This window comes from Stenotrophomonas maltophilia (assembly GCF_001676385.1).
Taxonomy (GTDB): Bacteria; Pseudomonadota; Gammaproteobacteria; order Xanthomonadales; family Xanthomonadaceae; genus Stenotrophomonas; species Stenotrophomonas maltophilia_J.
The window spans coordinates 55,737-113,407 of sequence record NZ_LYVJ01000014.1 but is presented as its reverse complement, the minus strand read 5'-3'; the positions used below and the strand labels follow the sequence as shown (position 1 = coordinate 113,407).

Here is a 57,671-nt window from a genome sequence, read left to right as displayed (position 1 = left end):
TGCTGGCAATGTCCGCGCGCCCGATCGGGAAGCGTCCGTCCAGGGTGAACGTGTATTCCCCCTTTCCCTTCGAGGTTGGCTGCAGCGACAACCATTCCCAGGGCAGCGTCGCCGGTGCCGGCGGGAGCTCGGCCAATACGCTGCGCAGGGCCGGCAGGCGCGCATCACCCTCGGCCAGGACGCGCAGGTAACGTGCCTCGCCGTCTACCTGCAGCCGGCGCTGCAGCAGCCGCTTGCCCGCCCGCTGCAGGTCCACCAGCGGAATGTCGCGGCCGATCACGCGCCAATGCTGCAGATCGTCGCTGGCGTCCAGCTGTACCTGCGCCTGCATCGGCTGGCCGCTGTCGGCCCAATCCAGTACCAGCGCGGCCAGCGGCTGCTGGCCCAGCACGCTGGCATCAATCAGCCAGCCGCCCTGTCCGTTCGCCGCCACGCCGCCACTCACCCGCGCCTCCACCCGGCGGACGCGGCCGTCTGTATCGCGTTCGGTCAGCAGCTGCAGATCATTGCGCTGCGCTTCGGCCAGCGGTGGCAACGCGAACCACGGCAGTTCCCGCTGAACCGGGGGCTGCGCCAGCGGCTGGTCCGGCGCCAGCAGGGCCGATGGCAACGATTGGCCGGCAGCGTTGAAAACCTGCAGATCGCCCAGGTCCGCGCGACCCGCGCGACGGTAGATGGCCGGCTCCAGCACGATGCGGTAGGCGCCGGATTGTGCACTGGACAGCGTCAGCGGCCATTGTTCGGCGTACTGGGTGCGGTAATCGGCCGCCTGCGCGGCGGCGGCGGCGGCGGCCAGCAGGCCGAACAGCGCCGGCAGCAGCGCCCTGCTCCACGTGATCATTGCTTCTCCTCCACGGTCGGCGGCGCGCTCGGCGGTGCCGGTGCCAGATATCCCACGACCGTGCACAGCAGGCCATAGGCGATGAATGATGCGATGCCCAGCAGGTTGCCCAGGTGCTGGCGATCGATGAGCACCAGCTTGGCCAGCACCACGCCCATCAGCACGGCACCGACCATCCACAGCACGCGCTGGCCACGACGCGAGCCCCATACCCAGGCGATCACGCCGAGCACGCTCCACAGCACGGTCAGGCTGGTCTGCGCCAGGCTGAAGCGTGCCATCGACATGCTCCATGACAATCCGCCCCAGTGGTGCACGGCGTGCAACACGAGGCTGGTCAAGGCAATGAAGCCTGCCAGCGCCAGTACCGGCAGGCGAATCCGCTGCAGCGGCTGTGGCGACTGCGCGCTGTACAGCCAGCGCGCCAGCAGGGCCAGGCTCAACCATTGCCCCAGCTCTGCAGGATTCAACACCGGCAACCAGGCCAGGGGCGCGGCATTACCCGGCAGCAGCTGGCCAAGCAACCATCCCGTGGACAACAGGCCGAACAGCACGCACTGCAGGGGCAGGCGCACACGGTCGAACGCGTCACCCAGCGGCCAGCGCAAGACATTCCAGCGCCACAGCGACAGCGCCGCGATCAGCAACCACGGCAGCGTGACCAGCAGCAATGTCCAGCCCTGTGCCAGCCCGGCCTCACCGCCGCCCCACAGGGCCAGCAGCGAAAGCAGCGACGGCCACAGCAGCCACCACAGGAACTGCGCGATGCGCGCCACGGTATTGCCGCCCTGGCGCAGGCACAGCAGCGTGCGCACGCCCAGCACGGCGAACAGTGCCCAGGCCAGCGCGCCGTGGCCCGCGAACGGTTGCTGGTGCGCGTCGCTCTGCATCAGCGCAAGCGGGAATCCCAGCGCCAGCATCGCCAGCGCTGTCACGCCCAGCGCGCGCGCCGGTTGGCGGCGTTGCGCTTCGGCGGCCAGCCACGCGGTGACGGCCGCCAGCACCAGCAACGCATCGGCCTGCGAGCGAGGCGGGACAAAGCGGAAGATCTCGTGCACCAGGCCCCCCAGCCACCACAGCAGGCCCCACAGGTAATAAGCCAGTGCGACCTCGGGACGCGCCCTGCGCTGATAGCTCCAGGCGGAGGCGAAGCCGGCCACGGCCAGCAGCAGCGCGCCGAGCGCCGTCGGATTGAGCAGGAAGCGCGCGTCCTCATGCCAATGATCGCCGCCCGCCACGAACGCAAATGCAGCGCCGATCTGCAGCAATGCGCCGGAGATCTGCGGCAACCTGCGCTTCTGGCGCAACCCCAGCCAGGCCAGGCCAGCCCCTTCCAGTGCGAACACCGCACCGGTGGCACGCGCCGACAGCGCCAGCGGCACCGCCAGGGTGGCAAAGCCCACCGCCAGCACCGCGTGCGACTGCGCCAGCACGGTATAAGACGCACGCGCGATCAGTGCGCGCGCCAGTACCGCGTAGATCGCGGCCAGGCCCAGCGCACACAGGGCCAGCGTCATTGGCTGTTCGTGCAGCATGCATGCCTGCAGTGAGAACGCGACCAGCGGGGTACCGAACACCAGGCTTCCATCGACCAGGTCCCGCCGGCCGGCCGGCTGGCGGCGGGCATACAGCAGCGGGATCAGCAGGTAGAAGGCGAAGAACAGCAGCAGGAACGGCTCGGTGCTGTTGAACCGGTCCGGCGTGTACTGCAGTACGCCCCAGAAGGTGCCGATGCCGAAGGTGAAAGCGAAGCCCAGCAGGTTCAGCGCGCGCCACGGGCGGAACCAGGCGATGGCGAAGATGCCCGCGTTGAGCACCGCGTAGTAACTGAACAACCCTACGTGGTTGCCGCTGCCGGTGGACAACCACAGCGGTGCCATGAAGCCGGCCAGGATGCCCAGCACCGCCAGCGTACGCGAGTTCTGCACGACCGCCAGCACGCACAGCCCGGCCACCAGTGCAATCGAGCCTGCGAAGGCAAAGCCGGAGGGAATCATCTCGAAGCGCTTGAACGCTGCGAAGATGGTCAGCAGCAGCACGCCGATCGCTCCCCCCTGCAGCGCAAGCGCGAACAGGCGCCGGCGCTCGCGCTGGTGCCACCCGAAGGCCAGCAGGCCCAGTGCACCGACGGTGACGCCAGCCAGTCGCAGCTCGACCGGCAGCACCAGCCAGCCCTGGTCGCTGACGTACTTCAACAGCGCGGCGACGCCGGCCAGCAGCACCAGCATGCCGATCTTGACCGGCACGTTGCCTTCGGTGAACCAACGCTTGACCGCGCCAATGCCGCGCTCGATGAAGTTGGGCAGTGCCGGCTCGGAAGGCAACGGTGGCTGCACCGGCGCAGGCGGTACTGGCGGTGGCGCAACAGGACGGAGCACGGGCGCTCCGGTGGGCGCTGCCTCGCGCGCCGGCGGCTGCGGGGGCTGCGGTGCAGCAGTGACGACCGGCCGCAGGAACGGTGGATCGGCACTGGCCGAAGGCGTGGCCGCAGGCCGTTCAGCCGCAGGCGCGGTAGCCACCGGCCTGACACTGGCCGGCGCATCGGCCAGCGCGCTTTCCAGCGCAGCGACGCGGCGGCGCAGGCCGGCGATCATCACCAGCGCGACCACCAGCAACAGCGGAATAGCCAGAAGAACCAGTACGACCAGGGCTATCAGTGCTTCCATTGCATGCTTCCAATGCGGTTCCGCGCCCCAGCGGCAGCGGTCGACCGGCCCATGCTACGACAGGGCTGGCCCCATAAACGACGAACCCCGGCCAGGCCGGGGTCCGCGCGTGCTGCTCGCCGGTCTTACTTGGCGGCGACGACCTTGGCCATTTCCAGGCACTTGTTCGAGTAGCCCCACTCGTTGTCGTACCAGGTGACCAGCTTGACGAAGGTGCCATCCAGGGCGATGCCGGCTTCGGCGTCGAACACCGAGGTGCAGGTCTCGCCACGGAAATCGGTGGCCACCACCTTGTCTTCGGTGTAGCCCAGGATGCCCTTCAGCGGGCCTTCGCTCTGTGCCTTCACTTCAGCGCAGATCTCGGCGTAGGTGGCTTCCTTTTCCAGTTCGACGGTCAGGTCGACCACCGACACGTCCGAAGTCGGGACGCGGAAGCTCATGCCGGTCAGCTTCTTGTTCAGTTCCGGGATGACCACGCCGACGGCCTTGGCCGCACCGGTGGACGACGGGATGATGTTCTCCAGGATGCCACGACCGCCGCGCCAGTCCTTGTTGGACGGGCCGTCAACGGTCTTCTGGGTGGCGGTCGCCGCGTGCACGGTGGTCATCAGGCCGCGCTTGATGCCCCACTTGTCATTGATGACCTTGGCCAGCGGGGCCAGGCAGTTGGTGGTGCACGAGGCGTTGGAGATGATCGCCTGGCCGGCGTAGGTCTTGTCGTTCACGCCGTAGACGAACATCGGGGTGTCGTCCTTCGACGGCGCCGACATGATGACCTTCTTCGCGCCCGCATCGATGTGCTTCTGCGCGGTTTCCTTGGTCAGGAACAGGCCGGTGGACTCGATCACCACGTCCACGTCCACTTCGTTCCACTTCAGGTTGGCCGGATCGCGCTCCTGGGTGAGGCGGATCTTCTTGCCGTTGACCAGCAGGTCGTTGCCCTGCACCGCCACGTCGGCCTTGAAGCGGCCGTGCACGGAGTCGTACTTGAGCATGTACGCCAGGTAATCCGGCTCCAGCAGATCGTTGATGGCCACGATTTCGATGTCGTCGCCGAAGTTCAGCACCGCCGAGCGCAGGACGTTACGCCCGATGCGACCGAAACCGTTGATACCAACCTTGATTGCCATTTCTCAAGCTCCTGCGGCCGCGACGGGTGCGGCGGGATGGATAGGGCCCACAAGTCTAGCAAACCGGCGCTGGCCACCGCGGGCCAGTGCCCGCGCTGGAAGGCCGGCGGACAGGATTTGATCCGGATCAAAGCGTTAGCGCCGCGTGAGGCCGAGACTGTCGCCATCCACCCAGCAACGAGAGCCCCCCCATGCGCAAGACCTCTTCCCTGATCCTGGCCAGCCTGGCCGCCGCCCTGTCGCTCGCCGCCGCCCCGGCCATGGCCCAGTCCAAGGGCGACTGGACCGTCTCGGCCGGCGTGCACCAGGTGGCCCCGAAGTCGAACAACGGCTGGCTGGCCGGCGGTACGCTGAAGGTCGACGTCGACAACGACGTCAAGCCGACCATCACCGGCGAGTACTTCATCGCCGACAATCTGGGCATCGAAGTGCTGGCCGCGCTGCCGTTCAAGCACGACATCAACATCAACGGCCTGGGCCGCGTGGGCAGCACCAAGCAGCTGCCGCCGGTGGTGACCCTGCAGTACCACTTCAACAGCAAGGGCAAGGTATCGCCGTTCATCGGTGCCGGCGTGAACTACACGACCTTCTTCAGCGAAGACACCACCGGTGCGCTGGCCGGCAGCAAGCTGAAGCTGCAGGATTCCTGGGGCCTCGCCGCGCATGCGGGCGTGGATTTCGCGATCGGCGAGAAGGGCGCTCTGCGCGTTGACATGCGCTGGATCGACATCGACAGCAAGGTGAAGTTGAACGGCGAGAAGATCGGCACGGTCAATATCGATCCGCTGGTCTACGGCGCGTCCTACGTCTTCAAGTTCTAAGCGGCGTGGTGAGCGCGGGGGCTTCACCCCCGCTCCCCCGCTGCACGCACAACCCTCGCAGCATGTTGCCCCGGTGATTGCCGGGGCTTTTTTGTGCCTGGGACTGAAGCGGTTCCGGAGCTGGGGCAAGGCAGGGAGCGGAGCCGGGACACGCCGTAAACCCATCCCTGGGGGCTCGATGGCGCCATCCATGGCGCCAACGGTCCCGGCTCCGCTCCCCGCCTTGCCCCATCCCATCACCGCGTGCGTACCAGCTCAAGCAAAGGCAAGAGCAGAACCCGTGCATCCGAGGCGCAGTGATTGCCTGTAATTGCAGGAGGCCGATTTTGATCCTGCATTTGTTTTTGATGTTGCATTTGACGTTTGCATCCGCCTTCGCGGTCATGTTGGATGGGGGCTGCAGGGGCAGGCGCTGCGGGACCGTCCGCGGCATGGATGCCGCGGCCGAGCTTACAGGGACGTACTTGCAGCGTGTCCCGCAGCGCCTGCCCCTGCAGCCAGCCCCCAGCAGACAGGAACGCGCCGCTCTTCAATCCACCTACCCCGCTAGAATGTGCGCATGAAAGCCCTGCACTCCCTGTTCCTCGCCGCCGCCCTGGCGCCGGCCCTGCTGTCCGTGTCCGCCCCCGCCCATGCCTGGGGCGCGCAAGGCCACCGCCTTGTCGCCGAAGTCGCCGACGCCCGCCTCACCCTCACCGCCCGCGCCGAAGTGGACCGCCTGCTGGCCACCGAACCGGGCGCAACTCTGGCCAGCATCGCGCTATGGGCCGACCAGCTGCGCGCCAAGGACCCGGGCCTGGGCCGTCGCTCGGCCGGCTGGCACTACGTCAACATCGCCGAAGACAACTGCCACTACGAAGCAGCGAAGCACTGCAGGAATGGCAACTGCATCGTTGAAGCCCTGAAGGCGCAGAGCGCCATCCTCGGCGACCGCAGCCTGACCGACGGCGAGCGCCTGCAGGCGCTGAAGTTCGTCGTGCACCTGGTCGGTGACATCCACCAGCCGATGCACGCCGGCTACGCCCACGACAAGGGCGGCAACGATTTCCAGATCCAGTTCGGCAACCGCGGTACCAACCTGCACTCGCTATGGGACAGCGGCATGCTCAACACGCGCACGCTCGACGATGCAGCCTATCTGCCGCTGCTGCAGGGCCAGCGCGCGCCGAAGCTGGCGCGCCAGTCCAGCCCGCAGCGCGACCCGCAGGCCTGGGCCGAGGCCAGCTGCCGCATCTCCATGCAACCTGGCGTTTATCCGGCCGCGCGTAAAATCGGTGACGAATACACCGAGCGCTACCGGCCGCTGGCCGAAGCGCAGCTGCGACTGGCCGGCGAGAACCTCGCGCAGTTGCTGAACCGCGTGCTCGGCACGCGCTGAGGAGATTCCGATGCCGGTCCAGGTACAGTCGTTCTTCCACCGTGACAGCAACACCTTCAGCTATCTGGTCAGCGACCCGGCCAGCGGCGAGGCAGCGCTGATCGACCCGGTCCTGGACTACGACCCGGACACCGACGCCATCAGCGATGCGCCCATACGCGGCGCGGTGGAGGCCATCGAGCGGCAGGGCCTGCAACTGCGCTGGCTGCTGGAAACCCATGCCCACGCTGACCATGTATCGGCGGGACGCCGGCTCAAGCAGCGCTTCCCGCAGGCCACGCTGGCCATCGGTGAAGGCATTCGTGCGGTGCAGGCCACTTTTGCGCCGCGCTACGGCCTGCAGCTTCCTGCCGCAGATGAAATCTTCGATCACCTGTTCAACGATGGCGAAACCTTCGCTCTGGGCGAACTACGCTGCCAGGTGATCGCCGTGCCCGGCCATACCAGCGACAGCATCGCCTACCTGATTGACGATGCGCTGTTCACCGGCGACTCGCTGTTCATGCCCGATGGCGGCACCGCCCGCTGCGATTTCCCCGGCGGTGATGCCGCGCAGCTGTACCGCTCGATCCAGCGCCTGCTGGCCCTGCCCGATGCAACGCGGGTATTCGTCTGCCACGACTACGGCCCGGGTGGCCGCGGCTTTGCCAACGAAACCACCATCGGCGAACAGCGCGCGCACAATATCCACGTGCATGACGGCGTGGCCGAGGCGGAGTTCGTCAGCGTGCGCCAGGCCCGCGACGCGACGCTGGAAGAACCCAGGCTGATGCAGCCCGCGGTGAAGGCCAACATCCAGGGCGGGGCCTGATCCACGCCGCTGCGCTCGCCGGGCGTGGCCCGGCGCTACCCCGGTCATTGCAAGCGGTCATTTTCCCCGCGTGCGCACCACATGCTGGCCCTTCACGATCTCAAAAGTGAAGGCATATTGCAGGGTGACGGCCACCGGTTCGACGCGCTCGGCGCCGCGACAGTCACTGCGGTCGGCAGGCACCTTGCCGGCGGCGAAGTGGCAGACCGCTGCGGACGAGTACTTCCACATCGCCACGGCTTCCTGCGCAGCTTGCAGCAGAGGCGCGTTCTCGCCTGCAGACCCTGCGGCGCATTCCTGGCGATCGGTCAATGGCCAGCTGCGCTCCACGGCGCCACTGGCATCAACCACCACCTGCAGGCAGATGGTGGTCGGCGCCAGTTCCGCGCGCGGGTCGCGTTCGCCGACCTCCGGGTCCGGTGCCGCGTACAACTGCGGCATCCGGTAGCCCTCGGTCGCACCCAGCGAATACACCTGCAGCTGCCCACTGCCGCCGCCCGCCTGCGGCTGCAGTCGCTGGTGACCGACATTCTCGCTGCGGGTATTCACCGTGGTCAGCCGCTCCTGGCTCGCACACCCCACCAGCAGCGCCGCTACCATGAGCAGCGGCGCGGACTTCACTGGGTGTCCTCGGTATTGTCCATGGCATAGGTGATCGGAATGCGCACGGCACCGGCTACCGGCTTGCCGTTCTTCATCGCCGGCCGATAGGTCCAGCTGCGCGCCGCAGCAATCGAGACCGCATCGAACACCCCCGGGTTGGTGGCGCTGAGCACCTGGACGTCAGTAGGATGACCCTTGGCATCCACCTCCACACGCAGGTTCACCACACCTACCTGACGCTGCTCGATCGCAGACTTCGGGTAGGACGGCGGTAGCATCCTGTCGACCTGGATCGGACGGTCCAGCCCCGCCTTGGCCGCATCTTCCAGCGCATGTTCGAACGGCTCGACGCCGATGCGGCTGCCACCGGCCGCACCGCCCTGGCTGGCCCACGCCACCGCGCCCATTCCCACGCATAACCCGACCACCAGCACCTGACCGGACACCCACGGCAATGCCTTCCGCTTGGACTGCTTCAACATGGCGATACGCTCCTTCAACACGGGTTGGCTGCGCCAATGGCAGACCGCCGGCGCAACCGGGTGGACCAGCTGCGCCTTCAGCAGCGTGCTGGCATAGAGGCCGCGCAGCGCAGGCTGCGGGCCGATGGTGCGGGCATCACAGGCCAGTTCCTGGTCGCGCAGGAAGCGGCGTGCAGCCCATGGCAGCAGCGGGTGGAACCAGAAGACCGCGCGCGCCAGCAGCAACGCGCCGTTGGCCCAGTGATCGCCATTGCGACGGTGGCTGCGCTCGTGTTGCAGGATCAGGCCCCGTTCCTGCGCGCTGAACTGCTGATCGAATTCCGGGCCAACTACGATGCGCGGCCGCCACAGGCCAACCAGCGCTGGCAGGCCTGGGTCGCTGCTGGCCTGCCAGCTGCCATCGGTGCGCGGCGTCAGTGGGCCCATGCTCCGTTCGAAACGATGTTGTGCGTGCAGGTCGCGCAACAGGCGGATGCCCGCGCCCAATGCCCACAGCGCGAACAACAGCCCGGCCCATGGCAACGAGGGCCCGTTCAGGGCATCGAGGGCACCGGGCATCACGTTCAGCGGCAGCGTGGGTACCTGCTGCAACACCGCAACCTGCGGCAATGGCAGCGTCAGTGCCACCAGCAGCAGCGGTAGCAGCCACCAGCTGCGGTAGGCCAGCCCAGCGCCCCCCAATCGCACCAGCAGCGGCCGCATCACCGCCAGCAGGACCACGCCCACCGCCAGCCACAGGCTGCCCTGCCACAGTCCATCAAGCAGCTCATTCATGGTCCAGCTCCTGGATCAGCTTCTTCAGTTCAGCGATGTCCTGCGCGCTGAGCTGGCCGCGCTCACTGAAATGCGCCACCAGCGGCGCCACCCTGCCCTCGAAGACGCGGCCGATGAAGTCCTGGCTCTGCGCCTCGACCCATGCCTGGCGCTGCAGCAGGGGCCGGTACAGGTAGCGCCGGCCATCGCGCTCGGCGGCGATCGCGCCCTTGGTCAGCAGGCGGTTGAGCAGGGTCTTGATGGTCGGTTCGGCCCAGTCGCGGTGGGCCAGCGCGGCGACCACTTCGTCGGCACTACGTGGTGCCTGCTGCCACAGCACCTCCATCACAACGGCTTCGGCTTCGCTGATCGGGGTCATGGTTTACATCCGTAATCGACACCATCGATTACGCGCGTAATCGAACCGCCTGTCAAGCCCCTCGACTCCAGGTTCATCCCGGCTGCGCCAGCATCGATCCCTCCCGTCCCAGGCCCCGGATGAAAGCGCTGCCCAAGAAGGATTTCCCGGTCGAGCAGGCCCGCCGCTTCCTCGAACCTGGGCCGATCGTGCTGGTCAGCACCGCCTGGCGCGGCCAGCGCAACGTGATGACGATGGGCTGGCACATGGTGATGGGCTTCTCGCCTTCACTGGTCGCTACCTATCTGTGGGACGCGAACCACAGCCACGCGCTGGCCCATGGCAGCGGCGAGTGCGTGATCAACGTGCCCGGCCTGGAGCTGCTCGATACCGTGGTGGACATCGGCAACTGCAGCGGCCGCGAGGTCGACAAGTTCGCCCGTTTCGAGCTCGATGCGCTGCCCGCGCGCGAGGTCGGCGCGCCGCTGGTCGGCCAATGCCATTCGTGCTTCGAATGCCGACTCTACGACGACAGCCAGGTCGCGTCGAGAAACCTTTTCATCTGGGAAATCGTGCGCGCCCACGTCGCGCCCCGGCCGAAGCTGCCGCGTACGGTGCATTACCGGGGCGATGGGCAGTTCATGGTGTCCGGTACCGAAGTCTCGCGTCGACGGCGGTTCAAGCCCGACATGCTGTAATGCCGCCACTCCCCACACGCAGGACTGCCCCGCATGACCGAACACCTCACCGACCTGGACGCCGCCGTCGACTGGCTGTTTGCGCGGGTGGAAGGGCCGCTGCGGATCGGGGCACCGCTGGCGCTGGGCAAGCCGCATCGGCTGCTCAATGCCCTCTACGCACGTGTCGAGCAGGACCCGTCGCGGCCACTGCGGCTGTACACCGCGCTGTCGCTGAATCCGCCGAAGGCGCGCGGCGCTGGCCTGGAAGCACGCTTCACCGCGCCCTTCGTACAGCGCCATTTCGGCGAGGATTTCCCTCGCCTGGCCTATGCCGACGCGATCGCCCGCGACGCGTTGCCTGCGCATGTGCAGGTGGAGGAGTTCTACATGCAGTCCGGCGCGCTGCTCGGTTCGCGGCAGGCACAATCGAGTTATACCAGCCTGAACTACACCCATGCCGCCGACGCGGTGGCGCAGCGCGCACCGCACGTGATCGTGCAGAAAGTGGCGATGCGGCCCAACGACCGCCGGCTTTCGTTGTCGTGCAACAACGACATCACCCAGGACACGCTGGACGCCATGGCGGCACGCGGCCTGCCACGGCCCTTGATGGTGGCCGAGATCGACCCTCGGCTGCCCTATCTGGGTGGCTCGGCCACGGTCGACGTGTCCTTCTTCGATCTCGTCATCACGCCACCGCCGCCGTACCCGGCCCTGTTCGGCCTGCCGCGGCAGCCGGTCGGCGACGCCGACTATGCCATCGGCCTGTATGCCAGCACACTGGTGCGCGACGGCGGCACCCTGCAGATCGGCATCGGCACGCTGGCCGATGCCCTCAGCCACGCGCTGGTCCTGCGCCATACCGACAATGCGCGCTACCGCCGCGTGCTGCATGCGCTGGACCCGCAGTTGGCCAGCCATCCGCTGGTGCAGGAGATCGGCGGGCTGGAGCCGTTCGAGGTGGGCCTGTACGGCTGCAGCGAGATGCTCAACGAGGGCTTCCGCCGGCTGGTTCAGACTGGCGTGATCAAGCGCAAGGTGCACGACGACCTGGCGCTGATGCAGCGCATCGAGAACGGCAGCACGCTGTCCATCGACCACGCCACTCTGGCCGCCGAGGGAGAATACCTGCACGGCGCGTTCTACCTGGGCTCGCCGGAGTTCTACGAATGGCTGCGCACGCTGCCAGATGACGAATGCCGTGCGATCGGCATGCGCAGGATCAGCGAGATCAACCAGTTGTATGGCGGCAACAAGACGCTCGAGCGCTTGCAGCGCCGCCATGCGCGCTTCTTCAATTCCTGCATGATGGTCACCGCGCTGGGCGCAGCGGTGTCCGATGCGCTGGACGATGGCCGCGTGGTGTCCGGCGTCGGCGGACAGTACAACTTCGTGGCGATGGCACATGCCCTGCCGGAAGCGCGCAGCGTGCTGATGTTCCGCGCGGCGCGAGACGACAAGGGCCGGCGCGAATCCAACGTGCGCTGGAACTACGGCCACACCACCATCCCGCGCCACCTGCGCGACATCTACCTCAACGAGTACGGTATCGCCGACCTGCGCGGGCTGACCGACGAGGACTGCGTGCATGCGATGACCGCGATCACCGAAGCCCCGTTCCAGGGCGATCTTCTGCAGCAGGCACATGCCTCGCGCAAGCTGCTCGCGGCCGCGCAACCGGATCCGGCGCGGCAGCAGCGCAACACGCCACAGGCATTGGCGGCGGCACTGGCCCCGTTCCGCGCGGATGGCAGCCTGCCCGACTATCCGCTGGGCAGCGATTTCAACGAGATCGAACAGGTCCTGGTGAAGGCACTGGGCTGGCTGAAGGCCAACACCGAGACCCGCAGCAGCAAGCTGCGCACGGTCTGGGCCGCCCTGCGCCAGCCGGCCGGCGACGGCGATGCGGTGTACCTGCAGCGGATGGGCCTGCAGGCACCGAAGGACTTCGCCGAGCGCCTGGACGCGCGACTGCTGCGGCTGGCGCTGGCGCGTACCGCCTGAAAAAAGGGGACGGAGGGGATTAAGTCGTTTGTGCACAAACGACTTAATCCCCTCCGTCCCCTTTTTCTTGCGACAAGGAAAAGGCCGGCGTGCGCCGGCCTTTCCTGCATCACGTCGCGAGTCTGCTTACAGTGCCTTGGCCGCTTCCACCACGTGGGCGGTGGTGATGCCGAAGTGCTTGTACAGCTGGTCGGCCGGGGCCGAGGCACCAAAGGTGTCGATACCGATCACGGCGCCGTCCAGGCCCACGAACTGGCGCCAGAAACCGGTGACGCCGGCTTCCACGGCCACGCGCTTGCGCACGGCATTCGGCAGCACCGATTCACGGTAGGCCGCATCCTGGCGCAGGAACACATCGGTGGACGGCATCGAGACCACGCGGGTCTTGATACCGGCCGCATCCAGCTGGGCCTTGGCTTCGGTGGCCAGCGAGACTTCCGAGCCGGTGGCGATCAGGATCACGTCCGGGGTACCGGCAGCATCGGCCAGCACGTAACCGCCGCGCTCGATCTGCGCGATCTGCTCGGCGCTGCGCGGCTGGTGCGGCAGGTTCTGGCGGCTGAACACCAGGCAGCTCGGGCCGTCCTGGCGGGTGATCGCAGCCTTCCAGCTCACCGCCGACTCGACGGCATCGCACGGGCGCCACACATCGTTGTTCGGGATGTAGCGCAGCGAGGCCAGGTGCTCCACCGGCTGGTGGGTCGGGCCGTCTTCGCCCAGGCCGATCGAGTCGTGGGTGTAGACGTGGATGGCGTGGGCCGGGATCAGCGCGCTCATGCGCACGCCGTTGCGGGCGTAGTCGCTGAACACCAGGAAGGTGGCGTCGAACGGAATGAAGCCACCGTGCAGGGCCAGGCCGTTGGCAATGGCGGTCATGCCGAACTCGCGCACGCCGTAGTACACGTAATTGGCGTTGGCGTCGTCGCTGGCGACAGATTTGCTGCCCTTCCACAGGGTGAGGTTGGAGTGGGCCAGGTCGGCCGAGCCGCCGACGATTTCCGGCAGCAGCGGGGCGTAGGCTTCGATGGCCAGCTGCGAGGCCTTGCGCGAGGCGATCGTCGGGCCTTCAGCGGCCACCTGGGCGATGTAGGCGTCGGCCTTGGCGACGAAATCGGCCGGCAGCTCCCCGTGCGAACGACGGGTCAGCTCGGCCGCTTCCGCCGGATACTGGCGGGCGTACTTGTCGAACAGCTGTTCCCACTCGGCCTGGCGCAGGGTACCGGCGCCATTGGCGCGCCAGCCGTCGTAGATCGCCTGCGGGATCTCGAACGGGCCGTATTCCCAGCCCAGCTGCTTGCGGGTGGCTTCCAGTTCGTCCTTGCCCAGCGGTGCGCCGTGGCTGGATTCCTTGCCCGCCTTGTTCGGTGAACCGAAACCAATGGTGGTGCGGCAGCAGATCAGGGTCGGCTTGTCGCTCTGCGACAGCGCGGCCTCGATGCCGGCCTTGATGCTGTCTGGGTCATGGCCATCAACTTCGCGGACCACGTTCCAGCCATAGGCCTCGAAACGTTCCGGGGTGTTGTCGGTGAACCAGCCCTCGACGTTGCCGTCGATGGAAATGTGGTTGTTGTCCCAGAAGCAGACCAGCTTGTGCAGGCCCCAGGTGCCGGCCAGCGACGCGGCCTCATGCGACACGCCTTCCATCAGGCAGCCATCACCCATGAACACCCAGGTGCGGTGGTCGACCACTTCCAGCTCCGGACGGTTGAAGCGCTGTGCCAGCAGCTTCTCGGCCAGGGCGAAGCCCACGGCATTGGCGAAACCCTGGCCCAGCGGACCGGTGGTGGTTTCCACGCCCGGGGTCTCGTGGCGCTCCGGGTGGCCGGCGGTGTGGCTGCCCAGCTGGCGGAACAGCTTCAGCTGCTCGATCGGCAGGTCGTAGCCGCTCAGGTGCAGCAACGCGTACTGCAGCATCGAACCGTGGCCGTTGGACAGCACGAAACGGTCGCGGTTGAACCAGTGCGGGTTGCTCGGGTTATGGCGGAGGTAGTCGTTCCAGAGGACTTCGGCGATGTCGGCCATGCCCATGGGCATGCCGGGGTGGCCGGACTTTGCGGTTTCAACCGCATCGGCGGCGAGGAAGCGGATGGCGTTGGCCAACTGGCGACGGGTAGGCTGCGTCATGGTTCTGTCGGAATCGGGAGGCGGCCGCGGACGTGCGGGCGGCCTATTGTCGCAGCTTGAGCGTCCCGGCGCTCGCACCCTGGCGATCGGAGCGCCGGCCGGTCCCCCCGCAGCAACGAAAATGCCCCGCAGGGGCGGGGCATTTTCGAGGGCCGGAACCCGTCCTAGCTGCCGGCCGAGGCCGGTGCCGCTGCCTCGATCACACCGCACATGGACTTCTTCTGGAAGTCTTCGCTGGTCGCGTAGGAGGGCGGGGTCATCTTGGTGACGGTGATCTTGGACCCTTTGCCCTCGCCCTCGATCATCACGTTCCACGGCAGGGTGACCTGGCCACCGTTGAGCTGGGTATTCTGCGTGAAGCTCAGCATGCCCAGGTCCTTGTCGACGCTGGCAACCGTCAGGCCCGACTTCACGCCCTCGATCTGGATCCGCTTGAGGGCATCGGCCGGCGCGACGTTGGGCACCACGTCCCAGGTGGTGAAAGTGCGGCCGCTGAAGAAGCTGCCATTCTTGCTGTAGTTGGTCTCACAGGCCTTCTCGGCACTGGCCTCGAAGGCCAGCAGGCCGAGCGCGGCCACCATCAGATACGAAATCCTCATTTCTGCTCCCTTTCGCACGGCGCCAATCCCGGCGCCTTCCATGCGCCGGGCAAGTATCCATGGCATTCAGTGCTGGTTCAATCGCGCGGCGTGGTCAGATCCGGGCCATCATGTGCCTCCCCCTTGGCCACCAGGGTGGTCAGGGCGAGGTCGCCAGTCACGTTCAGCGCGGTGCGGCACATGTCCAGGAAGTGGTTCACCCCCAGGATCAGGCCAATGCCCAGGGGATTGACGCCCACCATCGCACAGATCATCGCCACCACTGGCAGCGAGCCGGATGGCACGCCGGCGGTACCGATGCCGCCCAGGATGCAGACCGCCATCACCATGATCTGCTGGCCAATGCTGAGGTCCACGCCGAAGAACTGGGCCAGGAAGATGACCGTCACGCCCTCGAACAGCGCGGTGCCGTTCTGGTTGGCGGTGGCCCCCACGGTCAGCACGAACCGCGATACGCGCTGCGGCAGGCCCATCTGGTCGGCCACCCGCAGTGCGGTCGGCAGGGTTGCGTTGCTGGACGCGGTGGAGAACGCCATCACCGTCGCTTCCTGGGTATCGCGGAAGAATGACAGCGGCGAGCGGCCGGACAGCCACACCGCAGTGCCGTAGGTCACGATCATGTGCAGGCCCAGCGCCAGCACCACCACGCCCACGTAGGCACCGAGGCGGATGATCAGCTCGAAACCGAACAGCGCGGCCAGGTTGAACATGAAGCAGGCCACCGCGTACGGCGCCAGGCGGATGACCAGATTGATCAGGGTCATCGAGATTTCGAACACGCCTTCGATGGCGCGGCGCAGCGGAGCAACCTTGTCGTCATCGGTCAGCACCATGCCGATGCCGAACATCAGCGCGAAGAACATCAGCGACAGGATCGCGCCGTTGTCCGATGCGGCCTGCAGCACGTTGCTCGGCACGATCGACAGCAGCATGTCCATGCCTTTCGGCGTGCCGTGGATGCCGGCGACGATTTCCTTGCTGCGCTCGGCGTTCTCCGACAGCATCAGTGCCGCGGTCTGCGGGTCGACGCCGGCGCCCGGCTTGAGCAGGTTGACCAGTACCAGGCCGATGCCCACGGCAATGCCGGACAACAGCACGGTGAATGCCAGCGTCTTCCAGCCGATGCGGCCGAGGGCGCGGATGTCGCCCATTTCCGACACGCCCATGATCAGCGCCGAGAAGATCAGCGGCACGATGAGCATGAAGATGAGGTTGAGGAACAGGCTCGACGCCGGAGTGGTGATGTAGTCCATTACCCACTTGGCACCGGCCTGCAGACCATCGACGCTGCCACCCAGGGCGTGCACGATCAGTCCCAGGACCAGGCCGATCGCAAAGCCGATGCCCATCTTCCAATGCAGGGGCAACTTCTTGCTATCGGCAGCAGCGGCTGTCATACGCGGGTTTCCTCGAAAAATGAATGCACTCTAACAAAGCGCGCAAGCGGCGCCGGTTCAGGTTCGCCGCGAGGGATACAGCGGCGCCAGGCCAGTGTCGACCGTGCCCGCCGCCACGGACCAGTGCGGTCCGTCACGGAAGGCCTGGCGCAGGCGGGCACGCAACGAGGGCAGATCGCCCTGCCCACCCCAACGCGCCTGCTGCAGATCCTGCAGCACCTGGCGCTGTGCCGGATCATCCAGCCGCGCGATGACCTCTTCCAGGCGCTCGACGCCCGCCATCGCGCACAGCCGTGCTTCCACCTGCTCGAAACCTTCGCCCTCCAGCGCGCGGCGCAACTCCGCCACACCCGCGCGACCGCTCGCCGCTGCCGGCACGGTTGGCGTGCCCGCCGAGGACGCCAGCGGACGCGGGCGGCGGCCCCGCTGCCAGCCCCACAACAAGGTCAGCAGCCACAGCAGCGCCAGGCCGATGGCGGCGCCCATCCAGGGCCATGGCCGTTCGGCCATGCCCCCCGCTCGCGGATCGGTCGCGGCGATGCGGCTGTTCTGGCCGTCGGTGCCCGGCAGTGCCGCATCGGTGTCGATCGGTGGCAGCGTTGCAGGCGACGCGTTGGCTCCGCCGTTGCTGGCTTCAATCGCGATCGTGAGGTCCGGAAGCTTGGCTTCCTGTGCCTTGCCGTTGCGCACATCCCACCATGGCAGGCGCGGCCCGGGCATCACCAGCGAACCCGGCTGGCGCGGCACGATCGAATAGCGGCGGGTGATCTTCAGGCGCGGTGTACTGCCGTTGAAGGTCTCCTCGTACTGCGCCGGCTCGGCGAACACCTGCGCGGCGCCGCCGACCTCGGGCACCGGCAGGTCGGTGAACTGCGCGCGGGTTGCGCCTTCGGCAATCGCCTCCACCACCAGGTTGGCCGCTTCGCCGGTACGGCCATGGGTGGGTGCGCTGGTGTAGCGCAGCTGCAGGCTCTGCAGGGGCAACCAGGGTTGTGGCGCCTGCGCCGGCTGCGCCTGCACCTGCAAGGTGCGATCGGCGCCGGTGGCGTTCATGCGGCCGTCGCCGCCGCCGAAGAAGTCGTCGAAGAAGCCACCGGCACTGCGCCCACTGAAGCGGGCACCCGCCAGGCGCAGCGCACCGCTGCGCTCGGGAATCAGCAGGAAGCGGCGTTCGACCACGTTGTAGCGCCGGCCGTTGACCTCACGCACATCGGTGCGGTCATCGCCCACGCGCTGCAGCGATGCGCCATCCGGCGTGTCCAGCACCAGCTCACCGGACGCCAGCTGCGAGGCGAAGTACAACCGAACCACCACGCCGACGCTCTGCTGCACATAGGGCGACTCGTCATCGACCACGGTTTCGATGAACGCCATCGCATGGCTGTCCGGGCCGGCGACGGCCGCCGCATCCACCTGCAGGGTCAATGGCGCGGTGCGCGCAGCGCCTACCTGCAGGCCCGGAATGACCAGCGCACCGCTACGCCGCGGCGTGAGCGCCACGGCATGCAGGTTACGCTGCTGCATGCTGCCGTTGCTCCACTCCACCTGCCGGCTGCTGGTCTGCCCACTGAGGTCGAAGTCGGAACGCAGCGGAGCGAAGTCCGGCGTGCCCTGATCACTCTCGACATTGAGCGTGACCGTGTCGCCCTTCGCAATGCGGTCGCGGTCGAGCCACGCGCGCGGCTGTGCCCAGGCCAGCAACGGCAGCCACAGCAGCAGCGCCGCCAATACCTGTCGGGGCCCGTGCCCGCGCCTGTCGATCGCCCACGTCATCGCCCTTCCCTCTTCCTGCGTTCGTTTTCCAGCTGGAACTTGGCCCGAAGCAGTGCACCCGGTTCATCCGGTACGCGCCGCATCCAGGCCTCCACCGCCTGTTGCTCCTCGCGCTCGCGCGGGGTACGCCCGTCACTGCCCGGCACCGGCCTGCCGTCATTGCCGGCCTCTTCCTTGCGCGCCTGCTGCATCGCCTGCTGCATGCGCTCGCGTTGCTGCGCGTCGGCCTGCGCCTGTGCCTGGGCGTCCTCCACCTGCGGCGGCGCCTGCGCGCCATCGCGGCCTTGCCCGCCGGGCTGCGCACCCGGTCGCGCGTTGTCGTCGCCGGGCGTGGGCTGTCCCTGCTGTCCCTGCTGTCCCTGCTGCGGCTGCCCCTGCGCGGGAGACTTCTGGCCCGGCTGCCGGTCCTGTCGGCCCTGGGAGGCGTCCTGTGGTTTCTGCGGCCCGTTCTGCGGCGGCTTCTGCTGATCCTGCCCCTGCCCACCGGAGGACTTGCGCTTGCGTGCGGCATCGACCACCGCGCGGTTGGCCACCGCATCAGCCATGCCGGGATGCAGGGCCAACGCGCGGTCGTACGCGGCGATGGCCTCATCGTAGTTGCCCTGGCGTGCCAGGGCGTTGGCCAGGTTGTACCAGCCCGCATCGCTGTCGATGCCTTCGAACTGCTTGCGTGCACCGGCAAAGTCGCCGTTGCGGTAGGCCTGCACCCCTTTGGCCAGGCGCTGGTGCTGCAGCTGGTCGGCCCGGTTCCAGAGGGTGCCCTGCACCGGCGCGGAGGGTGCTGCCTGCGCCTGCGCATCGTTCATCCACGGCAGCAGGCCGACCGCCAGCATTGCGGCCAGCATCGCGCGGCGACGGAATGCCAGCAGCGCCAGCAGCATCACCGGCGGCAGCAGCCAGAAGCCCTCGTCACGCCATTGCCTGCCTTCGCCCGGCCGTTGCGCCGCCGTGCCCTCGCGCGCATCAAGTACACCCAGTGCGCGCAGGTCACTGCCATCCTCGGCCAGGCGCGCGTAACGACCGCCACCTGCGGTCGCGACCGCACGCAGGCTGCCCTCGTCCAGCGCGGCTTGGCGGATCTGGCCATTGCCATCGCGATAGGTCGCACCGGCCGGTGTGCCCAGACCCAGTACCGACACCTGCAGGCCCAGGCCGCGTGCCTGCGCTGCCGCCAGTGCCGCTTCCCCATCCGCCTGATCACTGACCAGCAGGATCTGTCCCCGCGGGGCCCCGGTCTGGCGCATCAGCCGTGCAGCCCAATCGATGCCGCGGTCGGCACGCTGGCCGTCACGCGGCATCACATCTGGTGACAGGGCATCCAGGTACAGCGCGACATTGCTGCCATCATCGGTCAGCGGGGCTACGGTGTAGGCATCGTCGGCGTATACCACCAGGCCCACCTGGCCGCCCTGGCGCGCGCGCAGCAGCTCACCCAGCTTCGCCCGGGCCTGCAGCAGGCGCGATGGCGGCAGGTCGGTGGCCGCGATCCGGCTGGACAGGTCCAGCACCACCAGCAACGGTTCGCTGGCCTGGAACATGGGTTGTGCCTGCTGGCGCCAGCTGGGCCCTGCGAGCGCCAACGACGCCAGCGTCCAGCCCAGCAATACCGCCCACGGCAGGCGCGCGCGGCGCCGCCCCCCCGCCGACAGCAGGTGCGGCAACAGATGTGCGTCCACTGCGTGCCGCCACGCGTCACTGCGTCGCTGTCGATACATCGCCAGCGCGATGATCAGCGGCAGTGCCAGCAATGCCCACAGCCACTCCGGGCGCAGGAAATGCAGCGCGCTCCAATCAGGCACGTTCGCGGCCAGGGCGATCATCGGCGACGCTCCGGCCACAGCCAGGCCAGCGCGCCCAGCAACAACGCCAGGCCCAGCGGCCATGCATAGCACTCCTCGCGCGGGCGCAGGCTTGGCCCTTTGGCCGCGATCGGCTCCAGCCGGTCCAGTTCGGCGTAGATGCCGGCCAGCTGCGCGGTGTCGCGCGCCCGGAAGAACCGGCCACCGGTCAAGCTGGCGATCTTCTTCAACGTGGCCTCATCGACCGGGTCCTGGTCGGCTGAAATGGGAATACCCAGGAACCGCATGCTGCCATCACCGCCGAACGCGACCGTGTGGATGCGCACGCCTTCAGCGCGCGCGACTTCCGCCGCGCGAAGGGGCTCCAGCACGCCGGCATTGCTGACACCGTCGGTCAGCAGGATCAGCACGCGCTGGCCTTCGGGCTGGCTGCGCAGGCGTTTCACCGCCAGGCCGATGGCATCACCGATGGCAGTCTCGCGCCCCGCCAGGCCGACCACGCTGTCGCGCAGCTGGTCGCGCACGCTGGCCAGGTCGGCGGTGAGCGGGGTGAGCGTGTAGGCGCGGTCGCCGAAGATCAGCAGGCCGACGCGATCACCCGCGCGACGGTCGAGGAAATCGGCCAGCACGGCCTTGGCGGCGGTGAGGCGATCCACCACCTGCCCGCCCAGCACCATGTCGCCCTCGCCCATGCTGCCGGACACATCCATCGCCAGCATCATCTGCCGGCCCTGCTGCGGTGGCGTGACGGCCTCGCCCAGCTGTTGCGGGCGTGCCAGCGCCACGCACAGTGCGAACCACCCCAGCCACAGCAGCAGGGTGCGCAGCCAGGACACATCGACCCGGCCACCACCGGCCAGCGCTTCCAGTTCCGCCGCAGCATAAGGGACGCGCAGTGCCGCTCCCGCATCCGCGCGGCGCTTCCATCCGTACATGAGCACGGGCAACGGCAGCGCCAGCAGCGCCAGCGGCCACGCCAGCTGCAGGTCCGGCCAAGGCCAGTAGCTCGCCAGCAGGCTCATCGGCGTCGCTCCAGCAGCATGGCCAGATAGCGCTCGCGCCCCCAGCTGCGCAGGACCGCTACTTCACTGGCATCGACACGCGGGCGATAGGCACCCTCGGCCAACAGCTCGCGGCTTGCCGCGGGCAGCGTGCCCTGCGGATCCACCCGCTGCCACCACGCGTCATCGCGCAGCGATTCGCTGCCCGGTTGTGCATGGCGTGCGGCGCGACGCAGCAGGCCGGCAATCGCTGCCAGCTCCGCGCCGGGGTCCGGCGACAGGGCCAGTTCCCGGTCGAACAGCCGCAACCAGCGCTGGCGACGGCGGCGGCGCTGCCACCCGAGCAGGACGGCCGCCAGCAGCACCAGCAGTACTGCGCCGCCGATCACCAGATAACCCGGCGCCGGTGGCCACCACGAAGGGGCCGGGGGCAGCTGCACGTCGCGCAGCGGCAGGTTGGCGCTCATGCCGGCACCTCGGTACGCGACGGCGCCAACCAGGCATCGCTGGGCGCATCGGTGGACAGTACGTGCACGTCGACATGGCGCGCACCGAGCTGGCGCCGCAGTTCCTGCAACGGTTCAACGAAGTGGGCCTGCCAGTGCGCCTGCACCTCGCGCCGGCGCAGATCCAGGCCGATGCGTTGCTGCAGGGTCTGGAACTGCAACGCGGCCGAAGGCGGCTGCAGTTCCAGCGGATCGACCAGCAGCACCAGGCTGAGGTCATGATGCTGGGCCAGTGCACTCCAGCGCGCCGCTGGAATACGGATGGCCTGCTGCGGGTCGGCCAGCACCAGCGTGCGCGCCCCCGGGCGCAGCACGCGCGCAGCATGGTCCAGCGCGCGCTCCAGGCCGAGATCATCAGCGGGCGGCTGCGCATACCAGCGGGACAGCGCGTCCAGGACGCGCAGCACGCCGCGCGGCCCGCCCGCAGGCGTGACCGGTGGCTCGCGGTCGCTGCCACGCAAGGCGCCAATTCGATCACCACGGCGCTGCGCCGACCACGCGGCCACGGCGCCCACGCGCGCGGCCTGCACCGACTTGAAACGCACGCGGGTGCCGAAATAGAGCGCCGGCGAGGTGTCCGCCACCATCAGGCTGACCCGTTCGCGTTCGGCCTGGAACAGCTTGGTGTGGGCACGGCCTGTGCGCGCGGTCACCCGCCAGTCGATATGCCGAGCATCGTCGCCGGCCACGTACTCACGTGACTCCGCATACTCCATGCCGCGCCCGCGCAGCGGCGAGGGTGCCTGCCCCGCATTGCCGGCACGGCCCCGGTGCGGTGGCGGCGAACGCTGCGCCAACCGGCGCAGGGCCACAAGCTCGGCCAGCTGCGGGCGCAGCCCGTCGCCATCGCTGGCGGCAGAGGCAGGTTCCAGGGAGGGATCGGTCATGCGCAGGCTCAGGGCGCCGGTACCCGGGCCAGCAGCTCCTGCACCAGGCGCTCGCCATCCCATCCTTCGGCAGTGGCTTCGTAGCTGGGCAGCACGCGATGCCGCAGCACGTCGGCGGCCACCGCCCGCACATCGTCGGGGGTGACGAAGTCGCGGCCCACCAGCCAGGCACGAGCGCGTGCGCAGCGTTCCAGTGCGATCGAGCCGCGCGGACTCGCACCCCAGGCGATGCGCCGTCCCAGTCCGGCGTCGTAACGGGACGGGTCACGCGAGGCCAGCACCAGTTCCACCAGGTAGCGCTCCAGTGCCGGTGCCATGTGCAGGTCAAGCACCTCGCGGCGAGCCTCGAGCACATCCTGCATCGGCAACTTCGCCGGTGCCGGTGCCGGTTCGCCGAGTGCGCCGCGCGCGCGGTCGCGCGCCAGGCGCAGGATCTCCGACTCGGCCGCCTGGTCGGGATAGCCGATGCGCACGTGCATCAGGAAACGGTCCAGCTGCGCTTCCGGCAGTGGGAACGTGCCCTCCTGCTCGATCGGATTCTGCGTGGCCATCACCAGGAACAGTGGCGGCAGCGCATAGGTGTGTCGACCGACAGTGACCTGGCGCTCACCCATCGCTTCCAGCAGCGCCGACTGCACCTTGGCCGGGGCACGATTGATCTCGTCGGCCAGCAGGATCGGATGGAAGATCGGGCCCGGCACGAATTCAAAACGCCCCTCCTGCGGGCGCCAGATCTCGGTGCCGGTCAGGTCGGCCGGCAGCAGATCGGGAGTGAACTGCACGCGCGCGAAGTCGGCTTCCAGACGTGAGGCCAGCGCGCGGATCGCGGTGGTCTTGGCCAGCCCGGGGGCGCCCTCGACAAGCAGGTGGCCGTCAGCCAGCAGCGCAATCAGCAGGCGCTCGACCAGAGCGGACTGGCCGACGATCTCAGCCGACAGCGCATCGCGGAGCTGGCTGAAGGCGGCATGCAGGCGGGACGTGGTCGGCGCCGGTGGCGGCGCGACGGTTTCGGGCATCGGCGGTGGCAGGTTCATGGGGGCCTTTGACCGGCACAGGACGGCACGGGTTCCCGACATCATCGCAGGGTGCCCTGCGATTGGCATCAAGATCGCCTGAACGGCATCACGCACGGCGTGGGTCCACGGCCACATCCGTGCAGGTTGGACACAGGTTCCAAACGAAGAAGGGCCGCACAGGGCGGCCCTCTCCGTCTATTTCGGGCGCTGGATCAATTCTGCTTGGCTACGCGCAGCACCTTCGGAGTGACGAACACCAGCAATTCGGCCTTGTCCTTGCTGCGGCCGCGCTTCTTGAACAGGTTGCCCAGGAACGGCACGTCGCCCAGGAACGGAACCTTGCTGATGCTGCTGCGATCGGTGAATTCGTAGACGCCACCGATGACGACGGTCTGGCCGTCTTCGACCAGCACCGCGGTATTGACCTCGCGACGGTTGATCGACGGCACCGTGCCATAGCCTTCCAGCTGGATCAGCTGGTCGACCTCGTCCTTCTTCACCTGCATGTTGAGGAACACGCGGTTGTCGTTGGTGATGGTGGGGGTGACCTTCAGCTCCAGCACCACTTCCTTGAACTGCACGTTCGGCGTGGCGGCGCCGCCGGCACCGCCACCGCTGATGGTGACGTAGCCGATTTCCTTGCCCTGCTTGATCAGCGCCTCGCGCTGGTTGGTCGTGACCACGCGCGGGTTGGAGATCACTTCGCCCCGGGACTCTTCCTGCATGGCCGACAGTTCCACGTCCAGCAGGTAGCCGGCATTGAGGATGGACAGCGCCAGCGAACCCGGGTTGCTGGCCGCGGCAACCGGCAGGCTCCAGTTCAAACCACGCGTGATGGTCGAGCCCACCGGTACGGGCGGCGGGCCGACGCGGCCACCTGCGATCCAGTCACGTTCGGCCTTGGCGTTGTCCTGCGCGGCCTTGACCTGCGATTCCCGGGTCAGGCGGTTGGATTCGAGATTGCCACTGAAGTACACATTGTCGCGGCTGCCGCTGACGCCGAACTTCGCACCGAGCTCGCGGGCGAAGGTATCGGTGGCGATGACGATGCGGCTTTCGATCAGCACCTGGTCGACCGGGCGGTCGATCACGCCGATCAGCTCACGCATGCGCGCGATCTTCTTCGGAATATCGCTGATCATCAGCGTATTGGTGCGCTCGTCCGCCACGATGCGGCCACGCGAGGACAGGAAGCCACTGTCTTCCTGCGACGTCGAGCCACCGCCACCGCTGCCGCCGCTGCCACTGCCGCCGATGCCCTTGGCTTCGGTCAGCGCCTTGAAGATCTGGGTGGCGCTGTGGTAGTTGATCTGGACGTAATCGGTAACCAGGTCTTCGCGGTTCTCGATGGCGATACGCGCGTCTTCCTTCTCCTGCTCGAACTTGGCCAGTTCGGCCTGCGGAGCCACCCAGATCACGCTGCCGTCGCGGCGCTTGTCCAGGCCCTTGGCACGCAGGACGATGTCCAGTGCCTGGTCCCACGGCACGTTGACCAGGCGCAGCGTCACATTGCCCTGCACCGAGTCGGACGCCACGACATTCAGGTTGGATTCCTCCGCGATCAACTGCAGCACGGTGCGCACCGGCACGTCCTGGAAGTTGAAGGTCACCGGCTTGCCGGTGAAGCCCCGCTGCGGCAGCGCCCTGGCCGCTTGGGTGACGCTGCCTGCGGTGACCGCGCCGACAGCCGCCGGTGCCTGCCGCGGACTGATCTCGACCACGTACTCGTTGCCGCTCTGGTACGCCAGCGATTCCACGGCCCCACCGGTACTCAGCACGAGTTGGGTGCCGGCACCGGACGGCTTGGCGTCGATGCGCTGCACCGGCGTTGCGAAGTCGGTGACGTTCAGTGGCTTCTGCAGATTGGCCGGCAGCCGGGCATTGCCGACGTCGACCACGACGCTGTTGCCCTGCGTGCGCAGGTCCGGAACCGCGCCCTGCCCGTCGAACTGGACGATCAGGCGGCCGGCGCCGTCATCGCCACGCTTGAAATCGATCTTCGACACCGACAGGCCAGCCGGTGCAGTGGCCGGTGCCACGGTCGCGCCCACCGGCTTTTCCGCCGGTGCGGCAGCCAGCGCCGGAGCGCAGGCCAGCATCAGCGCGACTCCCAACGCGCTGACACGGTTCAAGGTAGAGCGCCGGATGGGACGCAGCCCCTTGGCTTGGTGAAAGGTCATCGTGCTATCCCCAGTAAACGATCATTGATCTTCAAGCGAGAGCGTTGCCGGCCGTTCCAGCCAGCCGCCCGCGCCATCCGGCACCAGTTCGATCAGTTCCACGCGGTCTTCGAAGACCGCGGTGACCCGCCCGTCGCTCTGGCCAAGGTAGCCGCCCGGGCGCACCCGGTACGTCACCTTGTCCGGCCCCATCACCAGCGCCACGGTACCCGAGCCGGTGCCGATGGTACCGACCATGTCCAGCGCATCCAGCGGGAAGCCTTCCAGCGGCTCCTTGCGCCGGTTCGGATCCGGCCGCAATCCGCCATTCCCCTGCTGCGGATTGGTCCAGGCATCGGTGAACGGGTCGCGCATGCCCTGCGCGGAGTATTCGAAGGTTTCGAACTGCTGCATTACCGGCAGCGGTTCCAGCGGCTGCGCCGGTCGCGCCCGCTCACCCTCCACCCACTTCTCCAGGTTCGGTGCATCACCCGGCGTGCTGGTCACGCCGCGGCCGCAACCGGCCAGCAGCAGGACCGACAGCACCATCGCACCACGTGCATTCTGCGCGCGCATCACTTCTTGCCCTCCTTGCCCGCGTCAGCAGCCTGCTGCGCCTGCACCTCGGTCTCGTCCAGGTAGCGGTAGGTCTTGACCGTGCCGGACAGTTCCAGTGCCCCGCTGCGGATGTTGCCGCTGGCCTTGTCCTTGGGCTTGAGGTTGATGTCATGCATGGTCAGGATGACCACGCGCGGCAGCGACGCCACGCCACTCACGAACGCGCCGAACTGGTGGTAACTGCCCACCATGCGCAGCTTGATCGGCTTCTCGGCGTAGAACTCCTTGACCTGCTCCTGCTCCGGCTCGAACAGCTCGTTGGCCAGCCCGCTGGACAGCGCGGTCTGCGAGATGTCGATGATCAGGTCGGGCATTTCGGTCTTGCTTGGCAACTGCCGCAGCATCTGCTGCAGGACCTGTTCCATCTGCGCCAGCTGCTGTTTCAGCGGCGCCAGGTTCACTGCGCGTTCCTGCTGCTTGGTGAACTCGGCGCGCAGCTCGGTTTCCTTCGATTCCAGCCCGGCCAGTTCCTCGCGCTTGCCGCTGATCAGCAGCATCCACGCCACGAACATGATCACCAGTGCCAGCAACGTGCAGAAGACGATCTTGGCCTTCTGCGGCCAGTTGCCGATGTCGTTGAAATCCAGGTTCTTCAGATCGATCTTCTGGCTCATGCGCGGTCCCCTTGCAGCGGGGCATTGGAGGCCTGTGGCGGCTGCGCCAGGCGGCTGCCTTCAGGCTTCGCAGCCGGCGGGGCAGCCGGCGCGGCCGGCGGGTTCGGCTTGGCCGGCGCGGCAGGTGCACTGGCCGGCGCAGCGGCGGGAGCCGCCGGCGCGGACGCCTGGCCTGCTGCCGGGGCCGCCGCATCCGGGGCCGCAGCCAGCGGTGCCACCGCAGGCGCCGCTGCCGTTGCCACCGTGCCATCGGCGTTCAGGCCCGGCGTCGCCGCGACCTCCTCACTCTGCGCCGGCAGCTTCACCTTGACCATGAACACGTACGGCAGGGCCTTGATGTCAGCGACCGGTCCCGCCTTGCCGTCCTTGTCCTTCTCCGGATCACGCGCTTCGATGATCGACAGTTCCGGATTGGTCATCCAGCCGGAGGTCTCCAGATTGCGCATATAGGCCGAGACCCGCGCATTGGACTGGGTGCGGCCCTCAAGGGTCAGCACGTCGCCTTCCTGCTTCAGTGCGGTCAGCACCACGCCATCGGGAATGGTACGGACCAGCGCGTCGAACAGATGGACCATCTGCGAGCGCTTGGCCTGCAGTTCCTCGATCACCCGCTTGCGCGCCAGCAGGCGCTCCTTCTGCGCGTCGAGTCGGTCGATCTCCTTGTTCTGCTCCTTGACCTTGGCGATCTCGGCTTCCAGGTAGGCATTGCGATCCATCTGGCCGCTCACCTGGCGGTCGTAGTAGAACCAGATCAGCAGTGACAGCAGCAGTCCACCGAGAGCAGCCATGCCCAGCATTGCGTAGAACTCGCGCTGGCGTTGCTTGCGCCGCTCGGCGCGCCAGGGCAATAGATTGATGCGTGCCATCAGTCGAAGCTCCTCAGCGCCAGACCGGTCGCGATCATCAGCGCGGGGGCGTCCTGCGCCAGCGCATGCGCATTGACCTTCGGCCCCAGGGTCATCTGCGCCAGCGGGTTGGCGACCACGGTCGGTACGCCCAGTTGCTCCTCGACCATTTCCGGCAGGCCACCGAGAACGGCACAGCCGCCCGCCAGCACGATGTGATCGACGCGATTGAATTCGCTGCCTGCGTAGAAGAACTGCAGCAGGCGGCTGATCTGCTGGACCGTGGCCTCCTTGAACGGTTCCAGCACTTCCATCTCATAGCTCTCCGGCAATCCGCCCTGGCGCTTGGCCAGGCCGGCTTCCTCGTAGCTCAGGCCGTAGCGGCGCATGATCTCGTCGGTCAGCTGCTTGCCCCCGAAGACCTGTTCGCGGCTGTACAGGCTGCGGCCGCCGCGCAGGACGTTGAGGGTGGTCATGCTGGCACCGATGTCGACCAGCGCGACCACGCCGTCGCTGGACACCGGCAGCTCGCTGGCGACCAGGGCGTAGGCGTTCTCGACCGCGAAGGCCTCAACGTCCATCACCTTGGCCTGCAGGCCACCGAGTTCCAGCGCGGACTGGCGCAGCTCGACATTCTCCGAACGCGACGCGGCCAGCAGCACCTGGACCATCTCCGGGTTGTTCGGAATCGCGCCGATCACCTCGAAGTCCAGGTTCACTTCCTCGATCGGATACGGGATGTAGTTGACCGCTTCCAGCTCGATCTGGGCTTCCATGTCGTTCTCGTCGAGCTCGGCCGGCATCGGGATCACCTTGGTGATCACCGCCGACCCGGCGACGGCGGCAGCAGCAAGCTTGGCCTTGCTGCCTGAACGGTTCATCGCGCGACGGATGGCCTCGCCTACGGCCTCCACTTCAACGATGTTCTTTTCCACCACCGCATTCGGCGGCAGGGGTTCCACAGCGTAATGTTCCACGCGAAAACGATTGCCACTGCGGGACAGCTGCAAAAGCTTGACCGCAGTCGAACTGATGTCGACGCCTACCAGCGGCGACTGACTTTTTGGGATGAGCCCCACGGTTTCTCCCCTGCCGACGGGCACTTGGACGCAAGACCTGCGTCCGAGCATTAATAACGTATTCTTAGCAAATGGCAACGGCCCTGCTGTGAAGTCCCTCACAGGTTCACGATGCAGCCCCTGGCAATTCCCCTTGCGCTCCCCGGTGCCGGCCCCAGCCGCCACCTTGCGTAATCTATACTCTGCGACCACGAAATTCGCAATCGGAATCTGAACCCGATGACTCGACTCCGCCGCTGGCTGCGCTGGATCTTCCTGATTGTCCTGGTCCTGGCGCTGATCGGCGCGGCCGCCGTGGGCGGTCTGTACTACGCCGTATCCTCCAAGCTGCCCGACGTGCAGACCCTGCGCGACGTGGAAATGCAGGAGCCCATGTACGTCTACGCCGCCGACGGCAAGCTGATGGCGGTGTTCGGCGAGACCCGGCGTACTCCGGTCACCATGAAGGACGTGCCTGAGAAGCTGAAGCAGGCATTCCTGGCCACCGAAGACGCCCGTTTCTACGAGCACGGTGGCGTGGACTACAAGGGCATCGCCCGTGCGGTGTGGCTGCTGGCCACCACCAGCGACAAGCGCGTGCCCGGCGGCTCGACCATCACCCAGCAGGTGGCTCGCCAGTTCTTCCTCAGCTCGGAATACAGCTATACCCGCAAGCTGGCCGAGATCCTGCTGGCCCGGAAGATCGAATCCGAGCTGAGCAAGGACGAGATCTTCGAGCTGTACCTGAACAAGAGCTTCTTCGGCAACCGTGCCTACGGTGTCGCCGCTGCGGCCGAGTTCTACTACGGCAAGAAGCTCAACGAGCTGGACCTGGACGAGATGGCCTCGCTGGCCGGCATTCCCAAGTTCCCCTCCTCGGGCAACCCGATCTCCAACCCGGAGCGAGCCCGCCAGCGCCGCGACAATTACGTGCTGCAGCGCATGGCCGACCTGAAATTCGTCACCCAGGCCGAGGCCGACGCGGCCAAGGCGGTACCCATGCACGCCAGCGCGCATGAGCCGCCGGTACAGGTCGATGCTCCCTATGTGGCCGAGCTGGTGCGCCAGGAAATGATTGCCCGCTTCGGCGGCGACGTGGTCAACAAGGGTTACCACGTCACCACCACCATCGACTCGACGCTGCAGACCGCCGCCAACACGTCGGTGCGCGATGGGCTGCTGCTGTACGACCACCGCCATGGCTGGCACGGCGTGGAGAAGCAGGTGTCGCTGGGCGCCGGTGACGATACCGCCGCCCTCGCCGAGCACCTGCGCGGCATGTACGGGCAGGCCGGCCTGCTGCCGGCCATCGTCGCCAGCACCGGCGCCGATGGCAGCGCCACCGTGGTGCTGGCCAACCGTACCGAGATCGTGCTGCCGGCCGGTGCCGCCAAGTGGACCAACAAGACGCCGGCCAGGCTGGTGCAGCGCGGTGACATCGTGCGCGTGCGCGCCGGTGCCAAGGAAGGCGAATGGCTGCTGGACCAGATCCCGCGCGGCCAGTCCGCACTGGTCTCGCTGGATGCCCACAGCGGCGCACTGAAGGCGCTGGTCGGTGGCTTCAGCTTCTCCGGCAACAAGTTCAACCGCGCCACCCAGGCCCGGCGCCAGCCGGGCTCGAGCTTCAAGCCGTTCGTCTACGCGGCCGCTTTCGACAAGGGCTACAACCCCGCCTCGATCGTGCTCGACGCCCCGGTCGTGTTCCGCGACCGCCGCGGCAAGACCTGGGCACCGCAGAACGACGGCGGCGGCTTCCGCGGCCCGATGCGCCTGCGCGAAGCGCTGGTGCAGTCGCGCAACCTGGTCTCGGTGCGCCTGCTCGACGGCATGGGCGTGGACTACGCGCGCAAGTACATCAGCGAATTCGGTTTCGCCGAATCGGAGCTGCCGCCGAACCTGTCGATGTCACTGGGCACCGCCTCGCTCACTCCGCTGTCGGTGGCCCGGGGTTACGCCGTGTTCGCCAATGGCGGTTCGCGCGTGGATACCTGGCTGATCGACCAGGTCAACGACCGCGACGGCAACCTGGTGTTCAAGGAAAACCCGGCACTGGCCTGCCGCGACTGCGCCGGCAGCAGTGGCCAGCCGGTCAACCAGGTGGTGGACGGCTTCAACTTCGGCGCTCCGGCCCCGAAGGTGGACCCGGCCGCCGCAGCCAAGGCCGAAGCCAAGGTCGAAACCCCGGCGGCACCGGCCAACCCGGATGCCCGCACTGCGCCGCGCGCGATCGACGCCCGCACCGCCTACCAGCTGGTATCGATGATGCGCGACGTGGTCCAGCGCGGCACCGGCACCCAGGCCAAGGTACTCGGCCGCGAGGACGTGGGCGGGAAGACCGGTTCCACCAACGATCACCGCGATGCCTGGTTCTCCGGCTTCGGTGGCCCGTATGTGACCACCGTATGGGTGGGCCGCGACGACTTCCGCTCGCTGGGCTACCGCGAGTACGGCGGCAAGGCCGCCTTGCCGATCTGGATCGAGTACATGCGCACCGCGCTGAAGGACACCCCGATCGCGCAGAACGAGCCGCCCGCCGGCATGGTCCAGGCCACCCTCAACGGTGCCACCGAATGGGTCAAGGTGGAAGACATGGACCGCCTGACCGACTACGACCTGAACCTCAATACGCCGCAGGCCGACGCCGCCGCGTTCGATATCTTCTGAGGAAGGGTCAGGTGGGTGCCAACCGTGGGTTGGCACCGATGCGGCCGTAGAGCCGAGCCCATGCTCGGCTCAGGGCGTGCGGTAGAGCAGCCGAGCATGGGCTCGGCTCTACACGATCAACGGCATCCGCTTGCTCGCCTCCGCGATACCCACGCGGATGTCACATCCTTGCGCTAGTCTGTAGCCAGGTCGCAACAGGAGTCATCGCATGCATCGCGCCCGTCAGCATGCTGCCAGCCAGACCCGCGAGCGGCGCCATCGCCTCGCCCACGAAGCCGCCCGCCTGATGGCCGAAGGCGGCATCCGCGACTATCACCAGGCCAAGTTGAAGGCCGCCAGCCGGCTCGGCATCCACGACGATGCCTCCCTGCCCCGCAACACCGAGATCGAAGACGCCCTGCGCGAATACCAGCGGCTGTTCTCCGGCCCGCAGCATGGCAATGAACTGCAGCGCCGCCGCGAAGCAGCGATGCGAGCGCTGGAATTCCTGCATGCCTTCTCGCCGCGCCTGGCCGGCCCGGTACTGGACGGTACCGCCGATGCCAACAGCCCGGTGCAGCTGCACGTGCACAGCGATGACCCGGAGGCCGTGCACCGTTTCCTGGACGAGCACGGCATCCCCGCTGAGTCACGGACGCGGCGGCTGCGCATGGACCGCGAGCGCAGCCTGGACGTACCGGTGTGGCTGTTCAGTGCCGAGGAACTGACCTTCGACCTGGCAGTGCTGCCCTATGACGCTCTGCGCCAGGCCCCTCTGTCGCCGGTGGATGAAAAGCCGATGCGGCGGGCGTCCATCGCGCAGTTGCGGCAGCTGCTGGCCGAGGCGGAGATCACCGCGTACCTCGGCGGGTAACGGTAGCGCCGGCCCCGCGCCCGCCGGTGCTACCAGATGATGCGCGGGTCCGGGATCGGATCGCTGAACAACCGGGGCAGCCACGGCGCCGGTGCACGCTTCGGATACTCCAGCATCATCTGTGCGTGCATGGTCTGAAGATCGCGCAACAGCCAGGCCTGGTAGTAGATGTCGTTGAACGTATCCGACCAGCCGCTCTTCACCCGCCTGCGCTCGCCGACGTCAAGGCACGGCATCCGGTCCAGGGGGATGTCCAGGAGCGGCGCCAGTCCCGCATTGATCTCGGCGTTCTCCACGCCCGCCCGGCGCACGAATTCAAGGCGATCGCGCACCCGCCGGCAATCGTAGGGGACGCAGCCGCCGGTCGCATGAATGTAGTCGCCGATGTCCGCCAGCATGCGGGCCTTCAACCGCCACGCCATTTCACTGTCCAGCACTGCCCGTACCTGCATCGTGCGCAGCGTGCTGGCCCGCACCGCCTCGGGCGTGGTGAATTCCTGCCCCGGTGTCTCTCCACCATGACGCACCAGCACGATGCGATGGATGGCCTCCTTGGTGATGCCTTCCACGCGCAATGCCGCCGCCTCCGGATGCACACGCGGGGGCGGCAGGTTCGCCACGCGCCAGTGGTACCAGAGCAGGGCCAGCACACCGAAGAAGCAGAGCAGCGTCACCAGGCGCCAGCCGTCGAGGTAGCGCGCAAAGTATCGGCACCTCGCGCGCCATACGTAGAAGCTGCGGTAGCTCATGAGCCCTCTTACACGGTTGTACATGGCCATTTCCTCGGCAAGGACCCCGGCGCGGCGGGGCGGATTACGCGCGTCACGCCGGGGCTCCATCGCTTACCAGCCGATGCCCACGCCGACGCCCATGCTGCGCTCACCGCTGTTGGTGAACGCACCATTGAGGCTGAAGGTGGCCGAACCCTTCTCGTTGAGCACGCGCTGGTAGCCCACCGCCATCGCCGACTCACCCTCGCTGTAACCCACGCCCGCACCCAGGCGGTTGTAGGTGGCCAGGCCGGCGGTATTCATCGCCATCGCACTCTGTGCGCTGCTCATTGCCGCCATGCGGTTGAAGCGCTTGTCCATCTTGTCCAGGCGGCGCTCGAAGGTGCTGATCGCACCATCGGTGTACTCGTTGGCCCGGGCCAGCATCTTTTCCAGGTCGGCGGTGTCGACCTGCGGCTTGGGCGTGTCGTCCTGCTTCGGCTTCGGCTGCGGCGTGGGCTTGTCACCTTCACCGGTCGAGGCGATCTGCGGCGAGCCGCTGGTTTCCGGTGCCGGCGCGATGTCTTCGGTGGACGGCGAAGGCGTGGATGCTGCCGCCATGGCGCGGGCCTGCGGCTGACCGTCGATGCGCTGCTCCAGCCCATCCATGCGGCCGTTGATCTGCTGCTGCATCGAATGCAGCTGGCCACCGTTGACCGCATCGCGGCTGCCGGCCGCGATCAGGCCGTTGGCCACGTTGGAGATGACCATGCCGTTGGCACCGGCCAGGATGAGCTGGTGGGTGCCGTCTGCACGCACCGAGGGGGTTTCCTGGAACACGGAGCGAAGCTGGGACTCGACCTGGTTCACGCGCGAGGTGGTGCTGACGACTGCGCCGTCGAGCGCTTCCAATGCACCGTTGAGGGTGGATTGGGACTGGCCCTGCACGTTGAAGCTGGGGCCGACGATGTTGCCGTTGGCATCGACTTCGCTGCCGAGGGCGGAGAGTGCACCGCGCAGCTGGCCGACTGTGGCGGCGTTGTGGTTGGCGGTACCGTTGGCGATGTTTATGAGACGGCGATAAGTAGTTGCACTTCCAAATGAAACCACTCCGGCCTCATTCGCCTGAGAGCCTTCGCCTATTGCCAGTGAACCATTCGCTCCTTTACCCACTTTTGCTCCAGCACCGATAGCAATGCCTCCTCGTGCACCACCTCCGGCAATGCCTACCTCCGCTCCAGTACCTAGCGCAAATCCGCTATCGGAATCCTCATGCACGACCGAAGCGCGACCAAGGGCTATGGAATTTCTGCCCAGTGCCTTCGCATGGGTTCCCACTGCAGTTCCTCCATCGTTGCCGGTCTTAGCGAAGTTCCCAATTGCAAGACCAACCGGTCCAGCCTGAGCAGGACCATAGCCTGGAGCCGCACCCACACTGACGTACTGGCTGATGCCTTCCATGGCCGAAACACGGCTGTTGGTCTCATAGAGCTGGCTGCCCCGCACAACATCCAAGCTGTCAGCCGACAGCTTCGCCTCGGCCACTCCAGTCAAACGTGCGCCGCCGTAATCGATGACGCTCGCCTCCAATCCACGCATGGTCTGCTCGCCCCTCTCCCGCTCCTTGCGCATCGCCTCCAGATCGTTCCGATTCTGCGAGATCTTCTGCTCTGCGGCGTACAACTGACTGCCGGTTACGGCATCACGGCTTCCTGGCGCCACACGTCCGTCAGCCAGGTTGGTCAGCACCATGCCATTCACGCCATTCAGCGCGATCTGGCTCATGCCGTCGGCGCGGGTCGAAGGTGAATCCTGGAAGATCGAACCCAGCTGGCCTTCCACCTTGTCCGCGCGACGGCCTGCGGTGATGACAGCGCCATCGAGTGCCATCAGCGCGTCCTCAACGGTGCCCTGAGTTCCACCCTGCACCTTGTAGGTCGGGGCAATGATGTTGCCGCTGGCATCCATGCCTGCGCCGCCGCCAAGGGTGGCGATGGAGTCCTTGAGCTGGGAAATGGTAGTGGCGTTGTGGTCCCCGGTACCACGAGCGATGTTTACAAGACGGCGCTGCATGCCTGTATTCCCAAATGATGCAACCCCTTCTTCATTTGCCTGGGAGCTACTTCCAAGTGCCAACGAGCCGTGAGCCCCGCTTTCAACTCTTGCGCCAGCGCCGATCGCGACACCACCACTCGTACCGCTAGCGCCTCCGCCAACTTGTGCGCCAGCTCCCATTGCAAATCCATTTTCGGAGCCTGCAGAGACAGTTGCGCCTCTACCAATCGCAGTGGAATTCTTGCCCATTGCCTCCGCAAACGTGCCTACCGCAGTTCCTCCCTCCAGTCCCGTCTTGGCAGAATTTCCGACCGCAACACCTGCCACACCCGCTTCGGCACGTTCACTGAAGGGAGCTGAACCGATACTCACAAACTGGGCGACACCCTCAAGATCAGAGACGCGTGAATTGGTTGAATACAGCTGCCTCCCAGACACAGCTTCGGCACTACTGGCACTCAGGGCTCCATCCGCCACACCACTGATCTTCCGGTTGGCATTTGCACTATTACGCACATTCAGGGTCGTACCGCTGTTCTTCTCTCCCAAACGCACATCGCCAGACGCGGAAACCTGCGCCACCAGCCCGCCCAGCGCCGCTGTTTGGGCCAGCGCCTTGGCCGCATCCACCTTTGCCAAGGTGGCGTCCGCAGCTGCAGAAGTGGCCATGCCTTCCACAGCCACCACCTTCTCATTGGTGGCATTGAGCTGCCTGCCATTCACGGCTTCGTAGCTGCCGGCACTGACCACGCCATCGGCCACGCCGGTCAGCTTACGGTTCGCATTCGCGCTATTGCGCACATCCAATACGGTGCCACTGTTCTTCTCACCCACGCGAACATTGCCGCTGGCACTGACCTGATTCAGCAGCCCGTTGAGCGTCCCCACCTGGGCCAGCGCGGTATTCGCTGCGGTCTTGGCGGAACTGGCATCACTCATCGCGGTGCTGACGTTGCTGTTGGTGGTGTTGAGCTGCCGACCGGTCACTGCATCGGTGCTCGTCGAGGACAACGTCGCGTCAGCAACACCCGTGATCCTGCGGTTGGCGCTGGCACTGTTCCGCACGTCCAGGACTGTGCCACTGTTGGAAGCACCCAGCCGGACATTCCCTGAAGCCGACGTCTCGCTCAAGAGGCCCGAAAGCGTGTTGGCCTTTGCCAGCGCGCTGTCAGCATTGCTCTTGGCGGATTCGGCAACGGAGCGCGCAGCCGTGACATTGCTATTGGTGGAATTGAGCTTCTTGCCTGACACCGCATCTGTGCTGGTCGTGCTCAGCGTGGCGTCTGCCACGCCCGTGATCTTTCGATTGGCGCTGGCGCTGTTGCGGACGTCCAGTACGGTGCCGCTGTTGCTTGCACCTACACGAACATTCCCCGACGCCGATGTCTGGCTCATAAGCCCTGAGAGCACATTGGCCTTTGCCAGCGCACTGTCAGCATTGGTCTTGGCGGCGTCCGCGACGGAGCGCGCGGCCGTGACATTGCTGTTGGTGGCATTCAACTGCCTCCCTGACACAGCATCGGTGCTGGACGTGCTCAGTGTGGCATCCGCCACGCCCGTGATCCTGCGATTGGCGCTGGCGCTGTTGCGGACGTCCAGTACGGTACCGCTGTTGCTTGCACCTACACGGACGTTCCCCGAGGCAGACGTCTGGCTCATAAGGCCTGAGAGCACATTGGCCTTTGCCAGCGCACTGTCAGCATTGGTCTTGGCAGAGTCCGCGACCGAGCGCGCGGCCGCTACATTGCTATTGGTAGCATGGAGCTGCTTTCCGGTAACGGCATCCGTGCTGCTGGCGTTCAATCGCGCATCGTCCACATTGGTCACTCGCCGCTTCGTCGATGAGCTGCCAACAGACACCGAATTGCCTTCCGTTGCCTCGGAATATGCTCCGATGGCTACCGAGTCATGGGCGCTCGCCATGGCGTGATGCCCCAACGCAACTCCACTGTACTCGGCACGTGCGTTCCCTCCCAACGCGATGGCACCTGAATATCCCGCCGTTCCAGCAAAAGCGTTCCCGCCAATAGCAATGCGGGAAACACCCGCCGAACTTTCCACGGTCCTGGCACCACTGCCCACCGCAATGGAGTTGCTCGCGTATGCCCTGGCGTCATGCCCCAGTGCGGTTGCACCAATTCCTGATGCGATCGAGCTGGCACCCACGACTGTCGCGTATCCACTCTTGGCCTCAGATCCGTATCCAACGACGACGTTCCTGTCGCCGCGTGCGATCGATGAATTTCCTACAAGCACACTTCCCAGCCCCGACAGCGATGATTCGGTGCCGTAGACCACCGATCCCCAGCCACTGATGCTCGACCGTGAACCCAGGATCATCTGCATATCACCGCTGATCGTGGCATTCCGATACTGGCTGTCATTTACCAGAGCCAGCTGGGTGTAACCCGCATTCACCTGGTTCGAGAATGACGAAAAGCGCCACGGAGAGGGCATCAGGAGTTGACTGGAGTCGGTCCCTTCACGCTCGCCCTCAGCCACTTCCTCCGAGTGCTCGTGCGCTGCGGCAGGGAGGCCCACCAGTGCCGCCACCAGCAATAGTGCCCTGCCTCCAGCGGACTTGCCGCGCAGACTGCTCAACTCACTGCCAACCACCCAGCACTGCTTGGCGGCACTCCAGATACGACGATAGATATGATTCATGCTCTTTTCCTTAACAGGACATCGAAAATGGGGCCCCGCGAACAGCGCGGGGCCAGGAACGATCAGGCGCTTGGCGCCAGTGTGGTTACGTGCTCGCGGTAGCCGTCCTTGGAAAGGCGGTAATGCAGCTGCACGGTATTGCCCGGCTGAGGCTGGAACGGCAGCTTCAGCTCCGCGTCCGGGTACAGGCTTTTGGCAAAGTCGTGGGTCGTGCAGGCACCGCTGGCGCTGCACTCAGCCAGTCCGGTGATGCCGACCCGCAGGGTCCCCACATTGCGCAGGGTGTCGCCCTGCAGTTGCAGATCCACGCTGCCATTGGCGGGCAGCACGTTCACCAGCGCCCCCCAGACCAGGCTGACGCCGACGTTGGCCTGTGCCGCCTGCTCGTCACCCTCAAGCAGGGTCCCGTCCGGTCCCCTGACACCCTCGAAGTAGACGCGGTAGGCCACTTCCTTCTCCACGCTGCGCAGTGGAATGACCCGGATCAGGCGATTGCCTCCGCCACTGAGTGCGAACTTCCCAGGGGTGATGGCGACCGCGGCGTCGGCCGCCTCCATTTCCACCTCTTCCTCGCCAACCTGGGCGGGATTCGAGATGCGCAACAGGCGTGCCTGCACGTACTGCGGCTGGGTGGAGTGCGAGTAGACGCGGATCTGCGTACCGCGCTTGCCATCGACGGCCGCGCGCATCGGATGGATGGAGAGGTTGGCCTGTACCGGCGGCGCCAGCAGCACGCTCAACGGCAGCAGACAGAACAGCAGCTTCTTCATGATGAGGCTCCGTGGGGATCAGGGTTTGGCGGTCGGCACGCGCAGTTCCACCGCCAGCTCGCCGTCGTAGAGACCGGGCCGCTTGCTGGCGATGGGCGTAGGCGGTGTTTCCAGCACCAGCGGCGTGGGCACGCAGTACACGGGTTGGCTGATGCCCGGCAGCATCACCAGGCGCAGCTGCGCGCTGTCGATGCCGCGCAGCAGCTGTTCTTCGCCGTTCTTCATCGCCAGACGGTTGCCGCCATATTTCAGGCTGACCTGGTAGTCGAGGCGCTGGGTGTCATCGCTGCCACCGTCCCCGTGCCAGACCGCGAAGTCCCGTCCGGGCGGTGGTCGTGGACCGCTGTCTCGCACGGTGACGCCGAGGAACTCGCTCTGCGAGCCCACGCCGTCGTACAGGCACATGTCCACTTCCTTGTAGCCGCCGACCACCTTGCGGATGGGGTCGTAGCGCAGGTCCATGTTGACCAGCGGTGCAATGCCGTCGAAGCCGGGGAAGTAGATCGAGATCGCGTCGTAGTCGGTGACGGTGAAATCGAAGTTGAAGGTCGCCGTGGCGACGGGTGCTGCTGCGGGATCAGCCTTGATGTTCAGGCGCATCGTGGCCTTCCAGTGGCCGGCTACGAGCCTGGCCAACTCAGATGTCGGAAGAGTCAGAGCTGCGCCTGTGCCGATCGGCTCGTCCGATCCACATCGGTACCAGAATGCTGCATTCAGCTTGCGCTGTTCACCGTCCCAGTAATCGAAACCACAGCGATAGCCGGACATTGTCCGCTGTAGGCTTCCCAGCGCACGAATCTCCATATGCAGACCAGTCCTAGCATCTACGAGACGCAAAGCAATCTCTGTCTGCCCGCTTGAGATGAGCGGTGCACCTTCCGTCGGGCACCGCCCAAACTCACTATCAGAAGCAGACCCACAAACCACATGGATCTGCCCATACTTGAACGCCAGGTCGTGACTGAACCCCAGCACCGTCCGCGGCGCCCACAGCTCCACATCACCCGGCACCGCCGAGCGATCCCAGCTCAGCACGATGTCCCGGCTCTGGTCCGTCGGATGGGTCTCCGGCGGCCACTGCGCCCACGCCCGTGGCATCACCAGCACCAGCGCACACACCAGCATCAACACACACATCCAACGCCGGCTCATGGCGTACCTCCTGCAGCAGCGGTCTGGGGCGTGGCGGCAATCAACGCGCGTTCCTGCAGCAGGCGGGTCACGCGGGCCTGCTGGCGGATCTCGGGCGGCAGCTGGGCCACGGCCAGCGGCTCGCAGTGCACGGCGCCGACCAGCAGCACCACCTGGCGGCGCTCGCGCACCTGCAGCGGGCAATGCAGCAGGCGGTCGTCCTGCAGCAGGTAAAGCGTTGTTTCGCGACGCGGGAAATCGGCAACGAAGCTGCCGTTGGCGCTGGTGCCGGGCACCGGCGCGTTGAGGATGCGGGCGCCGCCCAGCGGCGACCCCGCAAGGTCCTTGGCATTGCCAATGAAGGTGTAAGTCACTTCGATCGGCACCGGCATGCGCATCAGCTTGCCGGGGGTGAGGAACATCGGCCGTGCTCCGCCCACGCCGGTCACGCGGATCGCGGCGATGCTGTCCAGCGTGCTGGCGTCCTGCACTTCGGCGCGCTGCGACTGATAGGCCTGCAGTGGCAGCAGCCGACGCTCGCCGATCTGCAGACGCTGTCGGCGCAGCCCGCCCACCTGCAATTCTGCGGCCACGCCGTGCAGGTCGGCATCGTCGAAACCGTCCACCTGCACGGCCAGGCCGGCCTCGGCGCCGTTGGCACCGCTCCAGTAGAGGCCACGACGACCCAGTGCGAAGCCGGAGCTGTGGCTGCCGCTGTAGCCGGTCTCACCACGCCCGCGCTGCTGATAGTGCGCGATGCTGGCAGTGGTGTTGCCGATGCCGTTCTGCAGCTGGCCACTCAGCGAGGCGCTGTAGCGATCGTTGTTGTTGGCGCGCAGTTCGGCGTTCAGTTCCCGATAGTGCGTGTCCCGGTCCTGGCGCAGGCTCTGGCCCACGCTGTAGTCGATGGCCGGGCGCTGATGCTGCGGCTGGCGCACGTCCACCGCATAGCGGCGCTGGCCGCTGCTGTCATGGCTGCGCTGCAGGCGGGTCAGGCTGAGGTTGAAGTAGATGCCACGGTCACGCTCGTTGCTGCCGCGCACGCTGTCGGTGCTGCGCTGCTGCCATAGCCCCACGCGCGTGGACACGCTGAAGTCCTGCCAGCGATGGCTGCGGCTGAAGCTGGCCTGCCAGGTGCGGCTGAGCACGGGCTCGCGGCGCGGCTCCAGCGGGCCGGGCGGCAGCAATGGATCCAGCCCGAACAACGGGTCCTGCTCGAACCCGGGGCGATGCCAGCCGGTGCGCCAGGTCTGGCGCCGGGTGTAGCCCACGTAGGCATTGCCACCGGCCAGCGGCAGCGACATCGAGCCGCTGAGCGAGTTGGTGCAGCCCAGCTGGTCGCGCGCATCGGCCTCGAACTGGCAGGCCTTGCCGCGCATGCGCTGCTGGTAGAGATTCCACGACGCCTTGCGCCGGTACGACAGCTGGTGCTGCTGGCCATTGCTGCCGTCGCTGCCCCGCATGCCGCTGAGCGAGGCGCGCATTTCCTGGGTGGCCAGCACGCGGCGCAGGTCCAGGCGCAGCTCGCCGTAGCTGTGGCCGCCGAGGTTGGCAGCGCCGGCGGTCATGGCGGCATCGCGGCCCAGCGGCACGCGCACACCGGCCATCGCCACACTTTCACCATCAAAGCGGTCGCTACGGCGCTCATTGCGGCGGCCGCCCTGCACGAACCACTGCCACTGGCTGTTGGTCCAGTCGCCGCCCTTGTCGAACGGCGCCTCCTCGGTGCGCACCAGTACACCATCTTCGTAGATGCGCATGCGCACCAGGTAGTTGCCGAACGGGAAATTGCGGGTGTCGATCTGGTTGATGCCCGCCTGCAGGTAGAAGGTCTGCAGCAGCCGCTCGCCATCGAACACATCGACGCGCGCATCGCGCGCCAGCAGCACGGTCAGCGGCGTGGCCTGCACGGCCGCGTCGGTGTCCACATAGGCCTGGGTGGTGCCCACGCGTGCGCCCTGGAAACGGTCCAGCGGCAGCATGCTGAAACTGAAGGTGCCGCCCTGCGGGCTGGACAGGTTGCGGCGGTCCATGCGCCCGGCCTGCAGGTAATGCGCTTGGCCCAGGTCATGGCGGTAATAGACGTTGTCGAACTGGAAGTCGTCGTTGCTGCCACGGCTGCGGTAGCGCTGCTGGGTGTAGTACCAGTCGGCGGACAGGTGGCCGCGATCAAACAGGCCCAGCGTGCCCACGCCGCGCGCGGACAGCGCCTGATAGTCGCGGCCGCCGCTGACGTTGAGTGTCTGCTGGTGCAGGAAGGCGTTCTCGGCATTGGCCGTGACCTTGTGGTAACGCTCCGCTGCCGGCTCTCCCGGAATCCACTGCCGCGCCACGAACAGGCGCACGGCGCCCTCGCCTTCGTCATACAGCGCGCGCGCCGCGGTGGGGTCTTCGGGTGGGTCGAGATAGCCGCAGCCGGCCGTGGCGCCACCGAAGCGGCAGGCCAGATGACTGTTGCGCGGCAGGGGTTGCGACAACGCCGGCAGCAAGGCTGCCTGTGCATCGGCAGGCAGGTCCAGCGCCTGCAGCACGTGCGCGGGGTCTTCCAGCTGCACGTGCTCCAGGGTCACGCGTACCGGCGACAGCCCGGCCGAGCGGCCGAACAGCTGGATGTCGAGTTGTTCGGTCTGGCCTTCGACCAGATCCTCGAAGCCGGCGGGCACGCCGTGGGCTGCGACCAGGGGAGCAGACATCGCCAAGGCGAGCGCGACCGCCAGCCGGGTAACGGCGGGGGCGTGTGGGGTCATTGGGGAGTACCGCTGGAGTAGCGGCCGGCCCGGAGTGCGGGCCGGCGCGGGAAGCCGTGGATCAGGGCTTCTGGTTCATGACGATGTAGACCATGCCTTCGTAGCGGCCGTTGACCGTAAGCGGGCCACCGGCACCCGCCTGGGCGATGGTCAGCGGCATCGAGATGGAGGCACCCGGGGTCGAGCTGGCGCCGTTGAACAGGTCAGCCGCCTTGAACTCGGTGACCGCAGTGGTCAGCGCGTCGGTATTCAGGCTGACGGCCAGCGGCACGCGCGTGGCGCCATTGGTCAGCACCGGATCGTGGCCGAGGCGCACCTCGATGTCCGCAGTTTCGTCATTGGAATGGATGCGCACCTGCTGCGTCGACGGCAGCAGGCCGCGCAGCGGATCGTGGGTCAGCTGCACGGTGTCCGGCAGCGGGCTGCCATCGTCGCGCAGCAGTGCCAGGGTCGGGTCGACGTCGGCGTAGACGGTGATCTTGGTTTCCAGCGCGTGCGCGGACAGCGAGGCCGTGGCCAGCGCTGCGGTGAGCGCGGCCTTCTTGATAATGGCGTGCATGATTTGTCTCTCTCGGACAAGGGGGAATATGAAAGCCTCCCTCCCCTAAGGAGAAAGAGGAGGGAGGCGCCACCCGCAGAGGTGAGTGCGGGCGACGGAGAGAATGTTAGAAATTCCTTGTCATGCAGGCCATTCAAGCATTCCTAAAACATTGATCGTTAAGGACAATTCTTGAAGGATCTCAATGTTTGGGAGTTATGCAATTTCCCTCATTGGCTCAATGCAATAAACCTCATTGCTTTGAATTTATAGAGCCGAGCCCATGCTCGGCTGCCGTTTGCTTCAACCTGCAGGCACCACGGTGACGTGATCGACATCGATATCGGTGGCCTTGAACCGATGCGTATCCACCTTGCCACGCAGTTCCACCACCGTGTCGGCGCCGATGGCCTGCGGCGGCAGGTCTTCGTCGTCGATTTCGACTTCGATCTGGCCGCTGGCATCGCGGAACTGGTAGCGCTCGTCCCCGATCCTGGCGATGAGGGTGCCACGCAGCACCACCGGATGATCATCACGTTGCGCGCGTGCGTCGGCGACTGTGCTGGCAGCGGATCCTGCACCCGGACCGGTGTACTGCGCGAGGGCCGGGGAGCTTGGCAGGACGAGTGGCGTGGCGATGAGGGCGATGGCGAGCAGTCGGTTCATGATGTTCTCCGTGGAGGGATGAGTACCCACAGGTTCTATCGCCTTCGATGTGATCCCCATGCAATAAATCCGAAAAGACATGAAAGCGACATTCATTGCCAGAAAGCACTTAGACCCGGAAGCGGGCTCTTGTAGAGCCGAGCCATGCTCGGCTGCGCGGTGTGGACGGGCGCCAGCCGAGCATGGGCTCGGCTCTACAGCGACCATCCGGGAATCGTGCGGACCAGCGGTCCGCACCCACACTCCGTCGAACACGATCAGGGCACAAAAAAAAACGCCCCGCGGATGCGGGGCGTTCTCGGCACAACCTCCGCGGGCGATCAGCCCTGGTAGTCGCGCACGTCGCTGCCGGTGTAGACCTGGCGCGGACGGCCGATCTTCATTTCCGGATCGACCTGCTGTTCCAGCCAATGCGACACCCAGCCGGAAGTACGGCCCAGGGCGAACATGACGGTGAACATTTCGGTCGGGATCTGCAGCGCCTTGTAGATGATGCCGCTGTAGAAATCGACGTTCGGGTACAGCTTGCGGGCGACGAAGTACTCGTCCTGCAGCGCAGCCTGTTCCAGCTTCACGGCCACGTCCAGCAGCGGATCCTGCACGCCCAGCTGCTTGAGCACCTTGCTGGTCATCTCGCCGATGACCTTGGCGCGCGGATCGAAGTTCTTGTACACGCGGTGGCCGAAGCCCATCAGGCGGAAACCGGAGGTTTTGTCCTTGGCCTTGAGCACGGCGGACTCGACGTTGTCGGCCGTGCCGATCTCTTCCAGCATCTTCAGCACGGCTTCATTGGCACCGCCGTGGGCCGGACCCCACAGCGCGGTGACGCCCGCGGCGACCGACGCGTACGGGTTGGCACCGGTCGAACCGACCAGGCGCACGGTCGAGGTCGAGGCGTTCTGCTCGTGGTCGGCATGCAGGATGAACAGCAGGTCCAGCGCCTTGACCACGTCCGGGTTCAGCTCGTACTGGCCGTCGGCCGACTCGAAGGTCTGCTTCAGGAAGCGGCTGACGTAGTCCAGCGAGGTATCCGGCTTGTTGGCCGGCAGGCCCTTGCCGTGGCGGTAGATCAGCGCCGACAGGGTCGGCACCTTGGCGATCAGGCGCACCGCGGCCTTGCGGCGCTGTTCGGCGTCGGACAGGTCCAGGGAACCGTGGTAAATGGCCGACAGCTGCGCAATTGCGGCAGCCAGGATGGCCATCGGGTGGGCGTCCCTGGCGAAGCTGCCGATCAGGGTGTTGATCGAGTCGTCGACGTTGGCTTCGGCAGTCAGCTCGTCGGTGAAGGCCTTCAGCTGCTCGGCGCTCGGGCGCTCGCCGTTGATCAGCAGATAGGCCACTTCGACGTAGCTCGACTTTTCCGACAGCTGCTCGATCGGATAGCCGCGGTACAGCAGCACGCCCTTGTCGCCGTCGATATAGGTGATGGCGGACTTGCAGCTGGCCGTCGCGGTGAAGCCGGAATCGTAGGTGAAGAACCCCGTTTCCTTGGTCAGCTTCGCGATGTCGACGCAGTCGTTGCCAAGGGTGGGTTTGATGACGGGCAGAACGACCGACGTGTCGCCGGCGTTGAGCGTGACCTGATCAAGATCGGACACTGTGTGCGCTCCTTCATGGGAAGGCGCCTGCCCAAGCGCATTGGTCAGGCACGTGAATGACGTCCTCGGCCTGTGCCGGGGATCAGGTCATTATCGCACAGCAGCATTTGTCGGGTGCTAGACGGAAGTCGTAGGCGACAGGCAGCCAGAACCCGGCCAGCAAGCAGCCCGGATCGGCAAAAGCGGTGTCACGCGAACACTGTGTTTCACCCATCCCAACACCCGTTGGGCAGGCGTCGGGGAAAAACAAACGGCCGCGCAGAGCGCGGCCGTCGGTTCGAAGCAGGATCGACAGATCAGCGCGCGTAGCGCTTCTGGAACTTGTCGATACGGCCCGAGGTGTCGATGACCTTGTGCTTGCCCGTGTAGAACGGGTGCGAAGCCGAGGAAATTTCAACCTTGACCAGCGGGTATTCGTTGCCGTCTTCCCACTGGATGGTTTCCTTCGTCGCCATGGTCGAGCGGGTCAGGATCTTGAAATCGGAGGTGACGTCATGGAAGACGACGTCGCGGTAGTTCGGATGGATATCGGCCTTCATGGGCTCACACCGTAAATGGGCTGGTGGTCAAGAGCGGCATTATAAGCACCGGTTGCCGCCGGGGGCAACCGGTGCCCGGGACCGGGTCGTCAGGCCGCACCCAGCGCCTGGCGTACCAGGGCCTCGAAACGCCCCTGGTCGTAGGCCATCAGCAGGTCGCAGTTGTCCGGTTGGCCGGTCTGGCGGTTCCAGTCGACGAGGGTGGCACCGCGGCTGAACGTTCCGTTCAGCTCCACGCTCAGTGGCCGCGATTCGACCCGCCGCTGCCCTTCCGGGTTCAGCGCCCAGGCCATCGCCAGCGCGTCAGCCGTGTACCAGCGGCCGTCCTTGCTGTCTTCGGACAGGGCGCGGGTCTTGCGCGAGATGAGCTCGTAGAAGCGGGCGCGATCGGAATCGGCCTGCAGCCATGATTCGGCATCCTGCAGCGGCAGGCCATGGGCGACGGTCGCTTCCCAGTCCGACACCAGCAGGTGCTTGAACGAAGTGAACACCACGTGCGCCGCCTCCGGGTCGAATGCGATGTTGAACTCGGCGGCCGGGGTGATGTTGCCGTGGCAGGTGACCGCGCCCCCCATCACCACGATGCGCTTGATGCGCTCGGGCAGGGTCGGGTCCAGCTTCAGCGCCAGCGCCAGGTTGGTCAGCGGCCCGAGCATCACCAGCATCAGTTCGCCAGCGTGTTCATGCGACAGGCGCAGGATCGCCAGCGCGGCGTGCTCCGCGTCGGCCTGGCGGCTCGGCGGTGGCAGGTCCACGTCGCCGTAGCCGTCACGGCCGTGCACGTGGGCGGCGTCCATGGAAGGATGCAGCAGCGGATCCGGGCTGCCGGCAAACACTGGCACGTCGGCGCGTCCGACGATGTCGCAGAGCTTGAGGGCATTGCGGACGGTGTACTGCAGGCCGACATTGCCGGCAGCGATGGTCAGGGCGACCACGTCATGCCGTTCATCGGCAAAGGCCATCAGCAGGGCCAGCGCGTCGTCCACACCGGGATCGGTGTCGATCAACAGGGGGATCTTGTGGGTCATCGTTGCCGTCTTCAGATCGGCAACGAAGTGTGGACCGGGTTGATGACCGTTGCAAGTATGGGGGGCGGCAGGGCTGCGCCCTGCACCCGCGGTAGTGCCGGCCGCTGGCCGGCAACTTCAACAGCAACGTCAAAAACGGGTTTCCCGCGGATGGCGGGGAAGAGCTCTCTGTAGAGTCGAGCCATGCTCGACTCCCGCGCGCAGCGCGCACAGCAGCCGAGCGTGGGCTCGGCTCTACAGTGGATCCACGCCGTGCGTGGATGAGCGTGCCGGAAATGGGGTCAGAGGCCATTGCTGCGCAAAGGGCTCTGACCCCGGGGTGCTTACGCCGAGGCGTAACGCACGGCGGTGCCGATCCACCGTGCAACCACGCGATCGGCCAGGGCCGGTTGCTGTTCCAGAAGGCGCTCGGCCAATTCATGCACGCCGGGCAGCAGGCCGGCGTCGCGGGCCAGGTCGGCAATGCGGAAACCGGCCAGGCCGGTCTGGCGGGTGCCGAGCAGTTCGCCTGGGCCACGCAGTTCCAGATCCTTCTCGGCAATGACGAAGCCATCATTGGTTTCGCGCATGGTCTGCAGGCGCTCGCGTGCCATCTGCGAGAGCGGCGCCTGGTACAGCAGCACGCAGCGCGATACCGCCGAACCCCGGCCGACGCGGCCGCGCAGCTGATGCAACTGGGCCAGGCCGAGGCGCTCTGCGTTTTCGATCACCATCAGCGAGGCGTTCGGTACGTCCACTCCGACTTCGATGACCGTAGTCGCAACCAGCAGGTCGATCGCACCGGCCTTGAACGCCACCATGGTCGCCTGCTTTTCGGCGGCCTTCATGCGCCCGTGCACCAACCCCACGCGCACGCCCGGCAGCAGCGCCTGCAGTGACTCGTAGGTGGCCTGCGCCGGCGTTGCATCCAGTTCTTCGCTTTCCTCGATGAGCGTGCATACCCAATACACCTGCCGCCCTTCGCGGCACGCGAGCGCGATGCGTTCGATCAGTTCCGGTCGACGGTCGTTGTTGAGTGCGACGGTCTGCACCGGCGTTCGCCCCGGCGGCAGTTCGTCGATGGCCGACACGTCCAGGTCCGCGTATTCGGACATCGCCAGCGTGCGCGGAATCGGCGTCGCGGTCATCACCAACTGGTGCGGCACGCTGTTGCCGCCCGCGCCCTTGTCGCGCAATGCCAACCGCTGATGCACGCCGAAGCGGTGCTGCTCGTCGACGATGGCCAGGGCCAGGTCCTGGAACACCACCGCCTCCTGCATCAGTGCGTGGGTGCCGACCACCACCTGTGCTTCACCGCTGGCGACCTGCGCCATCACCTTGGCGCGCGCCTTGCCGGTGACCTTGCCGGCCAGCCACGCGATGCGCACGCCCAGCGGTTCCAGCCAGCCACGCAGGTTGTTGAGATGCTGCTCGGCCAGTAGCTCGGTGGGGGCGGCCAACGCAACCTGCTTGCCCTGCTCCACCGCCAGCATCGCGGCCAGCGCGGCGACCACGGTCTTGCCGGAGCCGACGTCGCCCTGCACCAGCCGCAGCATCGGGCTGGGCCGCGCCAAGTCTTCGCGGATCTGCTTGAATACGCGCGCCTGCGCACCGGTCAGCGCGAACGGCAACTGCTTCAGCAGTGCCTTGGCCAGCTTGCCGGAACCGACCAGCGGCGGTGCATGATGTGCCTGCAACGCGATGCGCTGGCGACGCAGGCTGAGGTGATGCGCCAGCAGTTCTTCCATTGCCAGGCGGCGCTGCGCGGGATGCGTGCCAGCAGCCAGCGCGGCCAGGTCGGCATCCGGCGGCGGCCGGTGCACGGTCAGCAGCGCGCTGCGCAGCGACGGCAGGCCGAGGCCATCGAGCCAATCGCTGGGCAGCAGTTCCAGCGTGCTTTCCTCGGGCAGGCGGTCCAGGGCCTGGCCGATCAGCTTGCGCATCGTCATCGGGCCCACGCCTTCGACGGCGGGATAGACCGGGTCGAGGTGGTCGCCGAGCCCGGGATCGTCATTGCGGCCCAGCACCTGGTAGCTGGGGTGGACGATTTCCAGGCCGAGGTGGCCGGGCTTGGGCGTACCGAAGCAGCGCAACCGGTTGCCGACCGCGAACTGGCCGACCTGCTGCTGGCGGAAATGGAAGAAGCGCAGCACCAAGGTGCCCTGCCCTTCGTCTTCCACCGCCACCTTCAGCATGGGCCGGTAGCGCATGCCGCGCTCGACCGCGACCACCCGCGCTTCCACCTGGGCCGGCACTCCGGAACGCAGGTCTTCGATGCGGGTCAGCCGGGTCCGGTCTTCATAGCGCAACGGCAGGTGGAGCCAGAGATCCTGCAGGGTGGCCAGGCCACGCGCCTGCAGTTTGGCGGCCACGGCCGGACCGACGCCCGCGAGCATCGCCAGGGATGCTTCGCCGGACGGCGACAGGACCGGGGTGACCGCCGCCTTGCGTGCCACGTGGTGGTCAGTCGATGACCATCACCGCGTCGACCTCGAAGTTGGCGCCCTTCGGCAGGCCGGAGACTTCGATGGTGGAACGGGCCGGATACGGCGCCTGGAAATAGTCCTGCATGACTGCATTGACCTTGGCGAACTCGCCCAGATCGGTCAGGTACAGGCCCAGGCGCACGACGTTGTCCAGCGAGCCGCCGGCGGCTTCGGCCACGGCCTTGAGGTTGTCGAACGCACGGCGGGCCTGTGCTTCCACATCACCACCGCCGACAATGTCGCCGGTGACCGGATCGAGCGGGATCTGGCCGGAGAAGTACACGGTGTTGCCGGCGCGCACGGCCTGCGAGTACGGGCCGATGGCGGCGGGAGCCTTTTCGGTGTTGATGATCTGGCGGGACATGGGTCGCTCCGGTGCTTTGGGGGAAAACAGAGCGGTGATTGTACCGGCTGGGGGCGGCATCGGCTGGGGTCAGAGCCCTCTCCGTCGGAGAGGGCTCTGACCTCGTGCGTGATGCGGCCGGGGTCGGATCCATTTCCCGGCGGGAAACGGCTCCGACCCCATGCGTCGTGTACGCGGAACGTCATCCACGCACGGCGTGGACCTACTGCCGGCGTACCGACTGCACGACCGACAGGCGGCGCAGGCGGCGCATCACTTCGGCCAGATGGTTGCGGTCGCGCACCTGGATGTTGAACGCCAGCACGGCCGCGTTGAAGTCGCGGTCCAGGTAATCCACGCGTTCGATGTTGGAATGGCTCTGGGCGATCGCGGCAGCCAATTGCGCCAGTACGCCGGTGCCGTTCTCCACTTCCACGACCAGCGAGGTGTCATAGTCGCCCGAGACGGTGGTATCCCAGCCGATCGGCACCCAGCGCTCCGGCGACTTGCGCAGCTCGGCCAGGTTCGGGCAGTCCATGCGGTGCACTACGATGCCCTTGCCGGCCGTGTGGTAGCCCATGATCTCGTCGCCGGGAATCGGCTGGCAGCAGCCGGCAAACGTGACCACGCCACGTTCGCTGCCATTGATCAGGATCTTTTCCTGCGAGCGCTGGCGCGAGTGCGGGCCGCCGCGCAGCTCGGCATAGGCCATCAGGGCCTGTGCGGCCTGGGTCGGCATCCAGTTGCCCAGTGCAACCTCCGCCAGCAGCGCCTCCAGGCGAGGGAAGCGGTGTTCGGCCAGGAAGGCATCCAGTCGTCCCTTCGGCAGGCGCTCCAGCGAGGAGTCCATCGCTTCCAGCGCACGGTCGAGCATGCGGTGGCCCAGCTGCACGGCATCCTCGTGCTCCAGCTGCTTGAGCTGGTGGCGGATGGCGGTGCGTGCCTTGCTGGTGACCACGAATTCCAGCCACTGCGGTTTCGGCGTGGCCGAGCGTGCGGTGATGATCTCCACCGACTGCCCCGACGCCAGCTTGGTGCGCAGTGGCACCAGTTTCTTGTCCACGCGCGAGGCCACCGCCATGTTGCCGACGTCGGTGTGCACGGCGTAGGCGAAATCAAGCGCGGTGGAGTTGCGTGGCAGGGCCAGGATCTTGCCCTTCGGGGTGAACAGGTAGACCTCGTCGGGGAACAGGTCGACCTTGACGTTGTCGAGGAACTCCAGCGAAGAGCCGGCCGCACGCTGCGAGTCGATCAGTTCGACGATCCATGCATGCGCACGGCTCTGCGCGCTGTTGGGCGAATCGCCGCCGAACTTGTAGGTCCAGTGCGCGGCCACGCCGCGCTCGGCGATCAGGTCCATTTCCTCGGTGCGGATCTGCACTTCGATCGGCGAACCATACGGCCCGAACAGCACGGTGTGCAGCGACTGGTAACCGTTGGCCTTGGGAATGGCGATGAAATCGCGGAAACGGCCGTCCAGCGGCTTGAACGTGGCGTGCACCGCGCCGAGCGCGTGATAGCAGCTGGGCACCGTGCGCACGACCAGGCGGAAGCCGAACACGTCCATGACCTGATCGAACGTCTTGTTCTCGTCGCGCATCTTGTTGTAGATGCTCCACGGTGTCTTGATGCGGCTGACCAGGCGGTGCTCGATGCCCTCCTTGGCCAGGCGCTGCGACAGCTGCACTTCCACCTGGGCCATCGCCTCGCGCCGCACCACCGGCTGGCTGCGGATGTGCTTTTCGATGATGGCATGGCGCCACGGGTACAGCGCCTTGAAGCCGAGGTTCTGCAGCTCGCTCTTGACCAGGCTCATGCCCAGTCGCTGGGCGATGGGGGCGTAGATCTCCAGTGTCTCGCGGGCGATGCGGCCGCGCGCTTCGCGGCTCTGTGCGCCCAGCGTGCGCATGTTGTGCAGGCGGTCGGCCAGCTTGATCATGATCACCCGCAGGTCGCGCGACATCGCCAGCAGCATCTTGCGGAAGCTCTCTGCGGCCGCTTCCTGGCGATCGCGGAATTTCAGCTTGTCCAGCTTGGTCACGCCGTCGACCAGTTCGGCCACGGCTTCGCCGAACTCGGCGGCCAGCGCCTCGCGGGTCAGCGGGGTGTCTTCGATGGTGTCGTGCAGGATCGCGGCGATCAGCGCTTCCACGTCCAGGCCGAGCTCCGCCAGCACCTGGGCCACGGCGACCGGATGGGTGATGTAGGGCTCGCCCGACTTGCGCGTCTGCCCCGCGTGCGCGGCGGCCCCGACCTCCCAGGCACGGCGCAGCAGCGGCAGCTGTTCCGGCGGCAGGTAATGGGCGGCGCGCTCAAGCTGGAGGACGTAATCAGGTACGGCCGCGGCGGTGGACACGGCTACCTTGGCAGTGGGGCCTGGGTTCATGCCCGAAGCCTATTCCAGCGCGACGTTTACGGCAAATCCTGAATGCGAAACAGCCCGCGCGGGGCGGGCTGTTCGGCACATCCAACGATTGCGTTGATCGATCCGATCAATCGTCGTTCTTGGACATGTCTTCGTCGGCAACCACTTCCGCGGCCGCCCACTCCAGCGCTTCGCGCTCGGCGCGCTCGCGCTCGGCCTTCTCGACCTCGTCGATCAGGGCGTTGTCGATCTTGCGGGCGGCGATTTCGCGCAGCGCCAGCACGGTCGGCTTGTCTTCGGTCTCGCTGTTGTCCAGCGTGGCCTGCACGCCATTGGCAAGCTGGCGGGCACGCTTGGAGGCCATCATGACCAGCTCGAAACGGTTGTTAACGACTTCCAGGCAATCTTCTACGGTGATGCGGGCCATACGGGCTCCCGGCGACCGATCGGCCGCTCAGTCGAATGAGGGAAAGGGTGCGGAGTGTACCGGCAGGGACTGGACAAAATCAAGCCAACCCCTGCCCGTTTCTTTTGTAATCAGTCAGTTGCGCCCGGGTCGGGGGTGAGCAGCGCTTGGATGAGCGCGGCATGGCGGACCTTCTGCGCCTCGCGGCGCAGGCGGCTGGCGGTGAAGATCGCGCACAGCTCGTCCACGGCCGTCTCGAACACCTCGTTGACGATCACATAGTCGAACTCGTTGAAGTGCAGCATTTCATCGCGGGCTGCCCCCAGGCGCTGGGCGATGACCACCTCGCTGTCCTGGCCACGCTTGCGCATGCGGTCCTGCAGGGCCTGCTTGGACGGCGGCAGGATGAACACGGTGACCGTGCCCGGCACCAGCTGGCGGACCTGCTGCGCGCCCTGCCAGTCGATTTCCAGCAATACGTCCTGGCCGGCGGCCAGCTGCGGTTCCACCGACTGCCGGGCAGTGCCCTTCCAGTCGCCATGCACCCAGGCATGCTCGAAGAAATCACCGGCGGCGATCATCTCCTCGAACTTTTCGGCACTGACGAAGTGGTAGTGCTGGCCGTTCACTTCGCCGGGGCGCATGGCGCGGGAGGTAAAGGAAATCGACAGCGCGATCTGCGGGTCACGCGCGAGGGTGGCATTGACGATGCTGCTCTTGCCCGCACCGGAGGGGGCGGCAACGATGTACAGCGTACCGCGCGCAGTGGCGGCCGACGACGTGGACGGGGCACTCATGCACGGAACCCAACTGGTTGATTTGGCAAAGTTTTTCCTCGATGTTCCAGATCCGGCGCGGAGGATCGCGCCAGGACGGCGGGGGCTGCGCGGAACATCCTGGAACCAGGCCCGGCAGACGGCTCCCCGGGGTGCGGGCACGCAACTTTACCAGAGCGGCCCCTTTCCGCGCCCGCCTCGCGGCCCCCGGGCCTTGTGCCACAGGGGCATGCGGCGGGCTGTGCTATAACCGGGCCGTACCCACCGACAGCCCGGAGGCCCGCGCCTCCCCGCCATCCCAGGAGAACGGCATGCCCTCGATGAGCCGCCGCCAGTTCCTGAAAGTGACCGGGACAACCCTGGTCGGCTCCAGTCTGGCATTGATGGGCTTCGCGCCCGGCATCGCACTCGCGGAGGTCCGGCAGTACAAGCTGACCCGCGCGACCGAGACCCGCAACACCTGCACGTACTGTTCGGTGGCCTGCGGCATCCTGATGTACAGCCTCGGCGATGGCGCCAGGAACGCCGAGCCGAGCATCTTCCATATCGAAGGCGATCCGGACCATCCGGTCAACCGCGGCACGCTGTGCCCGAAGGGTGCCGGCCTCGCCGACATCATCCACAGCAAGTCGCGCCTGCTCTACCCCGAGTACCGCGCGCCGGGCTCGAACGAGTGGAAGCGGCTGAGCTGGGACGATGCACTGGATCGCATCGCGCGGCTGATGAAGGAAGACCGCGATGCCAACTTCGTGCAGAAGAACGAAGCCGGGCAGACGGTCAACCGCTGGCTGACCACCGGCATGCTGGCGGCCTCGGCCACGAGCAATGAAACCGCGGTGCTGACCCACAAGGTCGTCCGCTCCCTTGGCATGCTGGCATTCGACAACCAGGCACGTGTCTGACACGGCCCGACGGTGGCAGGTCTTGCCCCGACGCTAGGCCGTGGTGCGATGACGAATCACTGGGTCGACATCAAGAATGCCGACCTGATCCTGATCATGGGTGGCAATGCCGCCGAGGCACACCCGTGCGGGTTCAAATGGGTGACCGAGGCCAAGGCACACAACAAGGCCCGGCTGATCGTGGTCGATCCGCGCTTCAACCGCTCGGCCGCGGTGGCCGATGTGTACGCGCCGATCCGCACCGGCACCGATATCGTGTTCTTGGGCGGCCTGATCAACTACCTGTTGACCGAGGACCGCATCCAGCACGAATACGTGCTGAACTACACGGACATGTCGTTCCTGGTGAAGGACGAATTCGCCTTCAAGGACGGCCTGTACTCGGGCTACAACGAGGAAAAGCGCAGCTACGACCGTTCCAGCTGGGACTACGCCTATGGTGACGATGGCTTCGTGCGCAGCGACCCGACGCTGAAGGACCCGCGCTGCGTCTACAACCTGCTCAAGCAGCACTATGCGCGCTACACGGTGGAGATGGTCGAGCGCATCTGCGGCACGCCGGCCGACAGCATCCGCCAGGTCTGGGAGATGATCGCGTCCACCGCCGGCCGCGACAAGGCGATGACCATCCTCTACGCACTGGGCTGGACACAGCACTCGATCGGTGCCCAGAACGTGCGTGCCGGCACCATGGTGCAGCTGTTGCTGGGCAACATCGGCGTGGCCGGCGGCGGAATGAACGCGCTGCGCGGGCATTCCAACATCCAGGGCCTGACCGACATCGGCTTGATGTCGGACCTGTTGCCCGGCTACCTGACATTGCCCAGGCAGGACGAGCAGGACTACGGCGCCTACATCGCCAAGCGCACGCAGAAGCCGCTGCGTCCCAACCAGATGTCGTTCTGGCAGAACTATCCGAAGTTCCATGTCAGCCTGATGAAATCGTGGTGGGGCGATGCCGCCACCGCCGACAACAACTGGTGCTTCGATTACCTGCCCAAGCTCGACAAGCCGTACGACATGCTGCAGGCCTACGAGCTGATGAACGAGGGCAAGATCCACGGCTACATCTGCCAGGGTTTCAACCCGCTGGCATCGGCACCGAACAAGGGCAAGCTGATCAGTGCGTTCTCCAAGCTGAAGTTCATGGTCAGCATGGACCCGCTGGAAACCGAGACCATCGCGTTCTGGCAGAACCATGGCGCGCTGAACGACGTCGACCCGAGCACGATCCAGACCGAGGTGTTCCGCCTGCCGACCACCTCCTTCGCCGAGGAGAACGGCGCGGTGGTCAATTCATCGCGCTGGCTGCAGTGGCACTGGAAAGGTGCCAATCCGCCGGGCGAGGCGCGCAGCGACATCGAGATCATGTCCGAGCTGTTCCACCGCATCAAAGCGCTGTACGAGAAGGACGGCGGCGCCTGGTGGGACCCGGTACGCGACCTGGCCTGGAAATACGCCAATCCGGAAGTGCCTACGCCCGAAGAGCTGGCGATGGAGTACAACGGCAAGGCGCTGGCCGATGTGTTCGATCCGAAGGATCCGACCAGGCTGGTACGCAAGGCCGGCGAGCAGCTGGCCGCGTTCGGCGAGCTGCGTGATGATGGCAGCACGGCCTCGGGCTGCTGGATCTACGTCGGCGCCTGGGGCCCGACCGGCAACATGATGGCGCGGCGCGACAACAGTGACCCCACCGGTATCGGCAACACGCTGGGCTGGGCCTGGGCATGGCCGGCCAACCGCCGCGTGATGTACAACCGCGCGTCGTGCGACGTGGCCGGCAAGCCGTTCGATCCGCGCCGCACGCTGCTTGCGTGGAACGGGAAGAACTGGGGCAACATCGACGTGCCCGACTTCAAGGCGGATGAAGACCCGGCGGGCGGCATGGGCCCGTTCATCATGAACCCGGAAGGCATCGCCCGCTTCTTCGCCAAGGCCGGCATGGCCGAGGGACCATTCCCGGAGCACTACGAACCCTTCGATACGCCGCTGCGCAGCAACCCGCTCAGCCCCGGCCAGGCACTGACGCTGAACAACCCGGCCGCACGCGTGTTCGCCAGTGACCGGGCACAGATCGGTTCGCCGGATGAGTTCCCGCATGTCGCCACTACCTACCGCCTGACCGAGCATTTCCACTTCTGGACCAAGCACGGCAAGCTCAACGCCATCATCCAGCCCGAGCAGTTCGTCGAGATCGGCGCCGCGCTGGCCGACGAGCTGGGCATCGACAACGGCAGCCGGGTGCGCGTCAGTTCCAAGCGCGGCCACATCGAAGCGGTGGCCATGGTGACCAAACGCATCAAGGCCCTGCAGATCGATGGCCGGACCGTGCACCAGGTGGGTGTTCCGATCCACTGGGGCTTCCTCGGTGCAGCCAGGCCCGGCTACATCGCCAATACGCTGACCAACGCCATCGGTGACGGCAACTCGCAGACGCCCGAATCGAAGTGCATCCTGGTCAAGGTCGAGAAGGTGTAGGAGACACGCCATGTCACTGCAATCGCTGGACATCATCCGCCGCTCGGCCACCACCACGCCTTCGCCGGAAGCGCGGGGCGCGCATACCGGCCAGGTCGCCAAATTGATCGATGTGAGCAAGTGCATCGGCTGCAAGGCGTGCCAGGTCGCCTGCATGGAATGGAACGACCTGCGCGATGAGGTTGGCAGCTGCGTCGGCAGCTACGACAACCCGCCCGACCTGAGCGACCAGTCCTGGACGGTGATGAAGTTCCGCGAGTACGAGGACGAGAAGGGCAAGCTGGAGTGGTTGATCCGCAAGGAAGGCTGCATGCACTGCGCCGACCCGGGCTGCCTGAAGGCCTGCCCGTCGCCGGGCGCGATCATCCAGTACGCCAACGGCATCGTCGACTTCCAGGAAGAGAACTGCATCGGCTGCGGCTATTGCGTGACTGGCTGCCCGTTCGATGTGCCGCGCATTTCCAAGAAGGATCACAAGGCCTACAAATGCACGCTCTGCTCGGACCGGGTGGCGGTGGGCCAGGAACCGGCCTGCGTGAAGACCTGCCCCACCGGCGCGATCACTTTCGGCAGCAAGCAGGCGATGACCGAGCATGCGGCTGGGCGCGTGGAAGACCTGAAATCGCGGGGCTACGAGAACGCTGGCCTGTACGACCCGCAGGGCGTCGGTGGTACCCATGTGATGTACGTGCTGCAGCACGTGGACAAGCCGGAGCTGTACGCCGACCTTCCCAAGGACCCACGCATCAGCCCGATGGTGGAAGTCTGGAAGGGTGTCGCCAAGCCGCTGGGCGTGCTGGCGATCGCCGCCACGGCCTTCGCCGGCTTCCTGCATTACATCGGCATCGGCCGCAATACCGTGAACGATGAGGAAGAGGAACAGGCCGAACAGGACGCGAAGAAGATCGAAGAGGAGCAGCGGCCATGAAGTACGCCCCGCACCCCCGGCAGATCATCCGCTACCGCGCGCCGACCCGCATCAACCACTGGATCGTGGCGATCTGCTTCGTGCTGACCGCATTGTCCGGGCTGGCGCTGTTCCACCCGGCC

Annotated in this window: 45 protein-coding genes (2 of these 45 cut by a window edge); 10 read left to right on the top strand and 35 right to left on the bottom strand. The window is 66.5% G+C overall.

Translation table 11 applies throughout. From position 1 onward, the window contains the following. The 3 genes from A9K58_RS17130 to gap all read right to left on the bottom strand — a co-directional run. Positions 1 to 841, bottom strand: partial view of a DUF3999 domain-containing protein gene (locus A9K58_RS17130; RefSeq protein WP_065200485.1) — the 5' portion only. 542 nt of this gene lie to the left of the window's left edge; the window shows 841 of its 1,383 coding nt (coding positions 1-841); the start codon lies at positions 839 to 841; its stop codon lies off the left edge, out of view. Next, a complete protein-coding gene (locus A9K58_RS17125) occupies positions 838 to 3,507 on the bottom strand; it encodes a DUF2339 domain-containing protein (RefSeq protein ID WP_065200484.1) in 2,670 nt (889 codons plus the stop codon). The genes A9K58_RS17130 and A9K58_RS17125 overlap by 4 nt, the downstream gene beginning before the upstream one ends. 125 nt (positions 3,508 to 3,632) lie before the next feature. Continuing rightward, on the bottom strand, positions 3,633 to 4,637 hold the full coding sequence (gene gap / locus A9K58_RS17120; RefSeq protein WP_065200483.1) for a type I glyceraldehyde-3-phosphate dehydrogenase: 1,005 nt from the start codon (positions 4,635 to 4,637) through the stop codon (positions 3,633 to 3,635). Positions 4,638 to 4,828: 191 nt separating this feature from the next. Between gap and A9K58_RS17115 the strand changes: the two genes are divergently transcribed. The 3 genes from A9K58_RS17115 (at position 4,829) to A9K58_RS17100 (ending at position 7,647) form a co-directional block, all read left to right on the top strand. Then, on the top strand, positions 4,829 to 5,458 hold the full coding sequence (locus A9K58_RS17115; protein WP_065200482.1) for an OmpW/AlkL family protein: 630 nt from the start codon (positions 4,829 to 4,831) through the stop codon (positions 5,456 to 5,458). Positions 5,459 to 6,017: 559 nt separating this feature from the next. Beyond that, positions 6,018 to 6,836, top strand: a complete 819-nt coding sequence (locus A9K58_RS17105; RefSeq protein ID WP_065200480.1) for a S1/P1 nuclease — start codon at positions 6,018 to 6,020, stop codon at positions 6,834 to 6,836. Between the two features lie 10 nt (positions 6,837 to 6,846). Further along, positions 6,847 to 7,647 (top strand): MBL fold metallo-hydrolase, encoded by an 801-nt coding sequence (locus tag A9K58_RS17100; RefSeq protein WP_065200479.1) that lies wholly within the window; start codon positions 6,847 to 6,849, stop codon positions 7,645 to 7,647. 57 nt (positions 7,648 to 7,704) lie between these two features. Here the strand turns inward: A9K58_RS17100 and A9K58_RS17095 are convergent, their stop codons facing one another. From A9K58_RS17095 to A9K58_RS17085, 3 genes are read right to left on the bottom strand one after another with little or no spacing between them, the layout of a single operon-like run. After that, positions 7,705 to 8,268 (bottom strand): hypothetical protein, encoded by a 564-nt coding sequence (locus A9K58_RS17095; protein WP_065200478.1) that lies wholly within the window; start codon positions 8,266 to 8,268, stop codon positions 7,705 to 7,707. Then, a complete protein-coding gene (locus A9K58_RS17090; RefSeq protein ID WP_065200477.1) occupies positions 8,265 to 9,506 on the bottom strand; it encodes a M56 family metallopeptidase in 1,242 nt (413 codons plus the stop codon). The genes A9K58_RS17095 and A9K58_RS17090 overlap by 4 nt, the downstream gene beginning before the upstream one ends. Continuing rightward, positions 9,499 to 9,864, bottom strand: a complete 366-nt coding sequence (locus A9K58_RS17085) for a BlaI/MecI/CopY family transcriptional regulator (RefSeq protein WP_032977188.1) — start codon at positions 9,862 to 9,864, stop codon at positions 9,499 to 9,501. The genes A9K58_RS17090 and A9K58_RS17085 overlap by 8 nt, the downstream gene beginning before the upstream one ends. A gap of 119 nt (positions 9,865 to 9,983) precedes the next feature. Between A9K58_RS17085 and A9K58_RS17080 the strand changes: the two genes are divergently transcribed. Next, positions 9,984 to 10,541, top strand: coding sequence for a flavin reductase family protein (locus tag A9K58_RS17080; RefSeq protein ID WP_065200476.1), 558 nt, complete (start codon positions 9,984 to 9,986; stop codon positions 10,539 to 10,541). 33 nt (positions 10,542 to 10,574) lie between these two features. Then, the gene (locus tag A9K58_RS17075; protein WP_065200475.1) at positions 10,575 to 12,527 is read left to right on the top strand and encodes an acetyl-CoA hydrolase/transferase C-terminal domain-containing protein; all 1,953 of its coding nucleotides are present in this window, start codon (positions 10,575 to 10,577) and stop codon (positions 12,525 to 12,527) included. A 126-nt stretch (positions 12,528 to 12,653) separates the two neighbouring features. On the opposite strand, the gene tkt is transcribed toward A9K58_RS17075, so the two are convergent. The 14 genes from tkt to A9K58_RS17005 form a co-directional block, all read right to left on the bottom strand. Next, positions 12,654 to 14,651, bottom strand: a complete 1,998-nt coding sequence (gene tkt, locus A9K58_RS17070; RefSeq protein ID WP_065200474.1) for a transketolase — start codon at positions 14,649 to 14,651, stop codon at positions 12,654 to 12,656. A gap of 164 nt (positions 14,652 to 14,815) precedes the next feature. After that, positions 14,816 to 15,250 carry a hypothetical protein gene (locus A9K58_RS17065; protein WP_231109339.1) on the bottom strand — a complete coding sequence of 145 codons (435 nt, stop codon included), beginning with the start codon at positions 15,248 to 15,250 and terminating at the stop codon, positions 14,816 to 14,818. 77 nt (positions 15,251 to 15,327) lie between these two features. Then, on the bottom strand, positions 15,328 to 16,647 hold the full coding sequence (locus A9K58_RS17060) for a dicarboxylate/amino acid:cation symporter (protein ID WP_065200472.1): 1,320 nt from the start codon (positions 16,645 to 16,647) through the stop codon (positions 15,328 to 15,330). 57 nt (positions 16,648 to 16,704) lie between these two features. Then, entirely contained in the window at positions 16,705 to 18,420 is a 1,716-nt protein-coding gene (locus A9K58_RS17055) for a BatD family protein (RefSeq protein WP_065200471.1), read from the bottom strand. Then, complete coding sequence (locus A9K58_RS17050) at positions 18,417 to 20,240, bottom strand: tetratricopeptide repeat protein (protein ID WP_065200470.1); 1,824 nt, start codon at positions 20,238 to 20,240, stop codon at positions 18,417 to 18,419. Before A9K58_RS17050 ends, A9K58_RS17055 begins: the two co-directional genes overlap by 4 nt. Then, a complete protein-coding gene (locus A9K58_RS17045; protein WP_065200469.1) occupies positions 20,237 to 21,241 on the bottom strand; it encodes a vWA domain-containing protein in 1,005 nt (334 codons plus the stop codon). Before A9K58_RS17045 ends, A9K58_RS17050 begins: the two co-directional genes overlap by 4 nt. Continuing rightward, entirely contained in the window at positions 21,238 to 21,687 is a 450-nt protein-coding gene (locus tag A9K58_RS17040) for a DUF4381 family protein (RefSeq protein ID WP_065200468.1), read from the bottom strand. The genes A9K58_RS17045 and A9K58_RS17040 overlap by 4 nt, the downstream gene beginning before the upstream one ends. Beyond that, positions 21,684 to 22,613: a DUF58 domain-containing protein gene (locus A9K58_RS17035; RefSeq protein ID WP_065200467.1), complete on the bottom strand. Its 930-nt coding sequence runs from the start codon at positions 22,611 to 22,613 to the stop codon at positions 21,684 to 21,686. The genes A9K58_RS17040 and A9K58_RS17035 overlap by 4 nt, the downstream gene beginning before the upstream one ends. Before the next feature lie 8 nt (positions 22,614 to 22,621). After that, positions 22,622 to 23,647 (bottom strand): AAA family ATPase, encoded by a 1,026-nt coding sequence (locus tag A9K58_RS17030; protein ID WP_065200466.1) that lies wholly within the window; start codon positions 23,645 to 23,647, stop codon positions 22,622 to 22,624. A 194-nt stretch (positions 23,648 to 23,841) separates the two neighbouring features. Then, positions 23,842 to 25,809 carry a type IV pilus secretin PilQ gene (locus A9K58_RS17025; protein ID WP_065200465.1) on the bottom strand — a complete coding sequence of 656 codons (1,968 nt, stop codon included), beginning with the start codon at positions 25,807 to 25,809 and terminating at the stop codon, positions 23,842 to 23,844. Between the two features lie 21 nt (positions 25,810 to 25,830). Next, positions 25,831 to 26,364 (bottom strand): pilus assembly protein PilP, encoded by a 534-nt coding sequence (locus A9K58_RS17020; RefSeq protein ID WP_065200464.1) that lies wholly within the window; start codon positions 26,362 to 26,364, stop codon positions 25,831 to 25,833. After that, complete coding sequence (locus A9K58_RS17015) at positions 26,364 to 27,020, bottom strand: type IV pilus inner membrane component PilO (protein ID WP_065200463.1); 657 nt, start codon at positions 27,018 to 27,020, stop codon at positions 26,364 to 26,366. Before A9K58_RS17015 ends, A9K58_RS17020 begins: the two co-directional genes overlap by 1 nt. Continuing rightward, positions 27,017 to 27,886: a PilN domain-containing protein gene (locus A9K58_RS17010; RefSeq protein ID WP_065200462.1), complete on the bottom strand. Its 870-nt coding sequence runs from the start codon at positions 27,884 to 27,886 to the stop codon at positions 27,017 to 27,019. The genes A9K58_RS17015 and A9K58_RS17010 overlap by 4 nt, the downstream gene beginning before the upstream one ends. Further along, positions 27,886 to 28,944 carry a pilus assembly protein PilM gene (locus A9K58_RS17005; RefSeq protein WP_065200461.1) on the bottom strand — a complete coding sequence of 353 codons (1,059 nt, stop codon included), beginning with the start codon at positions 28,942 to 28,944 and terminating at the stop codon, positions 27,886 to 27,888. Before A9K58_RS17005 ends, A9K58_RS17010 begins: the two co-directional genes overlap by 1 nt. Before the next feature lie 219 nt (positions 28,945 to 29,163). Here A9K58_RS17005 and A9K58_RS17000 point away from each other — a divergent pair, with 219 nt between their 5' ends. Further along, positions 29,164 to 31,587: a penicillin-binding protein 1A gene (locus A9K58_RS17000; RefSeq protein WP_065200460.1), complete on the top strand. Its 2,424-nt coding sequence runs from the start codon at positions 29,164 to 29,166 to the stop codon at positions 31,585 to 31,587. A gap of 208 nt (positions 31,588 to 31,795) precedes the next feature. Then, positions 31,796 to 32,440, top strand: coding sequence for a hypothetical protein (locus A9K58_RS16995; RefSeq protein WP_065200459.1), 645 nt, complete (start codon positions 31,796 to 31,798; stop codon positions 32,438 to 32,440). A 29-nt stretch (positions 32,441 to 32,469) separates the two neighbouring features. Here A9K58_RS16995 and A9K58_RS16990 read toward each other — a convergent pair whose 3' ends face one another. The 15 genes from A9K58_RS16990 to gmk form a co-directional block, all read right to left on the bottom strand. After that, on the bottom strand, positions 32,470 to 33,213 hold the full coding sequence (locus A9K58_RS16990) for a hypothetical protein (protein ID WP_065200458.1): 744 nt from the start codon (positions 33,211 to 33,213) through the stop codon (positions 32,470 to 32,472). Between the two features lie 69 nt (positions 33,214 to 33,282). After that, positions 33,283 to 37,869, bottom strand: coding sequence for an ESPR-type extended signal peptide-containing protein (locus A9K58_RS16985; RefSeq protein WP_065200457.1), 4,587 nt, complete (start codon positions 37,867 to 37,869; stop codon positions 33,283 to 33,285). 62 nt (positions 37,870 to 37,931) lie between these two features. Further along, complete coding sequence (locus A9K58_RS16980) at positions 37,932 to 38,639, bottom strand: pilus assembly protein (protein WP_065200456.1); 708 nt, start codon at positions 38,637 to 38,639, stop codon at positions 37,932 to 37,934. An 18-nt stretch (positions 38,640 to 38,657) separates the two neighbouring features. After that, positions 38,658 to 39,791 carry a CfaE/CblD family pilus tip adhesin gene (locus A9K58_RS16975; RefSeq protein WP_065200455.1) on the bottom strand — a complete coding sequence of 378 codons (1,134 nt, stop codon included), beginning with the start codon at positions 39,789 to 39,791 and terminating at the stop codon, positions 38,658 to 38,660. Then, positions 39,788 to 42,517: a TcfC E-set like domain-containing protein gene (locus A9K58_RS16970; RefSeq protein WP_065200454.1), complete on the bottom strand. Its 2,730-nt coding sequence runs from the start codon at positions 42,515 to 42,517 to the stop codon at positions 39,788 to 39,790. Before A9K58_RS16970 ends, A9K58_RS16975 begins: the two co-directional genes overlap by 4 nt. Positions 42,518 to 42,578: 61 nt before the next feature. After that, positions 42,579 to 43,076 carry a CS1 type fimbrial major subunit gene (locus A9K58_RS16965; protein ID WP_065200453.1) on the bottom strand — a complete coding sequence of 166 codons (498 nt, stop codon included), beginning with the start codon at positions 43,074 to 43,076 and terminating at the stop codon, positions 42,579 to 42,581. A 282-nt stretch (positions 43,077 to 43,358) separates the two neighbouring features. Then, on the bottom strand, positions 43,359 to 43,721 hold the full coding sequence (locus A9K58_RS16960; protein ID WP_065200452.1) for a NirD/YgiW/YdeI family stress tolerance protein: 363 nt from the start codon (positions 43,719 to 43,721) through the stop codon (positions 43,359 to 43,361). Positions 43,722 to 44,041: 320 nt separating this feature from the next. Then, the gene (locus A9K58_RS16955) at positions 44,042 to 45,319 is read right to left on the bottom strand and encodes a citrate synthase (RefSeq protein WP_065200451.1); all 1,278 of its coding nucleotides are present in this window, start codon (positions 45,317 to 45,319) and stop codon (positions 44,042 to 44,044) included. A 296-nt stretch (positions 45,320 to 45,615) separates the two neighbouring features. After that, positions 45,616 to 45,858 (bottom strand): type B 50S ribosomal protein L31, encoded by a 243-nt coding sequence (locus A9K58_RS16950; RefSeq protein ID WP_005410871.1) that lies wholly within the window; start codon positions 45,856 to 45,858, stop codon positions 45,616 to 45,618. Between the two features lie 89 nt (positions 45,859 to 45,947). Continuing rightward, on the bottom strand, positions 45,948 to 46,886 hold the full coding sequence (locus A9K58_RS16945) for a nucleoside hydrolase (protein ID WP_065200450.1): 939 nt from the start codon (positions 46,884 to 46,886) through the stop codon (positions 45,948 to 45,950). A 323-nt stretch (positions 46,887 to 47,209) separates the two neighbouring features. Next, positions 47,210 to 49,321 (bottom strand): ATP-dependent DNA helicase RecG, encoded by a 2,112-nt coding sequence (recG, locus tag A9K58_RS16940; protein WP_065200449.1) that lies wholly within the window; start codon positions 49,319 to 49,321, stop codon positions 47,210 to 47,212. Between the two features lie 7 nt (positions 49,322 to 49,328). After that, entirely contained in the window at positions 49,329 to 49,715 is a 387-nt protein-coding gene (locus A9K58_RS16935) for a RidA family protein (protein WP_065200448.1), read from the bottom strand. 202 nt (positions 49,716 to 49,917) lie between these two features. Then, positions 49,918 to 52,080, bottom strand: a complete 2,163-nt coding sequence (locus A9K58_RS16930; RefSeq protein WP_065200447.1) for a RelA/SpoT family protein — start codon at positions 52,078 to 52,080, stop codon at positions 49,918 to 49,920. 106 nt (positions 52,081 to 52,186) lie between these two features. After that, positions 52,187 to 52,486, bottom strand: coding sequence for a DNA-directed RNA polymerase subunit omega (gene rpoZ / locus A9K58_RS16925; RefSeq protein ID WP_005410877.1), 300 nt, complete (start codon positions 52,484 to 52,486; stop codon positions 52,187 to 52,189). Between the two features lie 110 nt (positions 52,487 to 52,596). Further along, positions 52,597 to 53,262 carry a guanylate kinase gene (gene gmk, locus A9K58_RS16920; RefSeq protein ID WP_065200446.1) on the bottom strand — a complete coding sequence of 222 codons (666 nt, stop codon included), beginning with the start codon at positions 53,260 to 53,262 and terminating at the stop codon, positions 52,597 to 52,599. Positions 53,263 to 53,552: 290 nt separating this feature from the next. Here gmk and fdnG point away from each other — a divergent pair, with 290 nt between their 5' ends. The 3 genes in view from fdnG to A9K58_RS16900 are tightly spaced (at most 10 nt apart) and all read left to right on the top strand, a layout consistent with a single transcriptional unit that may run on beyond the window. Next, complete coding sequence (fdnG, locus tag A9K58_RS16910; protein ID WP_155760531.1) at positions 53,553 to 56,621, top strand: formate dehydrogenase-N subunit alpha; 3,069 nt, start codon at positions 53,553 to 53,555, stop codon at positions 56,619 to 56,621. A 10-nt stretch (positions 56,622 to 56,631) separates the two neighbouring features. Beyond that, on the top strand, positions 56,632 to 57,549 hold the full coding sequence (fdxH, locus tag A9K58_RS16905; protein ID WP_065200443.1) for a formate dehydrogenase subunit beta: 918 nt from the start codon (positions 56,632 to 56,634) through the stop codon (positions 57,547 to 57,549). After that, positions 57,546 to 57,671 carry the 5' end (the start) of a formate dehydrogenase subunit gamma gene (locus tag A9K58_RS16900; RefSeq protein WP_065200442.1) on the top strand. 522 nt of this gene lie beyond the right edge of the window, so the window shows 126 of its 648 coding nt (coding positions 1-126); its start codon is at positions 57,546 to 57,548; its stop codon lies off the right edge, out of view. The genes fdxH and A9K58_RS16900 overlap by 4 nt, the downstream gene beginning before the upstream one ends.

Excerpts from the sequence above, each read along its gene's own strand:
- A9K58_RS17125 (WP_065200484.1), bottom strand. The coding sequence starts at position 3,507 with ATGGAAGCACTGATAGCCCTGGTCGTACTGGTTCTTCTGGCTATTCCG.
- gap (WP_065200483.1), bottom strand. The coding sequence starts at position 4,637 with ATGGCAATCAAGGTTGGTATCAACGGTTTCGGTCGCATCGGGCGTAAC.
- A9K58_RS17115 (WP_065200482.1), top strand. The coding sequence starts at position 4,829 with ATGCGCAAGACCTCTTCCCTGATCCTGGCCAGCCTGGCCGCCGCCCTG.
- A9K58_RS17105 (WP_065200480.1), top strand. The coding sequence starts at position 6,018 with ATGAAAGCCCTGCACTCCCTGTTCCTCGCCGCCGCCCTGGCGCCGGCC.
- A9K58_RS17100 (WP_065200479.1), top strand. The coding sequence starts at position 6,847 with ATGCCGGTCCAGGTACAGTCGTTCTTCCACCGTGACAGCAACACCTTC.
- A9K58_RS17090 (WP_065200477.1), bottom strand. The coding sequence starts at position 9,506 with ATGAATGAGCTGCTTGATGGACTGTGGCAGGGCAGCCTGTGGCTGGCG.
- A9K58_RS17085 (WP_032977188.1), bottom strand. The coding sequence starts at position 9,864 with ATGACCCCGATCAGCGAAGCCGAAGCCGTTGTGATGGAGGTGCTGTGG.
- A9K58_RS17080 (WP_065200476.1), top strand. The coding sequence starts at position 9,984 with ATGAAAGCGCTGCCCAAGAAGGATTTCCCGGTCGAGCAGGCCCGCCGC.
- A9K58_RS17075 (WP_065200475.1), top strand. The coding sequence starts at position 10,575 with ATGACCGAACACCTCACCGACCTGGACGCCGCCGTCGACTGGCTGTTT.
- tkt (WP_065200474.1), bottom strand. The coding sequence starts at position 14,651 with ATGACGCAGCCTACCCGTCGCCAGTTGGCCAACGCCATCCGCTTCCTC.
- A9K58_RS17065 (WP_231109339.1), bottom strand. The coding sequence starts at position 15,250 with ATGAGGATTTCGTATCTGATGGTGGCCGCGCTCGGCCTGCTGGCCTTC.
- A9K58_RS17060 (WP_065200472.1), bottom strand. The coding sequence starts at position 16,647 with ATGACAGCCGCTGCTGCCGATAGCAAGAAGTTGCCCCTGCATTGGAAG.
- A9K58_RS17055 (WP_065200471.1), bottom strand. The coding sequence starts at position 18,420 with ATGACGTGGGCGATCGACAGGCGCGGGCACGGGCCCCGACAGGTATTG.
- A9K58_RS17050 (WP_065200470.1), bottom strand. The coding sequence starts at position 20,240 with ATGATCGCCCTGGCCGCGAACGTGCCTGATTGGAGCGCGCTGCATTTC.
- A9K58_RS17045 (WP_065200469.1), bottom strand. The coding sequence starts at position 21,241 with ATGAGCCTGCTGGCGAGCTACTGGCCTTGGCCGGACCTGCAGCTGGCG.
- A9K58_RS17040 (WP_065200468.1), bottom strand. The coding sequence starts at position 21,687 with ATGAGCGCCAACCTGCCGCTGCGCGACGTGCAGCTGCCCCCGGCCCCT.
- A9K58_RS17035 (WP_065200467.1), bottom strand. The coding sequence starts at position 22,613 with ATGACCGATCCCTCCCTGGAACCTGCCTCTGCCGCCAGCGATGGCGAC.
- A9K58_RS17030 (WP_065200466.1), bottom strand. The coding sequence starts at position 23,647 with ATGAACCTGCCACCGCCGATGCCCGAAACCGTCGCGCCGCCACCGGCG.
- A9K58_RS17025 (WP_065200465.1), bottom strand. The coding sequence starts at position 25,809 with ATGACCTTTCACCAAGCCAAGGGGCTGCGTCCCATCCGGCGCTCTACC.
- A9K58_RS17020 (WP_065200464.1), bottom strand. The coding sequence starts at position 26,364 with ATGCGCGCGCAGAATGCACGTGGTGCGATGGTGCTGTCGGTCCTGCTG.
- A9K58_RS17015 (WP_065200463.1), bottom strand. The coding sequence starts at position 27,020 with ATGAGCCAGAAGATCGATCTGAAGAACCTGGATTTCAACGACATCGGC.
- A9K58_RS17010 (WP_065200462.1), bottom strand. The coding sequence starts at position 27,886 with ATGGCACGCATCAATCTATTGCCCTGGCGCGCCGAGCGGCGCAAGCAA.
- A9K58_RS17000 (WP_065200460.1), top strand. The coding sequence starts at position 29,164 with ATGACTCGACTCCGCCGCTGGCTGCGCTGGATCTTCCTGATTGTCCTG.
- A9K58_RS16995 (WP_065200459.1), top strand. The coding sequence starts at position 31,796 with ATGCATCGCGCCCGTCAGCATGCTGCCAGCCAGACCCGCGAGCGGCGC.
- A9K58_RS16990 (WP_065200458.1), bottom strand. The coding sequence starts at position 33,213 with ATGTACAACCGTGTAAGAGGGCTCATGAGCTACCGCAGCTTCTACGTA.
- A9K58_RS16985 (WP_065200457.1), bottom strand. The coding sequence starts at position 37,869 with ATGAATCATATCTATCGTCGTATCTGGAGTGCCGCCAAGCAGTGCTGG.
- A9K58_RS16980 (WP_065200456.1), bottom strand. The coding sequence starts at position 38,639 with ATGAAGAAGCTGCTGTTCTGTCTGCTGCCGTTGAGCGTGCTGCTGGCG.
- A9K58_RS16975 (WP_065200455.1), bottom strand. The coding sequence starts at position 39,791 with ATGAGCCGGCGTTGGATGTGTGTGTTGATGCTGGTGTGTGCGCTGGTG.
- A9K58_RS16970 (WP_065200454.1), bottom strand. The coding sequence starts at position 42,517 with ATGACCCCACACGCCCCCGCCGTTACCCGGCTGGCGGTCGCGCTCGCC.
- A9K58_RS16965 (WP_065200453.1), bottom strand. The coding sequence starts at position 43,076 with ATGCACGCCATTATCAAGAAGGCCGCGCTCACCGCAGCGCTGGCCACG.
- A9K58_RS16960 (WP_065200452.1), bottom strand. The coding sequence starts at position 43,721 with ATGAACCGACTGCTCGCCATCGCCCTCATCGCCACGCCACTCGTCCTG.
- A9K58_RS16950 (WP_005410871.1), bottom strand. The coding sequence starts at position 45,858 with ATGAAGGCCGATATCCATCCGAACTACCGCGACGTCGTCTTCCATGAC.
- A9K58_RS16945 (WP_065200450.1), bottom strand. The coding sequence starts at position 46,886 with ATGACCCACAAGATCCCCCTGTTGATCGACACCGATCCCGGTGTGGAC.
- A9K58_RS16935 (WP_065200448.1), bottom strand. The coding sequence starts at position 49,715 with ATGTCCCGCCAGATCATCAACACCGAAAAGGCTCCCGCCGCCATCGGC.
- A9K58_RS16930 (WP_065200447.1), bottom strand. The coding sequence starts at position 52,080 with ATGAACCCAGGCCCCACTGCCAAGGTAGCCGTGTCCACCGCCGCGGCC.
- rpoZ (WP_005410877.1), bottom strand. The coding sequence starts at position 52,486 with ATGGCCCGCATCACCGTAGAAGATTGCCTGGAAGTCGTTAACAACCGT.
- gmk (WP_065200446.1), bottom strand. The coding sequence starts at position 53,262 with ATGAGTGCCCCGTCCACGTCGTCGGCCGCCACTGCGCGCGGTACGCTG.
- fdxH (WP_065200443.1), top strand. The coding sequence starts at position 56,632 with ATGTCACTGCAATCGCTGGACATCATCCGCCGCTCGGCCACCACCACG.